Source organism: Microcoleus sp. AS-A8 (genome assembly GCA_039962225.1).
Lineage (GTDB): Bacteria > Cyanobacteriota > Cyanobacteriia > Cyanobacteriales > Coleofasciculaceae > Allocoleopsis.
Map to the genome: position 1 here is coordinate 288,358 of JAMPKV010000002.1, position 57,671 is coordinate 346,028.

43 protein-coding genes (2 of these 43 only partly in view) are annotated in these 57,671 nt (G+C 46.3%); 18 read left to right on the forward strand and 25 right to left on the reverse strand.

The genetic code is table 11. From position 1 onward, the window contains the following. The 4 genes from NDI48_04370 to tilS all read left to right on the forward strand — a co-directional run. A protein-coding gene (locus NDI48_04370) for a DUF3352 domain-containing protein (protein ID MEP0830440.1) crosses the window boundary here: on the forward strand, positions 1-1,464 show its 3' portion. The gene continues 429 nt to the left of window position 1, outside the view; the window shows 1,464 of its 1,893 coding nt (coding positions 430-1,893); the start codon falls outside the window, past its left edge; it ends in the stop codon at positions 1,462-1,464. A gap of 334 nt (positions 1,465-1,798) precedes the next feature. Next, a complete protein-coding gene (ccsB, locus tag NDI48_04375; GenBank protein ID MEP0830441.1) occupies positions 1,799-2,881 on the forward strand; it encodes a c-type cytochrome biogenesis protein CcsB in 1,083 nt (360 codons plus the stop codon). Positions 2,882-2,998: 117 nt separating this feature from the next. Then, on the forward strand, positions 2,999-4,300 hold the full coding sequence (locus NDI48_04380) for a hypothetical protein (GenBank protein MEP0830442.1): 1,302 nt from the start codon (positions 2,999-3,001) through the stop codon (positions 4,298-4,300). A 97-nt stretch (positions 4,301-4,397) separates the two neighbouring features. Continuing rightward, the gene (gene tilS / locus NDI48_04385) at positions 4,398-5,447 is read left to right on the forward strand and encodes a tRNA lysidine(34) synthetase TilS (protein MEP0830443.1); all 1,050 of its coding nucleotides are present in this window, start codon (positions 4,398-4,400) and stop codon (positions 5,445-5,447) included. A gap of 36 nt (positions 5,448-5,483) precedes the next feature. Here the strand turns inward: tilS and hmpF are convergent, their stop codons facing one another. Continuing rightward, complete coding sequence (hmpF, locus tag NDI48_04390) at positions 5,484-7,247, reverse strand: pilus motility taxis protein HmpF (GenBank protein ID MEP0830444.1); 1,764 nt, start codon at positions 7,245-7,247, stop codon at positions 5,484-5,486. A 979-nt stretch (positions 7,248-8,226) separates the two neighbouring features. Here hmpF and NDI48_04395 point away from each other — a divergent pair. The 9 genes from NDI48_04395 (at position 8,227) to NDI48_04435 (ending at position 18,845) form a co-directional block, all read left to right on the forward strand. After that, on the forward strand, positions 8,227-9,534 hold the full coding sequence (locus NDI48_04395) for a response regulator (protein MEP0830445.1): 1,308 nt from the start codon (positions 8,227-8,229) through the stop codon (positions 9,532-9,534). A gap of 244 nt (positions 9,535-9,778) precedes the next feature. Continuing rightward, positions 9,779-10,144, forward strand: a complete 366-nt coding sequence (locus tag NDI48_04400) for a response regulator (GenBank protein MEP0830446.1) — start codon at positions 9,779-9,781, stop codon at positions 10,142-10,144. A 20-nt stretch (positions 10,145-10,164) separates the two neighbouring features. Then, complete coding sequence (locus NDI48_04405; GenBank protein MEP0830447.1) at positions 10,165-10,695, forward strand: chemotaxis protein CheW; 531 nt, start codon at positions 10,165-10,167, stop codon at positions 10,693-10,695. Between the two features lie 93 nt (positions 10,696-10,788). Next, positions 10,789-13,758: a methyl-accepting chemotaxis protein gene (locus NDI48_04410; GenBank protein MEP0830448.1), complete on the forward strand. Its 2,970-nt coding sequence runs from the start codon at positions 10,789-10,791 to the stop codon at positions 13,756-13,758. Between the two features lie 80 nt (positions 13,759-13,838). Then, positions 13,839-14,633 (forward strand): MlaE family lipid ABC transporter permease subunit, encoded by a 795-nt coding sequence (locus NDI48_04415; protein MEP0830449.1) that lies wholly within the window; start codon positions 13,839-13,841, stop codon positions 14,631-14,633. Positions 14,634-14,796: 163 nt separating this feature from the next. Next, positions 14,797-15,186 carry a DUF3119 family protein gene (locus tag NDI48_04420; protein ID MEP0830450.1) on the forward strand — a complete coding sequence of 130 codons (390 nt, stop codon included), beginning with the start codon at positions 14,797-14,799 and terminating at the stop codon, positions 15,184-15,186. A 34-nt stretch (positions 15,187-15,220) separates the two neighbouring features. After that, on the forward strand, positions 15,221-16,474 hold the full coding sequence (locus NDI48_04425) for a DUF3086 domain-containing protein (protein MEP0830451.1): 1,254 nt from the start codon (positions 15,221-15,223) through the stop codon (positions 16,472-16,474). 51 nt (positions 16,475-16,525) lie between these two features. Beyond that, the gene (plsY, locus tag NDI48_04430; protein MEP0830452.1) at positions 16,526-17,185 is read left to right on the forward strand and encodes a glycerol-3-phosphate 1-O-acyltransferase PlsY; all 660 of its coding nucleotides are present in this window, start codon (positions 16,526-16,528) and stop codon (positions 17,183-17,185) included. A gap of 70 nt (positions 17,186-17,255) precedes the next feature. Continuing rightward, complete coding sequence (locus NDI48_04435) at positions 17,256-18,845, forward strand: PAS domain S-box protein (GenBank protein ID MEP0830453.1); 1,590 nt, start codon at positions 17,256-17,258, stop codon at positions 18,843-18,845. An 86-nt stretch (positions 18,846-18,931) separates the two neighbouring features. On the opposite strand, the gene proC is transcribed toward NDI48_04435, so the two are convergent. From proC to NDI48_04455, 4 genes are all read right to left on the reverse strand, one after another. Further along, the gene (gene proC, locus NDI48_04440; protein MEP0830454.1) at positions 18,932-19,753 is read right to left on the reverse strand and encodes a pyrroline-5-carboxylate reductase; all 822 of its coding nucleotides are present in this window, start codon (positions 19,751-19,753) and stop codon (positions 18,932-18,934) included. Positions 19,754-19,834: 81 nt separating this feature from the next. Then, positions 19,835-20,428: a cell division protein SepF gene (locus tag NDI48_04445; protein ID MEP0830455.1), complete on the reverse strand. Its 594-nt coding sequence runs from the start codon at positions 20,426-20,428 to the stop codon at positions 19,835-19,837. Positions 20,429-20,760: 332 nt separating this feature from the next. Beyond that, positions 20,761-21,432 carry a YggS family pyridoxal phosphate-dependent enzyme gene (locus tag NDI48_04450; protein MEP0830456.1) on the reverse strand — a complete coding sequence of 224 codons (672 nt, stop codon included), beginning with the start codon at positions 21,430-21,432 and terminating at the stop codon, positions 20,761-20,763. 134 nt (positions 21,433-21,566) lie between these two features. Then, positions 21,567-21,836, reverse strand: coding sequence for a PipX family protein (locus NDI48_04455; protein MEP0830457.1), 270 nt, complete (start codon positions 21,834-21,836; stop codon positions 21,567-21,569). Positions 21,837-22,164: 328 nt separating this feature from the next. Between NDI48_04455 and NDI48_04460 the strand changes: the two genes are divergently transcribed. Beyond that, positions 22,165-23,379: a transposase gene (locus NDI48_04460; protein MEP0830458.1), complete on the forward strand. Its 1,215-nt coding sequence runs from the start codon at positions 22,165-22,167 to the stop codon at positions 23,377-23,379. Between the two features lie 245 nt (positions 23,380-23,624). Here NDI48_04460 and NDI48_04465 read toward each other — a convergent pair whose 3' ends face one another. The 19 genes from NDI48_04465 to NDI48_04555 all read right to left on the reverse strand — a co-directional run bounded on the left by NDI48_04465 (position 23,625) and on the right by NDI48_04555 (position 50,346). After that, positions 23,625-25,061, reverse strand: coding sequence for an anthranilate synthase component I (locus NDI48_04465; protein MEP0830459.1), 1,437 nt, complete (start codon positions 25,059-25,061; stop codon positions 23,625-23,627). Between the two features lie 179 nt (positions 25,062-25,240). Next, positions 25,241-26,119: a CbiQ family ECF transporter T component gene (locus NDI48_04470; GenBank protein ID MEP0830460.1), complete on the reverse strand. Its 879-nt coding sequence runs from the start codon at positions 26,117-26,119 to the stop codon at positions 25,241-25,243. 6 nt (positions 26,120-26,125) lie between these two features. Then, on the reverse strand, positions 26,126-27,520 hold the full coding sequence (gene der / locus NDI48_04475) for a ribosome biogenesis GTPase Der (GenBank protein ID MEP0830461.1): 1,395 nt from the start codon (positions 27,518-27,520) through the stop codon (positions 26,126-26,128). Positions 27,521-27,730: 210 nt separating this feature from the next. Then, positions 27,731-28,480 (reverse strand): winged helix-turn-helix domain-containing protein, encoded by a 750-nt coding sequence (locus NDI48_04480; protein ID MEP0830462.1) that lies wholly within the window; start codon positions 28,478-28,480, stop codon positions 27,731-27,733. A 534-nt stretch (positions 28,481-29,014) separates the two neighbouring features. Next, positions 29,015-30,109, reverse strand: coding sequence for a glycosyltransferase family 4 protein (locus tag NDI48_04485; protein MEP0830463.1), 1,095 nt, complete (start codon positions 30,107-30,109; stop codon positions 29,015-29,017). After that, positions 30,106-31,266 carry a glycosyltransferase family 4 protein gene (locus tag NDI48_04490; protein ID MEP0830464.1) on the reverse strand — a complete coding sequence of 387 codons (1,161 nt, stop codon included), beginning with the start codon at positions 31,264-31,266 and terminating at the stop codon, positions 30,106-30,108. Before NDI48_04490 ends, NDI48_04485 begins: the two co-directional genes overlap by 4 nt. A gap of 8 nt (positions 31,267-31,274) precedes the next feature. Next, positions 31,275-32,249, reverse strand: coding sequence for a GDP-mannose 4,6-dehydratase (locus NDI48_04495; protein ID MEP0830465.1), 975 nt, complete (start codon positions 32,247-32,249; stop codon positions 31,275-31,277). 96 nt (positions 32,250-32,345) lie between these two features. Next, positions 32,346-34,151, reverse strand: coding sequence for a hypothetical protein (locus NDI48_04500; GenBank protein MEP0830466.1), 1,806 nt, complete (start codon positions 34,149-34,151; stop codon positions 32,346-32,348). A 9-nt stretch (positions 34,152-34,160) separates the two neighbouring features. After that, positions 34,161-34,850: a glycosyltransferase family 2 protein gene (locus NDI48_04505; GenBank protein MEP0830467.1), complete on the reverse strand. Its 690-nt coding sequence runs from the start codon at positions 34,848-34,850 to the stop codon at positions 34,161-34,163. A gap of 6 nt (positions 34,851-34,856) precedes the next feature. Next, positions 34,857-35,429, reverse strand: coding sequence for a class I SAM-dependent methyltransferase (locus NDI48_04510; GenBank protein ID MEP0830468.1), 573 nt, complete (start codon positions 35,427-35,429; stop codon positions 34,857-34,859). Between the two features lie 36 nt (positions 35,430-35,465). Next, on the reverse strand, positions 35,466-36,848 hold the full coding sequence (locus tag NDI48_04515; GenBank protein MEP0830469.1) for a class I SAM-dependent methyltransferase: 1,383 nt from the start codon (positions 36,846-36,848) through the stop codon (positions 35,466-35,468). Positions 36,849-36,934: 86 nt separating this feature from the next. Then, positions 36,935-38,101 carry a glycosyltransferase family 4 protein gene (locus NDI48_04520; protein ID MEP0830470.1) on the reverse strand — a complete coding sequence of 389 codons (1,167 nt, stop codon included), beginning with the start codon at positions 38,099-38,101 and terminating at the stop codon, positions 36,935-36,937. 8 nt (positions 38,102-38,109) lie between these two features. Further along, positions 38,110-39,489 (reverse strand): class I SAM-dependent methyltransferase, encoded by a 1,380-nt coding sequence (locus NDI48_04525; GenBank protein MEP0830471.1) that lies wholly within the window; start codon positions 39,487-39,489, stop codon positions 38,110-38,112. Positions 39,490-39,579: 90 nt separating this feature from the next. Further along, a complete protein-coding gene (locus NDI48_04530; protein MEP0830472.1) occupies positions 39,580-40,734 on the reverse strand; it encodes a methyltransferase domain-containing protein in 1,155 nt (384 codons plus the stop codon). A gap of 19 nt (positions 40,735-40,753) precedes the next feature. Further along, positions 40,754-43,141, reverse strand: coding sequence for a glycosyltransferase (locus NDI48_04535; protein ID MEP0830473.1), 2,388 nt, complete (start codon positions 43,139-43,141; stop codon positions 40,754-40,756). Further along, complete coding sequence (locus NDI48_04540) at positions 43,138-44,379, reverse strand: class I SAM-dependent methyltransferase (GenBank protein MEP0830474.1); 1,242 nt, start codon at positions 44,377-44,379, stop codon at positions 43,138-43,140. The genes NDI48_04535 and NDI48_04540 overlap by 4 nt, the downstream gene beginning before the upstream one ends. Positions 44,380-44,409: 30 nt before the next feature. Continuing rightward, positions 44,410-45,687: an ABC transporter ATP-binding protein gene (locus NDI48_04545; GenBank protein ID MEP0830475.1), complete on the reverse strand. Its 1,278-nt coding sequence runs from the start codon at positions 45,685-45,687 to the stop codon at positions 44,410-44,412. A gap of 448 nt (positions 45,688-46,135) precedes the next feature. Continuing rightward, entirely contained in the window at positions 46,136-48,019 is a 1,884-nt protein-coding gene (locus tag NDI48_04550) for an O-antigen ligase family protein (GenBank protein ID MEP0830476.1), read from the reverse strand. A gap of 398 nt (positions 48,020-48,417) precedes the next feature. Beyond that, positions 48,418-50,346: a polysaccharide biosynthesis protein gene (locus NDI48_04555; protein ID MEP0830477.1), complete on the reverse strand. Its 1,929-nt coding sequence runs from the start codon at positions 50,344-50,346 to the stop codon at positions 48,418-48,420. Between the two features lie 508 nt (positions 50,347-50,854). Here NDI48_04555 and wecC point away from each other — a divergent pair. Together wecC and NDI48_04565 are read left to right on the forward strand one after the other, a co-directional pair. Further along, positions 50,855-52,072: a UDP-N-acetyl-D-mannosamine dehydrogenase gene (gene wecC, locus NDI48_04560; protein ID MEP0830478.1), complete on the forward strand. Its 1,218-nt coding sequence runs from the start codon at positions 50,855-50,857 to the stop codon at positions 52,070-52,072. Further along, the gene (locus NDI48_04565) at positions 52,069-54,219 is read left to right on the forward strand and encodes a bi-domain-containing oxidoreductase (GenBank protein MEP0830479.1); all 2,151 of its coding nucleotides are present in this window, start codon (positions 52,069-52,071) and stop codon (positions 54,217-54,219) included. The genes wecC and NDI48_04565 overlap by 4 nt, the downstream gene beginning before the upstream one ends. A 101-nt stretch (positions 54,220-54,320) precedes the next feature. Here NDI48_04565 and NDI48_04570 read toward each other — a convergent pair whose 3' ends face one another. After that, positions 54,321-54,587 (reverse strand): hypothetical protein, encoded by a 267-nt coding sequence (locus NDI48_04570; protein ID MEP0830480.1) that lies wholly within the window; start codon positions 54,585-54,587, stop codon positions 54,321-54,323. A 98-nt stretch (positions 54,588-54,685) separates the two neighbouring features. Between NDI48_04570 and NDI48_04575 the strand changes: the two genes are divergently transcribed. Both NDI48_04575 and NDI48_04580 read left to right on the forward strand, forming a co-directional pair. After that, positions 54,686-57,277, forward strand: coding sequence for a bi-domain-containing oxidoreductase (locus NDI48_04575; protein MEP0830481.1), 2,592 nt, complete (start codon positions 54,686-54,688; stop codon positions 57,275-57,277). Between the two features lie 15 nt (positions 57,278-57,292). Then, a protein-coding gene (locus tag NDI48_04580; protein ID MEP0830482.1) for a methyltransferase domain-containing protein crosses the window boundary here: on the forward strand, positions 57,293-57,671 show its 5' end (the start). Its footprint extends 2,312 nt past the window's final position; 379 of the gene's 2,691 nt are visible here — the first part of the coding sequence; it begins with the start codon at positions 57,293-57,295; its stop codon lies beyond the right edge, outside the window.

The following is a 57,671-nucleotide window of genomic DNA, read 5'->3' on the forward strand; positions in this document are numbered from 1 at the left end:
CCGATGCAAAGCCCCACTCAGGCACAGCAACTATTTGAAAAAACCAAGTCTCAGAAAGCCACGCAGTTTTTTGAACGAACCTACAAAGGCATTCCCATTCGAGAAACTCACAAAAGCAATACCCAGAATTATTCAATTGCTTTGGTGGGGCGTTTCTTGGTTGTTACAAATAATCCTAAAATCACGGAGCGGGCGATTGATACCTATAAAGGAGGTTCCTCGCTAGCCGCGACGCCAGGGTATTTGGAGGCATTGCCAAAAGTTAATAGCACTACACCCTTCGCCCAGTTGTATTTGAATATGCCTGTGTTCTCAGCGGTACTCGCAGCGAATTCAGGGCGTAACCTCTCTCCGGAAAAAATGGCGGATGCTCAACAAATGCAGGGAGTGGCGACGACGGTAACTCTAGAATCCCAAGGGATGCGTTTTCAGGGGATTTCTTGGCTAAAACCCAATAGCACTCAAAAGTACAACGTTGAGAATACAACCCCACGTTTACCCAGACGCCTGCCAGCCGATACGCTGTTCATGCTGGCTGGAAGTAATTTAAAACAATTATGGGAAGGTTTCGCCCAAGGGACGGAGTCGAATCCACTCTTGCCGATTACACCCGAAAATCTCAATACAGCTTTAAAGGCATTTTTAGGTTTAGATTTTGAGAACGAGCTACTCCCTTGGATGGGAGATGAGTTTTCCCTGGCTCTAATTCCGGCCTCTCCACAAAGTTTGACGCTTCCCGAAAATCAAGCCTCTCCGCCACTGGGAGCCGGTGTGGTATTGATGTTGGAGGCACGCGATCGCGCCCGTGCTGAAGCCACCCTCAATCGACTCGACCAAGTGATGGCAACTCGCTATGGATTTCAGGTGGAACCCACGAAGCTGGGGAATCAACCTGTGGTTAGTTGGCTCTCACCCTACGGGGGAGTGAGTGCCACTCACGGCTGGTTAGAGGGCAGCATAGTCTTCTTAACCCTAGGGGCACCAATTGCCAGTTCTATCCTTCCTGAACCCCAAGTACCCCTGATTCAGACTCCGCTATTTCAGCAAGCTGTACCAACTCAGCCCAATCCCAATAATGGTCAGTTTTTTCTGGATGTGGATCGCACCATCAACAGCAGTAATCTGAACCTGCAAAAAGTCCTACCTCCGGAGCGAAAACTGCTGGCGAAGGCCATTCGTGCGATCGGGTTCACGGGGGCGATTCATGACAAACGGAGTACCCGCTTTGACCTATTTGTGCAGCTAAAAACGGCTGTAATCCCCAGCCCCACTCCTATTCCTGAGAATCCTTCTCAAATTCCAGGCACTCCAGCCGCCCCTCAGACCCGTCCCAGCCGCCCGTCTGTGCCACAGATATCCCCGTCCCCTTCAATCAGTCCTTCTGTGTCGCCAACAGCTCAGACGCCTGCAATCAGCCCTTCTGTGTCGCCAACTCCTGAAACATCTCCCAGCCAATCGCCTTGAAACCTTGCCCTAACCATCCTCACCCTTAGCTTCGGGGAGTATCCCAATTTACAGCAGAAGGCAGAAGGCAGAAGGCAGGAGGTAGAAGGTAGAAGGCTTTTATGTTTATTACTGGTAGGTGATCGAAAGAGCCGTTAAAGAAAGTCCTAACCTTTATGGCAACAGCTCCCCCATCCTCACTAAAGCTCCGGCCCCACTCCCCCACTCCCCCACTCCCCCACTCCCCCACTCCCCCACTCCCCCACTCTTATTTCTTGAGGGTCAAAGGAACCGATAGGATAGTATTGACGCGGCAATCATTGAATTTTCATAAACTGAGTAGAGAGAACACTTTATGGATCTGGTTGAACTCCAGAACAAATTGGATAATACGTCCTTCCTCGTCCTGTTCGTGACGATGTTGATGTATTGGATAGGCGCGGCTTTTGGGGCAATTCCCTATCTATCAGTGTTATCAACAACCGGTATGGCGATCGCTAACCTCTGTATCGCCGCTTTACTTGGTGCCAGATGGCTAGAGGCCGGTTACTTTCCTTTGAGCAATCTCTATGAATCTCTGTTTTTCCTGACTTGGGGGATTACCGCGATTCATCTGATTGCCGAAAACATGAGTCGCAGCCGATTGGTAGGCGTTGTTACAGCACCGGTGGCTATGGGTATCACGGCATTTGCCGCCCTGACACTGCCATCAGAAATGCAGCACTCAGAGCCACTCGTCCCGGCTCTAAAATCCAATTGGTTGATGATGCACGTCAGTGTGATGATGCTAAGTTATGCCGCACTGATGGTGGGTTCCCTGTTGGCGATCGCCTTTTTGGTCGTGACTCGCGGTCAAAACGTCGAGCTTCGAGGCAGTTCTGTCGGAACGGGTGGCTATCGTACCAAGACTGATCAAGCGGCTCGTCCCTCTTACCGACTGCAACGTAACAGTGAACAACCGCAGCCCCAAACCCCAGTCATCACCAGTAATTCTCCGACCTTAGACAGTTGGCAAGCCGACAAGAGTGCCGTGAATACAGCGGTTCTCGATGTAGCCACCCCATCAGCCTCAGCGGTTGCAGAAATATCGACGGTTGCAACTCTCTCTCCTGTACGCCTCAGCCTTGCTGATACTCTCGACAATATCAGCTATCGCGTCATTGGATTGGGATTTCCCTTACTCACGATCGGGATTATTGCTGGGGCGGTTTGGGCGAATGAGGCTTGGGGGTCTTATTGGAGTTGGGACCCCAAGGAAACGTGGGCATTAATTACCTGGTTAGTGTTTGCGGCCTATCTCCATGCTCGGATTACGCGTGGATGGCAAGGACGGCGACCAGCCATTTTAGCGGCAACAGGATTTATAGTAGTCTGGATTTGCTATCTTGGTGTGAATCTGCTGGGCAAAGGATTACATTCCTATGGCTGGTTTTTCTAAGCGTTCAGCGTTCTTTTGGGCCGCTCCTAAGCAGATTGCGCCTAAAGATGCCAGCGGTTAACCCTTGCCTGACTACTATTTGAGAAAAAACTACAAAGTTAATCGGGGAAAAACGGCGTGGATAAGCGGTTTGAGCCACTGGCTACGGGTGAAGTTTTGTCAGTCGATGAATCTGTTCAAATTCTGATCGGACATCGCACCTTCCGAGTGGGTGAATTGTCCGAAGCTATCAAGACACAGCTAGAATACGGAATCCAAGGATGGACTCAGGAAAAAGATGGTTGGTTTAGTGAAGATGGGATCTCCTGCGAAGTCTTGCGATTTACCGCGAATGGCTGGCAAAAAGGTAAGGTAAGAATAAACCTGGAATTTTGCCCTCTCGACTCACACGAGGAGGATAAGCAGGCAATCGCCAGCTTGGCTCAGGATTTGCCTGTAAAAGAGTCACCCGCTAGCGTTTCAGATGCCCTAGACTTCGACGAATCACCCATCGGCGTGGCGGATGAGTTCGATTTAGAAACCTCAGCAGCTAGCGCGGCAGCGCTGGATCTGCAAGACTCTTTCGCTGAAGAGCTGGATGAGTTGGCTCTGGAAACACCAGTAGCCAGTGATGAAGAACTGGAGCAAGAAGAGCCGACCACCATCTATGTCCAGATAGAGCAAGAAGTCTCAACAACCGTCTCTTATGGCGAATTCGATATGGCTGACCAAATGCAGTCAAGCCTAGATGATGAATTCGACATAACGGATCAGATATCTCCCAGCCTAGACGATGAATTCGACATAACGGATCAGATATCTCCCAGTCTGGACGATGAATTCGACATAACGGATCAGATATCTCCCAGTCTGGATGATGAATTCGGCATGACGGAGCAGATGTCTCCCAGCCTGGACGATGAATTCGACATGACGGCTCAGATGTCTTCCAGCCTGGATGATGAATTCGGCATGACGGAGCAGATATCTTCCAGTCTGGATGATGAATTCGACATGACGGCTCAGATGTCTTCCAGCCTGGATGATGAATTCGGCATGACGGAGCCGATGTCTTCCAGTCTGGACGATGAATTCGGTATGGCTGATCCGATGCAATCCAGCCTAGATGACGAATTTGATCAAATTTCCGAAAGTATTGAACAAGAGTTAGAACTTGTAGAATCACCGCAAGCGAGTTCTGATGAGTTCCTAGATTTCGGCGAAATTTCTACAGACAGCGATGATGATTTAGATTTCGGCGAAATGTCTCTAGACAGCGACGAGAGCTTGGATTTCGGTGAAGCCTCTGCCAGTGGTGGAGGTGAGTTCCAGTTTGAAGAGATTTCCTTCAACACTGATTTAGAAGACGAGGGGACTGACTCGCTACTTGATGATGTTTGGCAAGACATAAACCAGCCGAGTTGGCAAAACAATCAGTAAAAGCATGACGTATGACAAGAAGTGTGAAGTGTAAAGGATAAAGTATGAAAAATTTCTTCACTTCATCCTTCAAACTTCATCCTTGAGCCTGTTAAAAATGTCTAACCGTCCAAATTGGACGCGGCTTCATGCAAGCGTCCATCAAACCCTGCGGCAAAGACACTTATTGGCGCAGCAGCGGCGGATATTGATTGCGGTATCCGGGGGACAAGATTCTCTGTGCTTAGCTAAATTGTTGTTGGATTTACAACCCAAGTGGGGATGGCAGATTGCGATCGCTCACTGCGATCATCGTTGGCCTCAGGATGAGGGACTGGCGACTCATGTTCAACAATTGGCTCACAACTGGTCGCTCCCTTTTTATCTCAAAACCGCTGCTGATCTCGGTACCAGCGAGGCGGCTGCACGACGATGGCGATATCAAGTCTTGAGCGAAATGGCTCAAGCACAGGGCTATCAGGATGTTGTTACAGGTCACACAAAGAGCGATCGCGCGGAAACCGTCCTCTACAATCTGATTCGAGGTGCTGGTGCCGATGGTTTACAAGCCCTCACCTGGCAACGTCCATTGGCCCAAAGACTACAGCTTGTGCGTCCCCTGCTTGAAGTCACCCGTGCCGAGACGTTTCAATTCTGCCAACAGCAGCAGCTACCCATTTGGGAAGATGCCTACAATCAAGACCTCAAATATGCTCGTAACCGCATCCGACAGGAGCTAATACCCTACTTAAAAAGCCATTTCAATCCCCAGGTGGAGACGGCTTTATCCCAAACCGCTGAACTGCTTCGGGCAGATGTGGCGTATCTCGAAGACGCGGCTCAAGAACTACGACAGCAGGCAATGGTACCTGTTAATGGTGAGGAACAAGACGCTCTGTTAGAGTCTTGCCACAGGGCTACCCCACGGCTCAATCGCCTGGTCTTACAGCCAGCTTCTCTCGCCCTGCAACGTCGCGTGATCAGGCAATTTCTGGCCACGGTTCAACAGACCGCTCCCAGCTTTGAGCAAATCGCAGAAATGACGGCCTTAATTACGGCTCCTAACCGCTCTCAAACCTCGTCCTTTCCCGCAGGAGTGACCGCGGTTGTCGAGGGCAACTGGATTGTGCTTCGGGACAATGACCGGGTTGAGGGGCGTGAAGATTGAACGTTATGATCTCGAATCGCGTCACCTTCAATCCCCTCAAGAAGCGGCAAATTCGGGCGATTGCATTAAGCTACCGATTGTCTGCTGCAACTGTGCAATTCTCTGTAGCTGATAGTCACCGGTTTCCTGAATTTGATTCAGAGCCTCTGCAATAGCCTCTAATTTTTGCCGGATTTGACCGATCGCCTCTTGCTTTGGCTGTAGTAGGGCTTGATAACTCTCCACCTGACCTCGGAGTTGAGCGACGGCTGCGATCGCCGACTGCCAATTTTGCTCCAAGCTTTGCAGTTCCGAGAGCTTTGCCTCCTGTTCCCCAGCCTGATGACGAATCATTTCCTCAGCTTGATTGATGCTGCGGCGCATCTGCTCAATCTGATTTTCTAATTTTTGCAGGTCTTCTTCCTGTTGTTGCCGTTGTGCTTCAAGCTGGATCAAAATCGGCCCCAGGTCAATTTTCTGGTTGTCTGAGGCATTACTCTCAGAAATGCCTTGCCGACGCCGCAATACCCGCTGATGCTGATTGAGAATTTCTTCCCGCTCTCGCAAATTTCGCCGTTGACCCACAAGAGTTTCATCTAACATCTGATAACGGTCTTGCTCTTCGGCGAGTTCCGTTTCCATACTAATGCGGTCATACTCACTCGCCGACTTAATCTTTTCGTGTAATTCTTCAACCGCTTCCCGTTGGAATGTCAGCTCTTCTTCCTGGTCATTGACAAAGCGCACCAGCTTTTCCAAGTCTTGCTGCAAACCCTGTACAGTTCCCTGTAGCTCTCCCAGGGGCATCTTTTCCAGCGCTTCGAGGTCAACCCGCTGACTAATCTTGACACCTGCTGATGTTGCTGCCAGACGAGCCACTTGCTGGTGTAACTCCCCTTGGGTTCGTAACTGGAGACTCAGCATGTGGGCTGACTCCTGTTTGATGTCTAGAGCATTCTGCTGTACTTTTAACTCTGCTTTTGCCTCCTCCAAGGACTTCTGCGCTTGCTGCAAGTCCTGCTTGCGTTTTTGGAATTCCTCTGCTTGGCGGTCAACGTCTGCTTGGCGAGCAGACGCTTCCGTTTGTCGTTGCTCTAACTGCTGCCAGTCCTTCTCTAGTTCTGCCTGCTGAGCGTTAAGCACTTCAAACGAGAGATTTAGCTGTTCCCGCACAGTGTCTGTGGGTGCAACGGCTTGTGATAGTTGATCTAGCAATTCTTGGATCACACGGGCTTGGCTCGGATCTAAGCCTGGTGAGTGCTGAGCGATTTGCTCCTCCAAGCGTCGCTGTTCACCCCGTAGGTGTTCCCACGCTCCTTCCAACTCTTGGCGGCTGCGCTCAAACTCCTCTCCCAGCCTTGCCGCTTCTTCCTTAGCACTTTCAACCTCTTGGCGTTGCTGCTCGACGCGCTCAAAGTCTTCCTCCATGGATTGCATCTGCTCAATCCGCGCTTCCATCTCCATCTCGCGGCGATTGAGCTCTTGACTTTGATAAGTCAAAGACTGCTTCCACTGTTCAATTTCTTCTTCTTGGCTTTTCGCCTTCTCCAGCAGGCGAGAGAAGTTTTGCAAATCTCTCGCTAGGCGTGAGCCTGCTAGCTCAATTTCTCCTTGGATTTGTCGATTTCCGCCCAGGTTAATGAGTACCAAGGCTCCTTCATTCAGATTTTTGGCTTCTTCGGCAGGAATAACTTCGTCACCAGGCACAGCACTCCAACTCTGGTCAGTTCGCTGACAAGCCAGCAGTTTGAGTGCGGTCTTCCCGCCGCCGCCCAGTATCCCGCCACCTTTCTGCTTTTGTACTTCTGCTAGATACAGCACACTGATGGTCCTCTTTACGTCTCTTGTGCCCAATTTGTGACTAAACTAAATCTTAAGCTTGACGCCATTCAGCCTCATTAAACTCAGTTATGAGAAGACCACATTGCTAAAACAAGAAAGAATCTTCACGGTTAACTGAGCAACTCTCTCTTCACAATTTTGCATTTATTCCAATTAATTATAAGATGGTATGAATAACTATTATTTAGCTAAAAACAGCTTTTCCTTCTGCCACCCCCTAAGTATAAATGCTATTGCTAGGGCATCTTAACACAGATCTCCCTAATCCTTTGGCGGAACCCATTCTAAGCTAATGCCCGTAAGGGGAGCCATAACGTTCATCGTAACCTGTTGTCAATCAGTTTAGAAAAACACTTTAAACCCTATACGGCACAGAAGTCATCCTCCTTTCTGCCAGTTAAAAAAAAACCAGTCGTCGGTAAGATGAACACGAACGGTAGTCAAAAGTGGGCATTCTCCGCAACGTCAAATCTGCAATTATACTAAATACATAGAAAGTTCGGAGTTTTAAGTCTAAAACAAGAGTGCTGGGTAATCTAACTTGGCTAGGTAGTCAAGTTAGATTTAAAGTTTAGCATTGCTGTGGAAAGAAGTAGCGGTAGAAAATGAGATTTACTGCTCCCCCGTTGCTCCTCGTTCATTCGAGAAAGCAGCTAACGAGTTCTTTTATTTGATACAGTCTCCTTCTGGGTGTTTGAGCGAGGCAGCATGAAAATCCAATCAGAAATAGTCATTACGAAGCAGCGCTGTGGCCAACAGATACTATCTACACAGAGAGTTCTCTCTTAGAGACAGGGGTTGAGAAATAGCCGTACCCTTGAACTGAAGCGTGGCGGCTCACCCTACCCAATTTCTCAAAGTTTCATGGAGCAGCACCACTATATAGGCATCCTGGACAAAAGGACGGGTAGTAAAATTCTCATTCATCCAAAGGTTTTTAGGAGTACGCTTTCGTTAAATGCAGGGAACGTTGAATGAAATTGATATCCGCAGCATCCTGCAACTGATCGAGCTCGGTCAGCGAACAGGCGAACTGTTGGTTGAAGCGTACAGCTTCCCCATTAATAACACGGGTGGCGATCTCAGTAGCAAACCCTTCGCCTTTGGGCGTCCTTACCAGGAAACCAAGCCCAAAAGAAGGGCAGGGCCGTTTTGGTTCGTCTTCTTCCTGAACGGTAAGATTGCCTATGCTTCCGATAGCGAGAGAAGTTTAGCGCGTCTGCGCGACTATTTGCGTCGATATAAAGCCAACACAGCTTTAGATCATCTAGAACTCCCGTCCATCGACTCGATCAACGCACCCGAATATGGCTATCTGTGGGCCTTGCTGGAAAAGCATATCCTGACACCAGCGCAAGGGCGGAGCATTATCCAAAGCATGATCCGCGAAACCCTATTTGACCTTTTGAGCCTACACAATGGCTATTTTGTCTTTGAAGTGAGTCCAGCGTTAGCTCCCCAACTCACCACCCTGGAGATTGCCCCTCTAGTCACCAAGATTATGAAGCAGGTGCAGGAGTGGAAGCAATTTCATCCCCATATTCAGTCTCCGAATCAGTGTCCGGTGATTACAGACCCCATGCAGTTACGTGCAACGTTACCAGAAAGCGCATTTAGAACACTGAGGCAGTGGGCGGATGGCAAAACATCCCTGCGCCAACTTTCCCGCTATCTCAATCGCGACATTCTCACCGTTGCCAAGGCGATTTATCCTTATGTACGAAAGGGTTGGGTGCAACTGGTGAGTGCCACCGCTCACGAGGCAACCACTCCTAGCTGGGGAGGGGAAGCTAAAGGTTTCCCCCAAGTTCCTCGAATTGTGTGTATTGATGATGACATGGCGATTGGCAAGACGGTTGAGTATATCCTACAAGCGAAGGGGTATGAAGTCACAGCGATTCGAGACCCTGTACAGGCGCTGACCCTTGTGTTTCAAAGTAAACCGGATCTCATCCTGTGTGATTTGGCCATGCCAGAACTGGATGGATACGAAATTTGCGGAATGCTGCGACAATCCACAGCTTTTCGGCAAACCCCCATCATTATGCTAACGGGCAAAGATGGGTTTATTGACCGCGTTAGAGCGCGAATGGTAGGGTCAACAGATTACTTGACTAAGCCGTTTGGCGCAAGTGAACTGTTAATGCTATTGGAGAAATATATTGGTTGGGTTGATATAAAAAAAAATCAGGATGAAAATTCAAGTCGCGTTGGATTAGACCAAGACATAGAACAGACAGATATCACCAAGCCAGCATCGGCATGAAGACGAGGCAAGTGATGCTTTTAGGGCTGGGCTAACCTGTAGGAAGCCAATCCGAACAGAGCCCCATTGCCACCCATCTTCATCCATAGCTGCCACAATCAAAAGAACAAGCCTAAATTTTAAAGATCTTACTCAGTGATTAAAGGATGATGAGGGATACTTTAATCATTATCAGGTTTCAGCCTGAAGTCCAGGGGTTCATGCCCATTCACTCCGGTTACCGCCTTTCGTCAAGTAGGGAGCTATGAGTACAGTTCTGGTTGTAGAAGACAGCCTTGCCCAACGACAGATGATCTCAGACCTCCTCAAAGGAAGTGGTTTGACGGTCACTGTCGCCAGTGATGGTGTAGAAGCATTGGAACAAATTCAGCGCTCTAACCCTGATGTGGTGGTATTGGATATTGTCATGCCTCGGATGAACGGTTACGAAGTTTGCCGCCGGCTCAAAGCCGACCCCAAAACTCAGAATGTGCCCGTTGTCATGTGTTCTTCAAAAGGCGAAGAATTTGACCGCTATTGGGGCATGAAACAGGGTGCAGACGCTTACATTGCCAAGCCCTTTCAACCCACTGAGTTGATTGGAACGGTTAAACAGCTGCTTAGAGGATAAGTTTATAGGTATTAGAGAGAATGGTTGGTAATCCAGACTTTTTAACGGGCAGTGGTCAAGATCAAGCCCCAGAATTTCAGGAACTCGAAAGCCCCGAAGGTGAATTACACCTGCGGTTTTTCGTGCCTTCGGGTAATGAATTTGCCCTACCTGCCACTGGCATCAAAGAAGTGATTTCTCAGTCGCCAGATCGGATTACAGCTATTCCTAATGCTTCCCCCTTACTATTGGGCACAATCAACATTCGGGGGCGAGTGATTTGGGTTTCCGATCTCGGTCAATTTCTGGGGGATGGGATGGTTTTGAATACAGATCGACCGGAAATTCCCGTCATTGCTGTCGAAGACCAGGACACCATGCTAGGGTTGGCAATTGACAGGATTGGAGAAATGGACTGGCGAGATCTTGAACAGTTGCAAATGCCGACAAATGTTCCAGACAGTATGGCACCTTTCTTACGGGGCGAGTGGGTGTTACATAAAGAATCGAATCAATATTTGCGACTTCTAGATCAGGTTGCAATTCTACGATCAGCACGGTGGGCAGCATGAAATTGAGTTAAGTAAAAGGAAAAAGTTCCATCAAGGAAAAAGGCTTGGCCTTTGACTTTTTCCTTTTTCCTATTGAGCAGCGGGAGGAGGCAAATGGCATCAGGTACGGATTTCGCGCAGGAATATGGACAAGCCGAAAAGGCTTATATGCAGGGCAATTACCAAGAGGCCGCCACCATATGTGACCGATTGGTAGAGGATTTCCCAGAGAATCCCAGTGTGCGTCTTCTGCTCGGTCATATTTACTGCTATGGGCTACAGCAGTACGATGTGGCACGGCAACAGTATGAGACGGTGCTGACCCTGACTTCTGAACCCGATTTTCTTGAATATGCTAATAACGGTCTGGAATATGCCAATCAATTGATGAATGGGGCAGACGCCGGAGGGGATACAGCATCATCAGACGATTTCGAGGTAAGTTATGGCGATCTCGGCGAAACAGACGAGTTGGGTAACCCATCCAACTTTGAAAACTGGTCTCATTTGGCCGCCGAAGACGATGAGTCTAGCGGTTTCGACCTGGGAAGCCTAGATTTTGATGAGGTCGGCAGTGAGACGTTTACCTCAAGGTCAGAGTCACCCTTTGGCAATCCGTTTGGAGGGTCAGGGATTGATGAGCAACAGACTCCTGAAAGCGGTCATGGCAGTGACACTCCCTTTGCTTTTTCATCTGATTTTGGGGAAGAAAGTGACGACCTGGAAACCTTCGGAACAAGCACCAGTGGCTTTGAATTGGATGACAGCGTTTTTGGCAGCGCGGCTTTAGATGATACACCCGAAGAGTTTTTCCCAGATCCGGGTGCTGATGAAACCGGTATGACGTTTGTCATTCCTGGGAGTGGAGAATTTGAGGACACAGGGACGGAGGAAGATTTCTCTCCTGAGTTCGCTCCATCCTCTCAATTTGATCTGGACTTTCCTGAGGAGGAGAGGGGAACCTACAGGGACGAAGAAATCGGTGAGCCATTTAACTCAGGCTACCCGGTTTTTGAGGACGAAACGCTGTTGATGGGGTCGGAGGATCTAGATAATACCTTCGCCATCGATAGAGACGAATTGGGATACTTGAATGAGCGGCGCTCGAATGCGGCGGAATCCTTACAAGAAGGCAACTCGATTCAGGATGAGCCGGCGTTTGACTCAACTTATGACCAGAATGGTTTCAACTCTTCAGACCACTTTGACTTTGACACCTTCGACGAAGCCTTTGGGAATCAAACCTTCGTGATGGACGAAGGCACTGAAGCCGAGGAAGAAACCATTACAGGAATGGAGTCCCGTCCAAGTGCTAGAGAGGGTTTCCTGGATGAGTTCGACGTATTTGACGACGATTTAGGGTCAATCCCTGATTTCTCTCTCGGCGTTCAAGACGACATGTCGCCTGAAGGGGCTGATGACGCGGATTTTGATATTTTGAGCAACAGTGGAGCTGTACTGGGGGCTACGGGTGGACTGGGTTTAAGTGAGGGGGGTGATATCGAGACGTCTCGTTCGGGCTATCGTTCGTCCGGTGGCGAAGAGGAGATGTTTAGTATCAATAACCCCGCTGAACAAATTCCCATCTTTAACCAAACAAAAGAAGCTGACAACGAACCCATTGTCAATGTAGAGCAGGGTTGGTTGGCCTTTTTTGAAAATGCTTCACTCAACCGTAAGCAGTTGTGGACAGCCGTGATCACAGGTGCTGTCTCAGCCGTAGCGGTGGCTATTGTGAGTAACATTGCGGCGAGTACGGCTCCCGGCCCCAATCAAGAGGCGGTTATTTCACGGCTCAAGAGTACTGGCTGGGCGATGAGCTTGGTCGCCGGTGCCGCCAGTTTGGGTACGACCTTGCTTCTGGGTCGAGTGACGGAAAAGCAGATTAAACGGGCGACGAGTGACCTGCAATCTCAGTTTGAGGCGGTTTCTCAGGGAAATTTAAATGTGACCGCCACCGTTTATTCCGAGGATGAATTTGGTCAGCTCGCGACGAGTTTTAATCAGATGTCGCGGGTCATCCTGACTAGTATGAGCGAAGCACAGCGCAAGGCAGAAGAGCAAGAACAGGCGAAAGAAGACCTACAACGTCAAGTAATTCGGTTGCTGGATGACGTGGAAGGCGCGGCGCGAGGTGACCTAACCGTACAAGCGGAAGTGACGGCTGATGTTTTAGGCGCAGTCGCCGACTCCTTTAACTTGACCATTCAAAACCTGCGGGAAATTGTGCAACAGGTGTCGCAGGCAGCGAAGCAGGTCAATAGGGGTTCTGCGGATGCTGAAACCTTTGCCCGCAGTCTGTCTTCGGATGCTTTGCGGCAAGCGGAAGAACTGGCGGTTACGCTTAACTCTGTGCAGGTGATGACCGATTCCATTCAGCGGGTGGCTGAGGCGGCCAGAGAAGCGGAGGACGTCGCCCGCACCGCCTCAGAAACGGCGGTGAGAGGGGGCGAAGCCGTAGAACGCACAGTAGCCGGGATTTTACAAATTCGTGAGACAGTAGCAGAAAGCACGAGGAAAGTCAAGAGGCTTGCCGAATCGTCTCAGGAGATTTCCAAAATTGTGGCGTTGATTTCTCAGATTGCCTCCCGCACCAATTTGCTGGCACTCAACGCCAGTATTGAGGCGGCCAGAGCTGGGGAAGCGGGTCGCGGTTTTGCGATTGTTGCTGATGAAGTGCGACAACTCGCGGATCGCTCGGCCAAGGCGTTGAAGGAAATCGAACAAATCGTGCTGCAAATTCAGAGCGAAACCGGCTCCGTCATGACAGCAATGGAGGAAGGCACCCAGCAGGTGATTGACGGCACCAAACGGGCGGAACAAGCGAAGCGATCGCTTGAAGACATCGTTCAAGTCTCCAATCGCATCGACGCCTTAGTGCGTTCCATCGCCGCCGATACCGTAGAGCAGACAGAAACATCCCGTGCGGTTGCCCAAGTGATGCAATCGGTGGAGTTGACGGCTCAAGAAACCTCCCAAGAAGCCCAACGGGTATCTGGTGCCCTGCAAAATCTGGTGGGTGTGGCGCGAGACCTCCTAACCTCAGTGGAGCGCTTCCGGGTAGAATCCAATGGTGGCAAATAAGGTTAGAGGGTTAAATGTTAGGAAGTTGAATGTTGCATGTTCTAATCTGTTAACCTGCAACCCTTGATGGACTAATGACAATGAGTGAAATTAGTAGTTCCAGCTTAGGGTTGTGGACGCGGCGCTTACTGGAAGCGATTTTCTTGGGTGGTCAAGTGATGCTTCATCTCCTAGCCGGGAAGATCCATCGGCGGAATACCCTGGATCAAATGGCCTTAGTGGGGCCCGCTTCCCTAACCATCGCCATGATTACAGCCGGTTTTATCGGTGCTGTGTTTACCATTCAAGTGACGCGAGAATTCATCAATTTTGGTGCCACGAGTGCCGTCGGAGGGGTTTTGGCACTGGCGTTGAGTCGGGAACTTGCTCCTGTGCTAACTGCCGTAATTTTGGCCGGACGAGTGGGTTCAGCCTTTGCCGCTGAAATTGGCACCATGCGAGTGACAGAGCAGATTGATGCGCTTTATATGCTCAAAACTGACCCGATTGATTACCTGGTGATTCCTCGTGTCATTGCCTGCTGCCTGATGCTGCCAATTTTGACGATTCTCGCGATTATTCTGGGCATGGCAGGTGGAGTCCTGATTGCAGAGAGTCTCTATGGGATTTCCCAGGATGTATTTCTCGATTCCGCGCGTGATTTTCTGACAGTCTGGGATTTGGTCAGTGCTGCGCTCAAAGCTGTGGTTTTTGGGGCATTGATTGCCATCATTGGTTGTAGTTGGGGGTTAACCACAACCGGTGGTGCCAAAGGCGTCGGTCAATCAACCACCACAGCCGTCGTCACTGCCCTATTGGCGATCTTTATTACCAACTTTTTCTTATCCTGGATCATGTTTCAAGGGACGGGTAGCGCGGTGATTGGTGGAGATTAACCCCGTGACAGAGCCGCTCCGCCTGGAGCGCCTTACGGCAAAAATGTAACTGGGTATAACATGAAATTGCGACTCACCAATACTTGTAGCCATCGGCAGGAGGTAGAGACGCTTTAGAATAAAAAGATATTAAAGACGTTTATGATAACGGGATTTAAGCCAAGTGACTTCTGCTACCTCTTCTCCTCTCTCCACCCAAACCGTTGAACTCTCCCCCAGCTACACACTGCCTTTGGTCTTAATCGTTGCCGCCGTGCCCATGCTGCTCATCCAAATCTGGGTGAGTTTAGTCATTGCTGTTTTTGGGCTTTTCCTCTTGTTTCAGGCCGCAACCATCCATCTGCAATTTACCGAAACAGCTCTGGATATTTATCGCTCAGAGACAATGATTCGGCGTTTTCCCTATCAGGAATGGCAAAATTGGCGGATTTTTTGGCCGTCGGTGCCCATTTTGTTTTACTTCAAAGAAGTCAAAAGTATCCACTTTCTGCCCATTCTGTTTGACCCAAAAATGTTAAGAACTTGCCTGGAGCAACGCTGTCCAAGAATTTGAGTCAGTTGCTAGTTGTTAAGTATTTAGTTATTAAATGAATTCAGACGAAACACAAACGCCCGAACAAGAGCCTGTCAAAAAGGTAGCTGTTGAAGCCTTCGAGGAGCAACAGCCAGAATTAGAAGCTGAAGCCTTAGACGAACTAGAGCCGCTAACTCCTACAGATGAATTATCGGCAAAGCTAGCTGATGATCAGCCTCGGCTCGATCTGTTGATCTCCTCGGACCCAGGGCTGTCCGACAGAGCATGGAAATTGACCAGTCTAGAGGAACAAAGTCAAAAATCCGAATCAGCGCAGCCTTTAGAGCAAGAGGCGGTGACTAATTTAACTCAAACTGTGGCTGACCTTCAGCGTCAAGAGCAAGAGTTGAGACAGAAAATTGCTCTTTTACAAGAAACTCAAGTCCAACTTCTTTCTGAGCAGTTGGCAAAAACCCAAGCGGCTGTAGAACAGATCGTACAAGAGGGTGTGCAGGAGCTAGAGCAACGTAAACAGGCGCTGCAAATTTCCATTGAGCAGCTTGAACGTCGCCGAGAGCGCATCCGGACTGAAATGCGAACCACATTTGCTGGTGTTTCTCAAGAGTTAGCGATTCGGGTGCAAGGCTTTAAAGATTATTTGGTGGGGAGTTTACAAGACTTAGCGAGTGCCGCAGAGCAATTGGAACTCACCCCTCCTTCAGAACCGCCTAAACCAGTTAGGGAAGAGTCCCGGCAACCGGACAAGGCTCCAATGCCTAAATTTGCCGAACAGGGTTTTCAAGAGCAAACCAAACAGATTCGTAACATCCTTGACCAATACCGATCGCTGCCCGATTACTATGGCCCTTCCTGGCAACTGCGTCGCACCTTTGAACCGATTCACGCTGAACGTGTCTCTAATTGGTTTTTTACCCAAGGGGGTCGGGGGGCAATCAAAACCATGGGCAGTCGCTTACAAAATATTTTGATTGCCTCCGCCATCATTTCTGTCTTGCATACGCTATACGGCAATCGGCAGCGTACTCTCATCCTGGCCAACACTCCCGAACGACTGGGAGAATGGCGGCGAGGATTGCAGGACTGTCTGGGCATCTCCAGAAGCGATTTTGGCCCGGAACAGGGTGTTACTTTGTTTGAGGAAGCCCCCGTCTTGGTGCAAAAAGCAGATCGGTTGCTAGCTCAAAAGCAGCTACCCCTGATTATCGTTGATGAGACAGAAGACCAAATTAATCTCTCCATGCTGCAATTTCCTCTGTGGTTGGCTTTTGCTCCCGATCCTCAACAGATGCCCCTCTACCAGTATTGATGAGTAGAGAAAGTCTTGTAGTCACAAGAAAAGCTTAATTAGGGAGGTCATATGGCGATTGAGTTGAGTGTAAGTGGGTTACTGTTCATCGCGGCTTATTTGCTAGGCTCGATCCCCACGGGTTATCTGGCAGGACGCCTACTTAAGGGCGTTGATATTCGGGAACAAGGTTCCGGCTCTACGGGGGCGACGAATGTGCTTAGAACACTGGGGAAAGGCCCTGCACTGCTGGTTTTACTCATTGATGCTCTCAAAGGAGTCGCTGCGATCGCTCTGGTTCATGGTTACTACGCCTTGGTACAGACGCCCGTCTTGCCTGCAACCTGGAGACCTTGGTTAGTGGCCGCCTCCGCCTTCGCGGCCTTATTGGGTCACAGTAAATCAATTTGGATTAACTTCACGGGGGGCAAATCGGTCGCTACAGGTTTAGGGGTCTTACTCGCCATGTCTTGGTCTGTAGGATTAGGAGCTTTAGGGGTCTTTGCTATGGTGTTGGCACTGTTCCGCATGGTTTCCCTCGGTTCAATTACAGCCGCGATCGCAGTTCCAATCCTGATGATTCTCTTCTGTGCCCCACTTTCCTACCAACTGTTTGCGAGTGCGGCTGCCTTGTACGTCGTCGTCAGGCATCGTAGCAATATTCAGCGTATTCTTGCCGGTACCGAACCTCAAATTGGGCAACCCCTGCCGACAGAGGTGCAAAGCAATTAACCTCTTCGTGGAAGCCCTACGTCAAACTACCGTTTGGTGATCGGAGAAGTCATAGCCATACATAGACATAATGTCAGACACAGAGACGTTGTTACAGAATGTATTCGATACTATCTCCACTGGCATTTTTGTGGTAAAGGTCGAGACGCTTGACAGCAGCGCAGCAGAAAGCATAACCTTCCGGTTTGTCACAGCCAACCCAGCTTATGTCAAGATGCTGTCGTTACCCCCGAATGCCTTAGTCGGGTTATCCCCTCATGATTGTTTTCCTCCAGACATCGCTGACCGCTTTTATGCGAACTACAGCCGCTGTTTAGAGCAACGCCAACCCATTAGTTATCAAGAATCCTTGGAGGTGGATAGTGAGCGTTGCAGGTTAATCACCACGCTGTCACCGATGTTTGAAGCCGATGGGCGAATTTCGCAAATCATCGGTTCGTCCCAGGTTCTTATTACTGAGTGCCAACAAACTGAAGAAGCTTTATTTCAAGAAAAAGAATTACTATCTACCCTGATTAAAAATGCCCCGATTGGGATTATTTCAACGGATGAATCAGGAGAAATTTTATTAGTTAATCCAGCCTTTGAGAAAATTTGTGGTTATGCGGTGGAAGAACTCGTCGGTCAAAGACCTCCTTACCCTTACTGGGATTTAGCCAACCTCGATCAGATTTATCAAGAATTTGATCAGGCCATGTCCGGCAAGAAGGAATATATTGAACTCTGGTTTGCCCGAAAAAATGGCGAGAGGTTTTTGGCTCGGCTACAGCCGATTACCATCTTCGATGAACAGGGAAATATACTCCGTCATCTAGCCACAATGGAGGATATTACGAAGTATAAGCAAGCAGAAGAGGAACTGTACAAAGCTCTGGAAACGGAAAGAGAACTCAACGAACTTAAATCTCGTTTCGTGGCGATGGTTTCCCATGAGTACCGCACTCCACTCACGACTATCTTATCGTCAGCCGAGTTACTCGAACGTTATATTGATCAATTTACACAAGAGAAAAGACGTCAGCACTACACTCGCATTCAATCTGCTGTCCATCTTCTGACCCAGCTTGTGAATGATGTACTCACGATTAGCAAAATCGAAGCGGGAAAACAGGCGTTTAACCCTTCTCCCTTAGATTTAGTAAAATTCTGCCGCGAACTGGTGGAAGAGTTTCAACTGACGATAGGGAGCCTGCACACTCTGCTCTTTACGAGTCACGGTAACGCTCCGTCTGAAGCACAAGGTTCCATGATGGCTAAGGCTGACATGGACGAAAAATTGCTGCGATATATTATCAGTAATTTGCTCTCGAATGCGATCAAATATTCCCCGGAGGGCACGACAGTCCGGTTTGACCTGTCTGTTGACCCACACCAAGCCATATTGAGCATCCAAGACGCAGGGATCGGGATTCCTTTAGAAGACCAACCGCACCTGTTTGAGTCGTTTTACCGGGGCACCAATGTCGGCGCTCTATCCGGAACAGGATTGGGGCTAGCCATTGTTAAAAGTTCTGTGGACTTACAGGGGGGAAAAATCGCCGTGAGCAGTGATGTCGGGGTGGGTACTACCGTTACCGTGACGTTGCCATTGAACTATCCGCGAACAGGCGAGAGCGATTACCGAAGGGACACTGCCGAGGGCGTTAACTCCAAGGGCTAGCACGAAGCGATCGCGATTTTTCTATCATTGAAACTTAAACTGCTACTGCGAAACTTAAGGTTACAAGGGCGTAGTAGCTCTCAAACCTACTGACCCAGTTGTCGAGAACGTTCTTTCGCGGCTAGAACGGCTTGAATCAAGGCAGAACGGAAACCCGCACGTTCCAACTCAGCAATCCCCGCAATAGTAGTCCCACCAGGACTAGTCACTTGGTCTTTGAGTTGAGCAGGGTGCAATTGAGATTGTTGCAACAAATTAGCTGTTCCTAAGACGGTGGAGAGAGCCAACTTAGACGCGATCGCTCTAGGTAACCCAGCCGCAACCCCTCCATCGGCGAGGGCTTCCACCATCACGGCCACATAAGCCGGTCCCGATCCCGATAAGGCGGTTACGGCATCCATCAACGATTCCGGTACCTCCACTACGTCGCCCACCGATTCAAAGATAGCGATCGCTTGTTCCATCTGGCTCTTACTAACCGCTTTTCCCGGTGAGAGCGCCGTGATTCCTGCCCCTACTGTTGCAGGGGTATTGGGCATCGCCCGAATAACTGGCTGATGCCCAAATGCTGCTTCTAGCTTACTTAAAGACACACCCGCTAAAATCGAAATCACTATCGGCAGGGGCTTTCCCTCCGGACGCTGAGAATCCCCCCCTGCCAGCTCTATCGCTACCGTCTCAAAAACCTGGGGTTTAACTGCCAACAACAATACATCCGAGACCGCCCCTGCGACTCGGTTATTCGATGTCACATTGACACCGTACTTTTTCGCCAACAACTCCTGTTGATGGACTTGTGGCTCACTGACTAGGACATCCTCAGGGCGATAAAACTGTTGAGCAATCAGGCGGGATAAGAGAGCTTCTCCCATTACCCCACCACCGACTATGCCAAGTTTGATTGCCACCCCAGCCCCTCTCTTAACAGAATTTTAGATTTTGGATTTTGGATTCTAGAGCGAGTCTAAAATCCCACAATTCCGTAATTGTTATTGAGCCATGCGCTCCTGTTCAGACGCCCAAGCAGGCGCAGGAGCCGCTGGACGGTTAGGACGCATCTGCGGCGAAGTCACTTCGTGAACCACACCAGATTGCGTACTGACCTGAACACAACTCGGTGTAAATAAGAATATACTTTCGCCAATTCGCTCTTGATGACCATCAATGGCGTAAGTGCCACCGGCAACGAAATCTACGGCGCGTTGCGCTTGATCGGGGTCCATAATGGTCAGATTTAAAACCACCGACTTACGCTCTCGCAGGGCTTGAATCACCTGGGGCATTTCTTCAAACGAACGCGGCTCGATCACCGCAACTTCCGAAATCCCATTGACAGCTCCAGGCATCCCAATCACGTTATTCATTGAAGTTGATCCCATTCCTGCTTCTGATACTACACTGGTGCGCTCCCGGACGCGACGACGCGCTGTACGGTCTTCTTCCGGGGGAGGCGCGGGTTGAACTGGCTGTTCTTGCTGATAGAGATTTTGGTAGGCATCCCCATCATCTTCATACTCGTACTCGTATTCCACTGGCTCGTTGAGACCCACAAAATCTCGGAGCTTGGTAAAGATGTTGTTCATTGTTCACTCTCCATCACAACTTTAAGTTTGACGCTAAAAATCTGACTAGCGGTTATTTGGGAGGCAGCCGTCTCTAATAGATTAGATACTTGTTTAGAGCGAAAAGAACAGAAGATAGCTTTTATATAGTCTGCCCCCTGATAATTCTCACACCTGACAAGCCTCTCAAAATAAACCAAAAGTATACATCAGCCTCCTAAAAGCAGGTAGTCGTACAAAACCCCACAAGACATACCAATCAATTTTAAGGGTGACAATATGCATCAGAGTTGTGTTGGCAATATATTAGCTCATAGCTTGACCCATAGATCGAGGGGGGCATATATGTCAGGTTAAGCCATGCGTTCACCAAAGATAATTCGTCCCAACCGCACTTGGGTAGCACCCGCTTGCACGGCCAGAAGGTAATCATCTGACATTCCCATCGATAGCTCCTGCATGTGAAGATTCGACCAGTTTTGCTGGCCAATCTTGAGAGCCAGTTCACGGGTACGATCAAAGACCTGTAGACTTTCCTCTGGAGATAATCCCAGTGGCAGAATCGTCATTAACCCGCGAATTTGTAACGCCGTGCACTGATCGAGTTCAGGTAAATCTGCTAACAGCTCAGGTATGCTCCAACCGAATTTGTCTGGATCAGGCACAACTTTGACTTGGAGGCAAACATTTGGCTTTAATGACAGTTCAGTCGCTAATCGATTCAGTCGCTGGGCTAACTTGAGATTGTCACAAGAATGAATCCACTGAAATTGCTCTAAGGCTTTTTTTGCTTTGTTGCTTTGTAGATGACCGATAAGATGCCAGTTGAGGTCTGGCAAATCTTTCAATTGAGCTATTTTGGCTTCCGCTTCTTGAAGGCGGCTTTCAGCAAAATCCCGCACACCAGCTAAGTAAGCCTCGCGCATGGCGTCCACTGGAACTTGTTTCGTGACAGCAATTAGCCGGACACCTGCCGGCAGTTGATCGCGCACAGTGGCAATACGTTCTGCAATGGAACCAGTCATTCGCTTTGAGAGTTGAGATGCGGATAACTCAATTATCCTCCTAGAACATGCCAGAGGCTGGGGGATGTCGGATTGTCGTTTGTAGAATTATGGTTCCATCCCTGAATTTCAAGCTAAAGCCAAAGGATAGTGGGTCACAGAAAGGTTTGTTTATGGATAAGCTGAAGCTTCTCAATATCGGCTGAGGAGCCGATGCGACGAAGTTGGCGGAGGCGATTTTCCACTAACAGGCGAGCATCGGAACGGCTAATGGGTTCAAAGGTCAGCCCTTCGGAAGATGTGGTTACCAAAAAGAATAAGCGTTGGGCATAGAGAGTGGTGAATAATTCCTGGTTCTCTTCAACCATGCAAACTCGATAAAGCAGGCCAAACGTTGGGTGATTCAGGTAAGTTTCGGTGCTCATTAACATCCAAACTAAAAATACCCATCCCTAGTTGGGGGATTGGGAAGAGTCACATAGAGAACAGGCGTACTGACTCCGATGAAAGCTATGCCGATGATAGCTTGATTCGGGGTGGACGGAGAGGCAAGATTTGCCTTGTTAAGAAGATTAGGGTAATTGAGAAGTGCAGAGTCCGATGAAACCTATGCTGATAATCGCTTGATTCGGGATTGACCGAAAATAATGGGATACAAGCCCCGCCCTTCTAGGGCGGCTTTTATTTCTCTAGACACCTGTGATAAAACGCGCTTACGATAGTTCAAGAGTATTATAGTAAGGAGGTGAGGAAGTGTTTAATCTAGTCTACGAGTTTAAACTTAAGCCTAAAGCAGCACAGGTAGCCATCCTTGAAGACTGGCTAGAGCAGTGCCGACGTGTTTACAACTATGCACTTGCCGAGCGTAAGGATTGGTTCAAGTCTCGCAGCTGTCCTATAAATGCTTGCTCCCTCCAGTCCGAATACATCATTCCCGCAGACACCAAAAGACCCACCTACGCCAGCCAGTGCAAAGGGCTAACCGAAGCTAGAGCTAAGATACCTGCACTAAACGCCGTTCAAGTTCACGTTCTACAGCAAACGCTGAAGCGTCTTGAGCAGGCGTTTGTCAGTATGTGGGAGCAAGGGCATGGCTTTCCTCGGTTCAGGAAGGCGGGAACGATGCGATCGTTTGTGTTTCCACAGATGGGCGTTAATCCTATCAAAGGAGGCGCTATCAAGCTACCGAAGATTGGTTGGGTTAAGTTCCGGCAATCCAGGGAAATCCCCGATGGTGCAACCTTAAAGCAAGTCCGGATAGTGCGACGGGCTAGCGGATGGTATACCATGCTCACCTTGCAATGGGACGTAAACGTTCCTGATGTAATGCCGCATGGCGAGGCGATTGGGATTGATGTCGGTATTAGTCATTTTGCTGCGGTTTCTAACGGTAAGTTGTTCCCTAATCCACGACCTTTTAAGAAGCTCGAACGCAAGCTTAAATTGCTGCAACGCCAGTGTTCTAGAAAGGTTAAGGGTTCAATCAACCGTCGATTAGCACAAGTCAAAGTCAGTAAACTGCACGAACGAATTGCCAACACTCGGAAAAACTACTACTGGTTATTAGCTCACAATCTCTGCGATTGGGCAGGGATGATATTTGTGGAAGACTTAAACCTCAAAGGTCTAGCGCGTGGCTTTTTAGGGAAGCACTGTTTAGATGCGGGATGGGGTCAGTTCTTCCAAGTATTAGAGCAGTGTTGCCGTAAACGCGGGGTGTTTTTCCTGAAGGTGGATAGCAAGAAGACGAGTCAGATATGCCCAAATTGCCTTGTAGAGACAGGAAAGAAAGAGCTATCTGAGCGAGTTCATTCGTGCGAATATTGCGGCTATACAACACATAGAGATGTTGCAGCCGCTCAAGTAGTTCTCGTTAGGGGACTTGCAGCCGTGGGACACACGGTCAAGATGCTTTGTGAGGGTAAATTCATTGGAATCCCCGTGACGAAAGAATCCCCGTCCTTCTAGGACGGGCGAGTGTCAAACAGAGCCAGTCATAGGGTCGATATGGCTTGAATGCTGGACTGAGCCGTCTCTCAGGTCGCCTCCTAGTGGGCAGGGCGGGTGCATCCCGTTTTTGTAAAAATACGGTCTGTGGGGGAGCATTTAGATATAACTCTCCTCACCCTTCTTTAAATTTACCCATTCGGGGGGTTCCGGACAGGGGTGAGAACTTGCTTGAACTCTCTTCGGAGGGCTTCCCGACGACTCAGTTAAAAGTTTAAAATCTTGAGAGCGGCGATCTGAGCCTGAGCTTTGTGCAGGGACTCATACCATTCTTTTTCTGGGTCACTATCGGCAACAATACCGGCTCCAACTTGACCCGAAACGATTTTAAGGGATTTATCCTCCACATTTAAGGCACTATCCGGATTTCTCACTAAAAGAGTGCGAATCAAAATATTCAAGTCCAGGTTACCGCGTTGATCCATATATCCACAGGAGCCATAGAACAGGCTACGACGGACGGGTTCAAGTTCTTCAATAATTTCCATCGCACGGACTTTGGGACAGCCGGTGATTGTCCCACCGGGAAATAAGGCGCGAATTAGGTCAACCGCATCACGGTCGCTACGCAGGGTACCCGTAATATTGCTAACCAGGTGCATAACGTGACTGTAGCGCTCAATGGTGAACAATTCGTTCACGGCTACCGATCCCCACTCACACACCCGCCCTAGGTCATTGCGCTCTAAATCGACGAGCATGATATGTTCCGCTCGTTCTTTGGCATTCGCTATTAGCTCTTGTGCCAACTGCTGGTCAAGATCGGGTGTTGCTCCGCGCGATCGCGTCCCGGCAATCGGTCGTGTTTGAGCCTGCCGTCCCTGTAGTTCTACAAGTCTTTCCGGAGAGCAGCTAATCACATCACCCCAAGGCGTTTGCCAATAACTAGCAAAGGGAGAAGGATTAATTTGCTGTAAGGCGCAATAAATAGCCCAGCTATTAGCTGTTGTAGCTACCTCAAACCTTAAAGAAAGATTGGCCTGAAAAATATCACCAGCTTGAATGTACTTTTTGGCTTGGATGACAGCGGCTTCAAAGTCCGTTTGAGAGCTAAGGAATGAAAAGGTTGAAGATTGAAGGTTGAACGTTGGAAGGTTATGAGCTTGCTCTAGCTGTTGTTGTAATAGGTCGAGTTCGGCTTCATTTGTAGCAGCTAACCACAAGGTTTGTTGAGTGTGATCCAGCACAGCAAACGCAACGGGTTCATACCAAAAAGCAACGGGAAACGTTAGGGGATCAGGTTTTAATCGAGGTAGCTGCTCAATTTCCCAGGCCAGATCGTAGCCCAGCCAACCGAGCCAACCCCCAGTAAACGGCAGGTGAGGAGGTAGAAGCGAATTTTCGGGTTCTGTGCTCATGTCTCCCTTGCTTTGAGAGCAAGGCAAATGACGCAGGAACGGTAGGATTTCGCCAACAGGTGGAGTCCACATTTGGGCGCATCCCTGCTGGATACGGGGCATTCCTGCACAGATAGAGTATCGAGCTAACTGGGGTTGATCGACAGGGGTAGGGTAGGGGCTTTCAAGAAGGGTGGCAATTTTACCGTTATGGCGAAATAGACGGTCAAATACCTGAGAACCGGTGCGATGTTCTAGGGGTAGCGATCGCCAATACCAGGGCTGCAAGTCATGCATCTGGGACATTCACTTGGGAAAGAGGGACTGGGGACTATGGATGAGAGCGTCGGTCAACTCTTCGAGCTATCGGTGGAAAACAAGGCCAAAGGAAGGTCAGAAGATAAATCATGTTCTCTTCACCCTTGACTCCATCCTACTGAGCTCCCTCATCTACTCGTTATACGTGGGGCTTCTTGCGATTCCAGCTAAATCTCTCCACCCCAAACGACTCGTAATCCCCAGAACACCACTAAGCTAAGCAGAGCCAACCAATCGCCCCAGCGTAGACGTAGCTGGTGCCACTGTACCCGATGCTCATTGGGACTGGTAAATCCCCGCACCAGCATGGCGCTGGCAATTTGCTCAGCTCGTAATAAAAGATTTTCCAGCAGTCGTTCTGCTACCAGTAACCACACTTGCAGGCTTTTGCGGATACCCAATTTTTTCCAATTGATGGCACGGGTATATACAGAACGAACCAAATTCTGCACTTCTTCAAGTACTAGGGGAATGAAGCGCAAAGAAAGGGTTAATGTCAGGGTAATTTCCGTTACGGGTACCCCCATCCGTCGCAAAGGTCGCATCAAGCTTTCTAAACCCGCCGTAATTTCTTCAGGTGCCGTTGTGAGCAGGAACAGGGTACTGCTGTAGATGACGGTAAAAAGTAGTGTGCTGACGCGAATCGCCAGGTCTAAAGAGCGGCGAGTTACGGTAAAAGGGCCAGCCTTCCCAAGCACGTAGTGGTAGTCAGTCGGTTGGGGAAAGGTGAGGGAGCTTGGGGGGAGTCGTGGCTGACTCTCAATGGAATAGCCGTCGGGAGCGAGCGCCGTTACGATCAGCACAAAAAACGCCAGCATCAGTAGCCAACCCATTTGCTGACGCCACACGCGTAACGGAATCGCTGCCGAGAGGGTGAGCAAAATTAACAGCGCCACCAGCGCCACACGCCAGTAGGGATTGGCTAACAGAGGAGCCACGAGAAAGCTCATCAGCCAGATAAACTTCACCCTGGAGTCCAGGTGATGGAGCCAGGTAACGGGTTGTTCTAGGTACAGCCCCAGGGGTAGCGATCGCAGTAAATCCATTTGGCTCTATACCCGTGTGGCGCGGTTGGCATTGCTCTGGATATTATTCCCAACCTCACGGACTTTCTTACCCCGCCACAGCAAGCGGATTGGTGTCCCTGTAAAGCCCAAATGTTCACGAAACTGACGCTCGATGTAGCGGCGGTAGTTGTCGTTAAATCGCTTAGGCTCGTTGACAAACAAAGCAATCGTGGGTGGCTGACTGGCGACCTGGGTGCCATAGTAAATTTTGCCCTGCCGCCCTTGGCGAGAGGTGGGGGGAGAGTGCCAGCTTACGGCTTCTTCTAGCACTTCATTAATCACCGAAGTGGTCACACGACGACGATGTCCCTCAGCGGCGGTGTCTACTAAATCCAAAATCTTTTCCACCCGCTGTCCAGTCTGAGCACTGACAAAAATGATCTCGGCCCAATCCACAAAACTCAGGCGGTCTTTAACCAGTTTTTCCTGTTCGTAGATTGTGTGGGAATCTTTTTCAACGGCATCCCATTTGTTCACCACAATCACAGCGGCACGTCCTTCTTCCGCAATTCGCCCTGCTAGTTTTTGGTCTTGCTCAGTCACTCCATCCAGGGCATCAATGACCATTAACACCACATCGGAGCGGCGAATGGCTTTAAACGCACGATTAATCCCAAAGAATTCTGGGCCATACTCCACATTCTTCTTTTTGCGAATTCCCGCCGTATCAATCAGGCGATAGGTTTTGCTTTCACCCTCCTTCTCTGGCTTACCCGGTCGTTCTACGACCATATCAATCGCATCGCGGGTGGTGCCAGAAATAGGGCTAACGATCGCACGATTTTCCCCAGTGAAGGCGTTCAATAAGCTGGACTTGCCCACGTTCGGGCGTCCGACAATGGCAACTTTAATCTCAGAGGTTTCTGACGGTATCTCTACCGGTTCCAGGTGCATAATCAGCTCATCGAGCAGTTCTCCAAGACCATTGCCATGAATCCCGGAGACAGGGAAAGGTTCGCCTAATCCTAATTCCCAAAACTGAGAGGATTGGATAATGCCCTGCTGTGGTGATTCGCATTTGTTCACGGCCAGGAAAAAAGGCACGGATTGTTGGCGCAACCATTCCGCGATCGTTTCATCTGCGGGTGTCGGCCCCTCCTGACCATCCACGACGAATATGGCTGCACTCGATTCAGCCAGCGCCGCCATGGCCTGTTCTCGGATCAGGGGTAAGAATTCGGTGTCATCATCAAAGACTAAGCCACCCGTATCGACAACCAAGAACTCGCGATCTTGCCAGAAGCCGGGGCGATACGTGCGATCGCGCGTTACCCCAGGTTCATCATGCACAATCGCATCGGTCACGCCTGCCAAACGATTGACCAGGGTTGATTTGCCCACATTGGGGCGTCCTATCACAGCAACAATTGGCAGAGCCATAACCGCATTCCTTGAGCAAGCAGAACAAAAATCCAGACACAAATTTTGTGCCGGTACGCTCTCATTGTAGCTAGCGGTTGCCGCAAACTTTATCGCTGCCGGGGCGAGAAGACCGAATCAAGGATGAAGGATGAAATTACCCCAATTCCGGAATTCGTTCCCCTGCGCTATCCCCTACTGCTCCACTTAGGGATGAGGGATGAATGGGGATTAACTTTTAAACGGTTCTCCAATTAATAAATAAGATTCATTTTCTTGTTGAACAACCTGCTGCTTCCAAATCATTTTTTCCGAAGAGTCTTCAAACAGAAGAAGCAATCTTTGGGTGGATTTATTTTCAGTTGGTTCACTCATGGCATAGATATTGATGTAGTCAGGTCTTAAAGAATTTTTTGACCGAGCAATTCCTTTAATATCAAAGCTAGATTTTTGGTCTTCTAAAATTTCTAAAAGAGTAGATTCAATCCCAATTAATTCCGGAAAAGCTAAAGTTACTTCTCGACCAACCACCACATCCAACGGATAATCAGAGAAATTTTTGACATCTGGAGAAGCCTCCAAAATAATAAAATTTTTATCCACTATTACATGCTCAATTTCATGTAATGCTAGGAGCTTTATCAGCATCGGACTCAATGAAGAATCCGATTTTTGGGTCTCTTTCGACAGTGGTTTAAGACGATAGCCCAAACTATGAACGGTTTGAATAACATTTTCAGCCCCTGCATCTTTGAGTTTACGTCGCAATCCTTTAATATGAGCTCTTACGGCACTTTCACTTGGAATTGAATCAAAAGACCAAAGACGATCCATAATAAAAGATGGACTTAATACCCGTTTCGGGTAATCAAAGAATAGTTTCAAAAGTTCATACTCTTTGGGATACAATCGCAGGGTGTTTCCTTGATAGCTGACTTCACAAGCTTCAGGATCTAAGCGTAAATCCCCCCACTTATACATCGGTGTGTGTCTCAATAAAGTGTAAGTTAGCGTGAGCTAATAGAAGTAGATAGTTTTGGAGAAAGTTGTTGTTCTCTGTTCTATCGTTATGCCAAAGCTCATAAACCTGGCAGATATTTTTAAGAAAACCAACCTATCTGTCTATCGGATTTTTGGATTTGGCTGCGAATACTTGAATCCATGTTGAACTTTAGAATAAACCTCCCGTTACACTTGCGTCTTCCTAACTGGCTGGTTACACCCTCAGGATTGGGCGAATTTTTACAAAATTATCATATACCTAGTGTAATGTGGCTATCACTTGAGAAAACAACTATATAGATCACCCTCAGATCCGACATTCCATACCTTCGGCTGGAATAATGGGTTGTTCGGGAATTGGGAATTAATCACTTTTAATATATTGACAACTTGACACTCCTCGGCCTCAAGGTAGGAGGATTCTTGGCTCAACCAGTCGGCTTTCTCAATGATTTCACAACCCTTGAGTAGCGGTTGTTCTGTCCCCAAGCGTTCATTTCCCTGTTTGATTTGTTACAGGTAGCGTTGAAGAACTTCGACGGTGGCTTGTGCTGTTTTTGCCCAGCTAAATTGGCTGGCGCGGTTGAGACTCAGGGTGCGTAGACGCGATCGCAAGGCGGAATCGGTTGCTAAGGCTTGCATGGCGTCGGTGATTTCATCCGTGTTGTAGGGATTGACAAAGAGGGCGGCATCACCCGCCACTTCGGGTAGGGAGGAGAGGTTAGACGTAATGACGGGGGTGCCGCAAGCCATGGCTTCTAGAACAGGCAGTCCGAAGCCTTCCCAGAGAGTGGGGAAGACAAGTGCGATCGCTTGGTTAATGATTGTTGGTAGCTGCTTGTAAGGAAGGTAGTCTAAGAACTTTACCTGATGGCTGAGTTCTAGCTTATTGACTTGTGTTTCTAGGATGGGGGTGTATCGTCGATCTTTTGGCCCTGCTATCCACAGTTCGTAGTAACGATGATGGGGTAGGGCGGCAAAAGCGTCAATGAGTCGATGCAAATTTTTGTAGGAGTCATGGCGTCCGACGTAGAGGAAATAATTGCTGGTAGGTAAGTCGAGAAAGCGAAAAGTCTTGGCGTCGTGGGCAAGGAGAATGGGGGTAATTTTGTTAGCTGGGATGTGGAAGAAGTCGGTGATGTCTTTGGCTGTGGCAATGGAGTCACAAATAATATGTTGAGCTTGGGTGAGAACTTGGGGGATGTAGTAGCGGAAATAAGGGGTGAGAGGTGAGAAGGGTTTGGGAAAACGCAATGGAATGAGGTCGTGAACGGTGACGATGTAGCGGCACTTGGTGAAGAGGGGGGCTTCGGGAATGGGGGAAAAGAGTAATTGAGAGCTTAACTGTTGATATATCTTAGGTAACTGTAATTGAGTCCATGTCAAACGGCGCAGATGCCCTTTTAAGCCTTGTTCTGGAGTTAGTCCTGCGGGTACTAACTCACAAGAATAAGTTGATATCTCTTGTGCAGTCAGCAGCGTTGGTTCAACTGAATGTAAGTAAGGAAGAAGATTAAGAATGTAGGTTGTAGTTCCTGTCGGTTTCGACAGAATATAAGATAGGTTAACGAGCAATTGATGAGAAGAATGGTGATTGGAATTGCTCATGTCATAAGAGTTCTATAAGCCTGTAGGGTTGCTTTTGCCGTGTTCTCCCAGGAATATAGCTTGGCTCGCTCTTTTCCTTTTTCAATTAACACCTTGCGAAGCTGGGAATTAGTAATCACTTGTAGTAGAGCTTCAGCTAGAGCGATTGGATCATTCGGGTCAATTAAAAGGGCTGCGTCTCCTGCGACTTCCGGTAACGATGAAGTGTTAGACGTAACGACGGGTGCGCCTAATGTCATCGCTTCTAGTACAGGAAGCCCAAATCCTTCATAGTGGGACGGATAAGCGAAAACATCCGCTTTTGCATAAAATAGGGCAACTATTTCATCGGACAAATAGTTGAGATGATGAATTTCGTTTTGCCAGGGTGAATCCTCAATGGCTGCAAATATGGATTGATATTTCCAGCCTTTTTGACCAATGAGGACTAATTGATGTTCTATCTTGTATTTTTGCTTGAGTTGATTGAAGGCTGAAATTAAGGCAATAATGTTTTTTCGCGGCTCAATTGTACTAACAAATAAAATATAGGGTTTAGAAAAATCATAGTTAACTGTCTTTAAGGTTTGCTCCATTAAGCCCGCAGTTAAGCTTATCGAATCATAACGACTGGCTAAGGGAGTCACGCAGATGCGTTCTGGGTCTACGTTTAAATAGTGAACAATGTCCTGCTTAGAACTTTCTGAGATTGTGAGTATTAAGTCAGTCCATTTGAGGGATTGTTTAACTCGTTGGGTATAGGTTCTAACGATGGAATTAACATAATTGGGATATTTAATAAAGCTGAGGTCATAAATATTCATGAGCTTCAAGCTTTTTTGACATGGATATACAGCATAGTTAGTGCCGTGCATGATGTCTGGATAACCCATTTTTTGCTCAAAGTAGTTTAAGAACGGGTTAGGAAAAGTAGCTAAGATATTAGTGAATCTGACGGGAAGAGGTAATAGATAAAGATTGGAATATTGGGTTAAAGTTTCTGGAAACGATAATCGACCTTGCATCCAGTTCTTTAGGCTCGGTTGATAAACAATTCCTAATTCAAAATTGTCTTGAGCTTGTAAGGTATGTAAGGCACGAATGACGTTATAAACGTAAAAACCAACTCCACTCGGTTTAGGAAGTAAAGGAGTAGCATCAACAACAACCTTGAGCATGAAGATGGCTATGCTTTTGTGTGAGTGAGTTCTTTGAGGTCATGATCGACCATAATTTCCACCAATTGCTCAAAGGAATGCTGAGGTGTCCAATGAAGTTGGCTTTTAATTTTACCAATGCAGCCAACAAGCTGTACTGATTCGTCGGGTCGGTAAAAGGCTGGGTCTACGGAAACATAATTTTGCCAGTTTAGACCCACACAGTTAAAAGCACACTCGACTAACTCTCTAACTGAGTGGGTTTCACCGCTAGCAATGATGTAGTCATCAGGTTTTTCTTGTTGCAACATCATCCACATCGCATAGACGGCATCCTGGGCATAGCACCAGTCGCGACGCGCATCCAGGTTGCCGAGTTTTAATTCCTGGGCGAGACCTAGTTTGATCATGGCAGCAGCACGAGTGATTTTGCGAAAGACGAATTCAGTACCGCGCCGGGGAGATTCGTGGGTGTAGGTGATGCCGCAGCAGGCATAGAGATTGTACTGTTGCCGATAGTTAACGGTCATCCAGTGGGCGTAGGCTTTAGCGACGCCGTAGGGGTTGCGGGGACGGAAGGCGGTACGTTCGGTTTGAGGGGATTCGTCGGGCTGACCGAAGACTTCACTACTGGAGGCTTGGTAGAATTTGGCATCCGGTTTGCAGCGACGGATGGACTCTAGCAAACGGGAAACTCCGAGAGCGGTGTATTCGGCGGTGAGGGAGGGTTGTGTCCAGGAAAGGGGAACGTAGCTTTGGGACGCGAGATTATAGATTTCGTCGGGTTGGGATTGGGCGATCGCATCCATTAACGAACATTGGTCTAGAAGATCCCCAGAAAGAATCTGGACATTACCCGAAAGGTGACTAATCCGGCTAATGTTGCCGGAACTGGAACGGCGGACTAGACCAAAGACTTGGTACCCTTTGTCGATGAGAAGTTCGGCTAGGTAGGATCCGTCTTGCCCAGTCAATCCTGTGATTAAAGCTTTTTTGACAGTCATGAGGATTTTCTAGCGTTGACAGGCGACGCTGAGGTTTTAACTATATACCCTATACTAAATCCTTGTAAATCAACTCTTTTAGAGGAATTTCTACCTCTAGGCTTTTGATGGATTCACTTGAATTTCTACTTCATGGACTGAATCTTCGGGTGGTTTAGGAAAAATATAAACTTGATCAGATACTAGGTCAAATTTTATTTGATAACGTCCTGGTTGCTCCGGAAAAACGATAGATCCGATAGCTTTAGCTTTTTCAGATTTTTTGGGTGTCCCAGAAACATAAAGATATTGTTCGCTTTTGATTTCGTTTTTACTGTTTAAAAATAAAAGTCTTACCCGTATTTCACCTTTTTTTACAGCAGTTTCATATCCAAACCATTGAGATGATCCTATATTTTCAACCTCAGCTTCAAGCAAGGCTTCTGATTGGGCAGGGACGGAAAAATTGGGAGATAGGGGTTGGTTGCCGTTATAGGTAACTTGGTTGATACTTCCATTGAGACCGTTAATATATTTAGATTTTTTCACAGGAGGATGAAAAAACTTGTGAAATACAGCCTGAGTATGTCTTTCTATTTGATTGTCTTTGATATACCAGAGTCTAGACGGATATTTCTCTATCTTCAGAGGAGTGATGCTCCAGTAAAGACCTTTATCCCCAAAGGCACCGACTATCTGAACAAAAAAGGAAAGTATCAAAATTAACAAAAACAATAATCTTTTAGATTTATCGATAAATCCCCGATTTTGAAAAGGATTCAATGGGTTCGATAAGTCATCAATATAGTAGTTAATGAGATAGCAAGTTACGGGAAGAATATCAGTCATAAATCTAGGGCCATAACAATAACCAGCCCACCAAAATATATAAAAGCAGTAGCTAAAGAATAGACCTAAAGCCGCCAAGGTCATGCTTCCTATTAGCTTTTCGTCTTTATAAGATCTAAGCTTAAATACTTTGTATGCTCCAAGAAAAGAATATAAGATTATAGGAGAAAAGATAAAAATACCTCGACTAGGACTAATTAAAGTCCCTAAAGAAGCTTCAACAAAAGTCTTTACGGTAAATGAATACAAGGGGACACTAATACTAGAATATCCACCAATAAAGTTACCGAAATAGTAAAAATTCCATAAGAAACCTGGTATGGCTGATGCCATACCTAAAATTAAAAAAATAGAAAAAAATCTATAGACAACTAATGAATACAATAAAGCTGAAACTAAAAATAGGGTACTTGTAGGGCGAATAATTGGAAGGAATCCACAAAAAATACCAGCGATAATTAAAATAACAATTTTAGAGTTTCTTCTGCTAGTATAATTGGCTTTAATCAAGCAAAAAATGATAATAGTTACAGAAAGGTTGGATAGTCCGTGCTGCCATAAGCCTTGCGAACTGGTCATCCACGTGTTTGTAGCAAAAGCAAAGATAAAAGTCGAGACTAAAGCAACGCTTTTCTTAAACTTGAAACTAGAAGCCAAATAGAAGAAAACTACAGAAATGGCGGTGGTGATTGCTGCTGCTATTTTTTCAAAAAATACTCTGTAAAATTCAAAGCTTTCATGAGTTAAATTTACAGGAATATGAAATATTTTTAAATAAATATAGAAAATCAAATAAAGAGGAGAAGTAAGAACAGCAACTCCAATGGGATAGACAGACGTTAAATGTCCATTTTGTGATTCCACAAAAGAGTAATAAACTCCGCGTTCTACAAAGTAACTTTCTCTAAAAACGTCTAAATTAATAGTGTGATTTTCAAGTAAGTTAAATATTAAAACAGTATTGGGAATTGAATCTCCCGAACTAATAGTTTTGCCATTTATTAAATAAATTGTCAGGCAGACAAAAAATACTAATAGAGATATCTTTTTTTGGCTTAGATTAAATTTAAGCATTTGCTTTTATCAGGAGAATAAACCATATTTAAAAATACAAACTATGGCCTGTATGCCATCTTTCCACCCTATTTTTTTGCCCTCCTTATAAGTTCTACCATAATACGATATTCCCACTTCATAAATTCTACAATTAAGTTTAGCTAGTTTAGCTGTTATCTCAGGTTCAAATCCAAATCTATTTTCCTGAATTTTGATGGATTGAATAATTTCCCTACGAAACGCTTTATAGCAAGTTTCCATATCCGTCAGGTTAATATTAGTTAACATATTAGATAGTGTCGTTAAAAGTTTGTTGCCTACCATGTGCCAGTAATACACAACTCTGTGGGGTCTGCTTCCTTGAAAACGTGAGCCAAAAACAACATCAGCTTGATTATTCAAAATCGGTTCAATCATGAGAGGATATTCTTGTGGATCGTACTCTAAATCAGCATCTTGAACAATTACAATATCTCCTGTTGCTGCTGCAAACCCAGTCCGTAAAGCCGCACCCTTCCCTCTATTTTTGCCATGATAAATAACTTGATGAACTTGCGATTCTATCTTTGACTTGAGAAGCTCTCGCGTACCGTCGATTGAACAGTCATCAACGATTATAATTTCACAATCTTTCACAGGAGAAGCTTTGACTGCTTCAACAACTTGACCAATTGTTCCAATTTCATTAAAGCAAGGAATAACGACAGATAGTTTCATATTGACCTACTGACTCCTCTTCACCACAGTACAAAAATTATTCATCCCCAACTGAAAGTATTGGTGATGAAATTCCTGAAATCCAGTAATTTCAACTAAGACTTTTTTAAGCTTTTGCCGATTATAATACCTTTTATGGTCTCGGATCTCTGCTTCGCTTACTATTTTCAACTTGTAAGCAAGGAACTCAAGTACAGGCTGAGACCAGACGGAGGGAACCGTGATAATCAGCTTTCCGCCAGGAATGAGAACTCGATAAATTTCCTTTAAAATTTGCCGCTCATTTTCAATGTGTTCTAACACAGCCAGCATCGTTACAACATCAAAAGTTGAATTTTCAAATGGCAAATGAGTATCTAGTATGACTTGTGTTGTTTGGATATTACTAAATTTAGCAGTTTCTACCTTAAAGTCTACGCCAATTCCTTGCTTGAGCTGAGGAGCTATGGTTCTCAGAAAGGTAGCCCCTGTTCCACACCCTACATCTAACACAACCGAATTTTTGGGTATATGGCGAATGACTCTTTGGAGTCGCATCCATCTCAATGCGGGTTCTAAGAATGGCTCTTTATAGGGCATTTTAAAAAATTAGTCTTTGTTATGAAGAGATACTGTCTATGGCTCAAGCGAGTCTATAAATTTAAAATAGTGTACAGCTACACCTAACTCTCTGTTGTCACCGTTACGCAAAACTTTGGCAGGACGCCATGTTTTGCTGGCAATAGTAATTTGGGCATTCCAATCCTGAATTGGTACTTTATAGATACCTTTCACCGAAGATTTTGGCAGACGAACAGCCACTGTTGAACTTCCTGCACTCAGTTTGACATCCATAGCAAATGGGGCATAGTTACTCAGACAAAACTCAATAAATTTTGCCTTAGTTTCCTTGGCACAGGACATTACAGATTTCGCTTGAGTAAAGCGCAATTTTAGGTTTGGATCAGGTACATGGGGTGCCCAAGTCTTACATTCATCAGGTGGAAGTGTAATTTCACTCGGTTCGTAATAGTCGTGACTTTTTTTAGCAATAATCACATTTGCTAAGTGACTGATATCTGAACGATATTTTCTAGGTGTCCATCCGAGTCTTAACAGAGTTCTCATAAAATAAGATGAATCAAACCCCAATTCCAACCAACCAAATTTTCGGATAGACCACACTGACATACCATCTAATCTCAGTCCCCAAGGATAGGGAACTGCTGGAATTGGGCCTTCTACAATGGGTTCTGCTGCAAAAGCGATCAATCCATTTTCATTCGTTAGTTCATAGAGATTTTTCAGTAATTGAATATGATTAGCACAATGATGAAAACACTCAAAAAAGACTGCTGCATCATATTTTTCCTTGGAGTCAAACTCCAACATGTCTTTTTTGACCAAGTTAACTTTATTGGAAAACTTTTCTGCTCTATATTGGATTAAATCAAGATAGGATTGTTCGCAATCTACCGCCGTGACTTGGTAAGCCATTTGGCTAAAGTTTAAAGTCGTGTTTCCAAATCCAGGCCCAAATTCTACTATTCGAGAATGAGGAGGTAAGCTCATGGTTTTGATTAAAAAGCCTTGAGCGATTAAATGGTCTCCTACAGTGGTTGGACTCTTAGTGCAGTAGGGAAAGGGATTATTTTTTAAGGTCTCAAAATCAAACTCTGTATGTTCATTCTCAATACTATATTGATCTCTTTCGGAAATTTCTAAATAGAGTTTCATCTGAGCGTCATAATAGTCTTGAGAATAAGGGTCTTTAGGGAAGTTGCTGTCCACTACATAATTAAATTCAGATAATGCTTTTCTGAGTTCATCGTCTGAAATTAAGGCTCTTTCATCAGCTTGTTGAATTTGTAAATCTAAATCGCGAATATTATTGATATATTTCATGTTGATTCCTATTAATTTTAAAAGTGGATTTAAATAAATAATGTTTTGCGAAAAAAAATCTGGAAAATATTTTATTACTTTTTTTAAGAGAAACTTAATTCTTTCTTTTTGCATGATAATATTTGATTTAAATATTGGAATGTAAAAATAAAAATAAGCTAGTAAAACAATATTTTAAACATCACTTCTCAATATTGAGATTATATATTATCTAGTAAAGCTAGATAATATTGTTCTATCCTTGACCATTTATAAGTTTCTTCTACGAATTTATTTCCTTGTAGACCTAGCTGGTATCTCACTTCTTTATCCATTTTTTCTAAAGCCACTTGGAACTCGTATTTGTTCGTATACCAAAGCCCACCATTTGCCCTCCGACACTGCCCTACCAACACCTCACATTTGCCGTTCACTAAGACTGGCTTACTTACTGTCCAAGCTTCTAATACTGCCATTGATAAACTTTCATAAGGTGACGGCATGACTAACAGTTCACAAGCGGCTAAAGCATCCCATTTCGTCTGCTCATCCACAAACCCCAGTGCTATAATGTCGGGATGCTTGGGTATTGACATAACTGATCTGCCAAGCAACACCAGTTTTCTGGGAGCAGATTCACGCGATCGCAACTCCAGAAAATAGCGAAAAAGTTCATCACAGCCCTTAGAGGGATCAACTCTACCAACATACAGCAAAAAGGGTTCGTCAACGTTGTATTGCTGCCGGAAACGTTCTGCATCATAGGCTTTTGGTGGTTCTACTGCAACCCCAACAATCGGCCCTTCACAGTTTGCCTTGGGAAAACGCGACTGAAGGAAAGTCCGTTCTTCTACTGTGTTAAATATAAAACCCTGAGGTTTTTCAAATAAGGTATCCCATATACTCATGTAGATTGGCCATTCGTTATGAGCTGTAGGAACTAGATAAGCTTTTTCAGCTACCAAGGGCAAAACAAAGTACGTCGTTCCATATAAATAAGTGAAAAAGATAAAAGCATCATAATCACCTTTATGCTTTTTAACATAGTTAATCAGATCAGGTGACCGCGAACCCTGAGCTAGCATCCAATTTTCTTGCTCCTTTAAAGATGCTTCTTTGATGCGAGGATAAATTTTTTCAGAAACGCGATTAAAAGCTCTTATATCTCGCTGCTTTGCCACTCGAAAACGCCGAACTTTGACCCCAGAAACCTCTGTTAATCCTGGTGGATAGTGGTTCTTCCAAGTCATGTAGTCCAATGCACAAGTCGTCAGAATTTCTACATCCCAATACTTGGACATCCGCTCGGCAATTTTAAGACAGTGAGATTCCGAGCCACCATTAACTTCTAAGCCACAGCGTTGAACGACGAAAGCAATTCGCTTCATAATTAGTGTTATAACAGTTCAAGCGAATGGACTACGATGCCTAATCGTCTTGAATCTGATGAATTTCCATACTCAGTAGGGCAAAAATTTGGAGAGATAAGGGTAATTCTCCAGCAATCCGACGCTATCTCATCGTCGCTTGGCTTCAAATCTTGTTTTGATAAGTTTAGATTCATATCAACTATTTTTTCTCTTAAATTAATTTCATGCCACGCAGAAGTAAAATGAGTTTTCCATGTAAACTTAAATTCTTTATTTCTGACTAAATTATCCAACGTTATAAGGATGTTCCATTCATGGATGTAGTTTATTTCAGGGGCAGATAAACATATGCGAAGAGTTCTTTTAAGGAATTCAGTCTCCCAAAAATACACTCTAGCTAATCCATCACTCCACCTTCCTGCAAAATCTTCATATTGATAGTATTTGTGCCAGCCTGTTCCTAGGGACATTCCAGTTTTTATACAGTTTTTTAAGTCGTTCCCTGCTAAAGTTTTTCCTAGAATATAAGGATTCCAGTTATACAATCTAAACGTGTCGTGGAAATTATCAAAACACTCGTCTTCTAAATCCCTACTTCTAGACCAGCCATGAAACAAGAAGAACTCAGTCCACCACCGATATGAAGCTAAGGTAATATGACCGTGATGGGGAGTTCCATTTTCTAAAACAATATTTTTGAAAGGAATATTGTGCATCATATCCCTTCTCCAGGTGGGATTATCTTCATTGACTTGAATGCCTAATTTGAAGGTGGCATCAAAACCAAATGATGGGATAGTGAGAAATATCTTTTTATCATAAGACTGATGTAACTGAGTTAAAATCTGCTCTAAGGTTGAAACAGGTAAATGCTCAAAAACTTCGGTAAATGTAACTAACTCTACATCATTTAAAGAAGCTTTTTGAATCCAATCTTCAGCCGTAGCAACTGTTAAAAAACTTTTTGTCGATTGATCGGCTTTAGCAATTAACGATTCACTAAAATCAATTCCATAAGACTTTACTCCCAATTCCCTCATAGCCTTCACGAGTAGTCCTAGTCCACAGCCTATGTCTATGTGTTGCTTGGGAGAAAAAGTAGAGGAGAGGACTTTAGCCAGTTTTTGGTAGGGAGCAATATTCCAATCTAATCCATAATCCCCATCATAGAAATTTTGTTTTAATACGACGTTATAATAAAGATTTTCTAGCTCAGATAAGGACATATCCTCGCTTTTGCTATATATCTTTTGGGTTAATGGATCTAAGATAGTGTTGGATGGAGTGGAAGTATCTAATGTAAAATTTGTTTGTGATTCAGCTTTATTAACTATTTTTAATGTTTTTTTTACTTTATTTTTAACTTTCTTGAGAAAGACATTAAACTTACTGTTGCCATTCATCATCCTCACTCCACACCTTACTAACTGTTTGGCACTGTCCTGAAACTTTTCCGCTAGTGAGAATCTTCTTAAAACTAGAGTTATTCTCAGTTATTATTTTGTCACGCAGTAAAGAAAACTGAACCATCCTTGTCCAGCCGAGCCGTCTTGCTGCACATCTACAACCTTTCCTCCATTGCTAGTAACTATTTTCAAAACAGTATCCTTGGGAATGCCATACATTTCCATACGGGGTACGAACAAAGAAGAACTCGTTTTGGCTTCATTAATAGCTCTAAGCTTACGATATAGGCTCAACATCTTACGGCCCATACTTTGCAATTGGCTTATCCCTTCAACTTTTACGGGAATTCTTAGAGTTTGGGAACCCTTATCTTTAAACCAAGCTATTTGTTCGTGAACCATGTCTAATTCCAGAACATAAGTATCGGATTGAGATGGCACAGTAACGGTTAGTGAAACCTCTACTTCTTCGTTGGGTTCTAGAGTTTTTGGCAAAGGTTCTCTACCATCATCACTCACGATTGTTCGTCCAGCTTCATTCAACCAGTGGTTCCCCAAGCTAATATTGTATTTCCCATTGGAATCCTCAAAGGATGGCCAAGTCACGTTGCTAATATTTTTGATTTTGACTCGAACAGTAGTCTTGGTGCCAGCCTCTACATTTACCAGCGGTTCTAAGAGAGTGATTTGTGCTCTATAAGCATAATCTTCAAGAGCATTAAGTTTCTCCACGGGAGCTAGTTCGCTGGGTGCCTGAAATACTAGTAAGCCACCAGGAGCGAGAATGCGAACGAATTCTTTGATGTAGTTCTTGCTGTACTCAGGTTTAATGTGTTGAAGAACAATTTTTGAGTAGATAAAGTTAAAGTAATCGTCTTCAAACAAGCTGAGATTATCAGCATCGTTCACGTAATACTTGCATTTATCCCCATGACGATTGTATTGTTTGGCAAAGTCAATCATTGATGGGGCAATATCTACCCCATAGCACTCATCGAAATACAAACACAGTGCCTGAGTAAGCCGTCCCACACCACAACCAAAATCAAAGGCTCTTTGCCGAGATAAGGAAATATTTAAAGAGCTAATATACTCGAAAACAGCGTTTATTTCTTCTTCCCCCGTTTGGAAAAATTCCTCTGGCTTCCAACTGTTGTTTTTCTTAGTCGGATTAGTTAAGATGGCCCAGAGAGGGTCTTGCTTACCAAATTCATCCCAATTCTTTTTCAGCTCTTGCAGGTTCATACCTTTGACTTCTTTATAATTAGAAATTAGTTTTTGCTTGAGGGTTTTTAGCATTAAATTCAGAAATATTTAGAGAATGAAAATCCTTTCTTTTCATTTTTTCAAAAAAGTGCATGAGAGTGTTTTGAAATATGCCTGTAGTAAAGGCTTCTCGCCTTAGCTGTTGCGGCTTTATAACTTTGTCTCGCAGTTCTTTGTCTTTAACAAGCAGTTTTGCCAGAGCTGCAACCTGAACCAAATCATCTTTACTCGTAAACATCAAACCTGCTTTGCCTAAAGTTTCTGGTACAGCACTACTTTTATAAGCAAGGACAGGAATATCAAACCACATTGCCTCTATCAAAGGGACGCAAAAACCTTCATGCTCGCTCATTGACCAAAACAGGTGAGCAGTGCGATAAAAGGCTAATAGTTGGGCATCACTGACTTGCCCCGCCAGCATAACGTGACTGGTTAAACCCCATCTTTGAATCAGGTTAATCAGGTGGCAGTAATAGGCTTCTTTGTCGTTACCATAGCCAACTAAAATTAATCTTGTTTCCCGATCCATCGTCAGGTAATGTGCAAAAGCTTCTAATAGTTGATCTTGTCGCTTATTCGGCGCTATCCGTCCGACAAATAGTAAATTCGTTTTCCCATCTTGCAGGTGTTGCATTAAGACTGTATCCGGAGGGATATCCCATTTTTTAGGGTCTACAACAAGCGGTAAAACTCCCGGATCGTTAAAACCAGCCGCGACAAGTTCAGCGGCATTATAAGTAGAAACTCCAGCGGAAATAGGGAAGTGTTCAGCGAGTTGCTTTAGTTCAGTTCGACCTTGTTCCAGAATTTTGGCAAACTCCGGTCGATAAGGCAAAAAAAACTCAGCCGGTGTAATGTTGTGATAAATAAGACACTTAGCACCCGGATGAGCGATCGCATAATCCGTGACTTCCGAACCTATCGAATGATGGTAGATTAACCCTGCGCGATCGCTAATGCGCCTAGACTGAAAAATTATGGCTTCTTGAGCCATATGCTCATCCACATACCTAACAAAAATGTCAGATTTATATCCATTACTACGTAGATAATCTCTGATGGCTAACGCGTGATTGGAAATGGCATCTCCATAAGCGAGATTGGGTAAAAGCTGATGAATTTCTTGAAGCTTTCCACTGGTATGTTTCGTTGGCACTTCTAGGGGTTCTTGAGATAATCCTAAAGCCACTTCATAACGTTCTATGACCTTATCCCATACGGCATTATCTTGAGCATAGGCTTGACCGTTAGCACCATAGTTCGCTAGCTGAGCTTCTTCCAGTTGGTCAAGGTTGGCGAACAATTCTATCCACTCAGATTCTGTCTGTGCTAACCAACCTCCTTGGGAGGATTTTACAGCCATTGCAGTCGCTAAACAACTACGATGAACGGCTACAGGTCTTCCATAGAACCAGGCTTCCATCATGACGCGAGAATAGCTTTCGTTTTGGCTCGGTTGTAATAACGCTACGCAATTAGCCAGTAAGGCTTCCTTCTCTTCCTCTTCAACTAAACCTAAATCCAGTAAACCGGGTGCCGAGCCATTAAATGATGTATTTCCAGGGCCAGCTAGAACTAACCTTAGATTAGAGTCTGAATAGTTCTGCTTAAAAGCGGTATAAGCTCTGACGATTAAATCTGTATTTTTTGTCGCATCCCGGCGACCTAAGTAAAGCACAAAGCGCTCTTGTTTGACTGAGAACTCTCTAACTTGGCTAATTGCCTGATCATAGTGCTGTCCAGCCTCTACACCGGCACCAGCTACAATACTTTTAGGAATAATCCCCGGCCCGTACAACTGTCTCGCTAGTTGAGCTTCCCCTTCACTAATAAACAATAACCCTTGAGCGGCGTGGAAAATCTCAGCAACTTGGGGCAAGTAAGCATAAACTTCATTATGCAAGCAGGGCTGCAAAAAGGCTCGCTTGGCAACGCTAGGTAATCCCTTTAAAATCGGGCCATAAAGATAGGGTAGGAATAAAAATCCTTGATAGTGGTTGTGTTGATTTTTTAAATATTTCAGTAGGTCAGGCGAGTTAATATTTTCGGAAGTAAAAATTTCTGAATTCTTTAACGTGACTGGATTAACCCCAGGTTTGAGCCTTGAAGGTGGTAAGCTCAACATCAGGCGATTAACCTCAGCAAAGGCGTTGCGATCGCGCTGAGCAACCCGAAAACGCCGAATCTTTACACCGTGATCCTGACTCAATCCAGCTTTGAGATGATTAACCGCCCAATCCTCATGAAAGGAGCGACAACACGTTGTCAGTACTTCCACTGTATGCCCTCTGCGGGCAAGGCGTGTGGCAACTTGCCACGCCTGCTGCTCTGCACCTCCTTTTAAATCCCTGCCAAACCAGGGAGTCACGATCGCTATTGGCTTCATAACTTATATCCAACCACCGCGTAATCACGGGCACAAAAGAACCAATTGTGAAGGAGCTGCCAACTAGCATCTTCTTGATTAAAAGGACTCCCCTCAACAGGATTTAGATATAGTATCTTAACCTTTGATAATCCTTGAGATTCTAGAATAAATTGAATAGTGTCTGGGAACAAGGGATTTTTATGAGTAGGATCGGCGTAAAAATTGCAAGCCCCTACAACAATATTTTTAGGGTTGGGTGTTTCAAAAATCGCTAATCCTCCTGGTTTCAGTACCCTTACCACTTCATTGAACAATTTTATGAGTATGGGAAACGGCAAGTGTTCGATGATATGAAAGCCTGTCACGGCACCTAAACTTAAATCGGGCAAGGTACGCAAATAAGCAATCACATCTCCTTCTACAACCTCAAACTCTCTGGTTCGGCAGTAGTCTACCATGACTCTGTTATGGTCTAATCCAGTTGCTGTATATCCAGATTCCCGCAGTAACTCTAGCCATTCACCCCGTCCACAACCTACATCGAGAATCGGGAAGTCTGAAGTACCAATATTAGCTTCCTCAAGCAAGGGGAGATAAACTTTTAAGCGATTAAAGATATCCTCACGTTCCCCTCGAAACTGGTTCTCGAAGGCCGTGTAAAATGCATCGAGCAAGTGTTGTTCTTCATTTTCCACAGCTTGTAGCTGCCCTTGATTCACTGATTCTGGAGAACGCTGTTGCGCTTCTTCCAAAAACAGAGAGAGCGATCGCTTTTGCTGGGTAAGTTCAGTTTTGAGATAACTATCATTTTTGGTGTAACGCTCATCTATAGCTTTCAGTCGTTCGTTTAATTCCTTCACCTGTGATTGCAGATCGATTAATTGAGCGAATACGTGCTCGAACAGCTTTCGATTCAAGTTCGTAGACTCTCGCTGTGCTTGAATTAGAGAAAAATTAACAATTCGTTGCTTCTTAAAAAGAAATCCATACAGCTTGAGGACAAACTTTTGTAATCCCTGACTCAAACTCAAGGGAAAACGATTAAATTTATCAGGCAGTTCAGTAGGTACCTCAGAAAATAACTCAGCCTGACTTAGCAAAGTTTCTATAGGGCTATTTTTTTCAAAAGCGATTTCGTTAAAATTGTTAAGTTCTGCATTCCCAGGTAAAGACAAATCATGACGCCTTGCTACCTCATCACGCACCTTCTGCATTAATTCATCTACATTAATTTCTAAGTTATTGGACTCAATCATTTTTAAAAATTTAAATTATATTAATTACAATTAAATACATTCAATGATTTTGGTATTAAATTGTTGAATCTTCATCTGAGCTTCTAAATCGACAACTCCCTCACATATATTACTAGTTTCCACCTCAAAAACTATTAACTCATCCATCCAATCGTAGCTGATTCCTTCTTCTGAATGTATTCCTACCGTTACTGTATAAACTCCTTTGTTTAAGTAACAAGGCATTTGAAAACTTGCTGTCATTTGTTGATCCGGTAAAATTTTAGGCACTCCAATATTCATTAAGTAAGTATTGGTTCCATAAATGACTAATCCTACCAGGTTTCTAATCGAAAATCCTATAACTAAATCGGATAACTCAGCTTGGGAGCTTATCTCAACAACTACTCTAAAGATTGACCCAGTTTCTACTTTTCCTTTTATCTCATTTTTTTCTAAATCTTCTAACCTAGCGGAATTGATAAACGCTAGATTGTTGCCATGCCTATGGATTTTTTTGGGAACGATATCATGACCAGACTCAAGTTTTGTGACAACGGAATTAATGCGGTCGCATTCATTGCCTTTTGGAGTTTTCTCTGAACTTAAAAGGGCAATATAATGATTAACAACATCTTTGGGATACCCAACTTCTAGAATCCTCCCCTGATTCAGAAGAACTACTCGCTGGCATAAAGCTTTCACACTGGAGCTATCATGGGACACAAAGAGAATCGTTACTCCTTGTTCTTTTAGCTGGCGAATTCGCTTCATGCAACGCGCCTGAAATTTGGCATCCCCAACGGCTAATGCCTCGTCCACAATTAAAATTTTGGGCTCTGTGTTAGCAACGACGGCAAATGCCAATCGTACTACCATACCACTGGAGTAAGTTTTAACAGGCTGATCAATAAAATCACCGATATCAGCAAAAGCCGCGATGCGATCGAACTTGGTTTTTATTTCTTCCCGACTTAACCCTAAAATTTGACCATTAAAAAATACATTCTGCCTTCCTGTAAACTCCGGGTTAAACCCACTACCGAGTTCTAGTAAGGCTGAAACTCGACCCTTAACCCATACTTCGCCTGTTGTTGGTGCCACCGTTCCAGCAATAATCTGCAACAGGGTACTTTTGCCGGAACCATTTTGTCCAATAATTCCCAGCGTCTCTCCTTGGGCAACCTCCAGATTGATATCCTGCAAAGCCCAGAACTTCTGAGCATGACTTTTCCCGGGCAGCAAGATTTCCTTTAATCGGTCGATTGGACGGTTATAGCGCTTGTAGCATTTCGAGATATTTTTCAGAGAAATGGCAATCTCACTCATCACACCATTGCTGTTTGAGCAACCTCTAGATTACATCGACTTACGCTAGTTGCAAGTACCGATACAGTCATACACCACCCTAAAACACTACCAAAGAAACTCCCCATATCACACCCTAGAGCAAGTTGGCAGAAATAATTCACCAGCTTACAAGCGGTTGAACGTCTTAGACTAAAAGACTTTTGGCTTGGATGGAAGCGGCACGAGTACAACTGGGCACCAGTAATTCACGACTTCCAGGAGAAGAGGCGGTGAGGAAATGAGGGGGAGATTTTAACGGGTCAGGTATTTGTGCCGCGCTGCACTAGTTTCTCAAGTGATTGACCTCTCCTATTTGTACTAAGTTCCCCTACACTGGTCTACTGATAGATCTGAGGGTTTATCAGTCTTTCACTTTCATGGGATCGCATCCACTCTGACCTAAGTTTTTACCTGACAACCCATGCCTTTATCGTCCCTGAACGACTCTCTGATCTTGAGAAACCTTGTTTAGCTGGAGTCCTAAGGGTCTCTTATCCCCATTAACTCCTAGATTGATCGGCGTGAAACACCGTGAGGTTTTAATCTGTAGCAAGATCTCTGCTCCTGGACTGAGTTGAGAAATATCAACGCTTTCTGCATAAGGTCCTGGCGCGTTAATCGTGCGTTCCTTGCTAGCCATTATCCGACCTGCCTGCTTGAGACTGAACTCAATTTTCAGAGGACGCCGCTGAGCGTCTGCATGATAAACAATATATTCGAGCTTGAGGTTGTTTCCGGTCACCTTGTAGGTCTTTTCAAACAGGCCGCTCGTATGGCGATCGCTATATTGTATGGGTTTGTAGCAGACAAAGCGAGGCTCGAAGGGAATCTTGCCATAGCTGCTCTTTACTTCAAAAATCGCTCCAATGAATAAAACCGTTGCCACCGCTAGGATGCAATAGCGCCAAGGTTTGGAGAACTTGGTAGGTATAATTTTTTCCGGGCTAGAGTACTCTTGTCCTCCCATATCTATATTGGATACACCAAGCAAAATAAATAGCAAAACGAGAATGTTGGCGATCAATAGAGAATGACCGTAAAGATTGCCCGCAAATATTCCCAAAATTAATACTGTTACTATTTGGGTATTAGGGTTTTTCAGGTAAAAGGCTTGATAGATAAATAGAGCGCAAAATAGACTCAACCCTATAATGCCAGTTTCAGCCAAAATTTGTAGGAAGTAATTGTGAGCATTTTCGCCGTTGTAAGTTACAAAAAAACTAGAGTGACTGAATTCACCAATTGAACTTTGACGATAAAAAATACCTTTCCCTAAACCGAGGATAGGATAATGGCTGTACATCAACAAAGCAGAACGAAAAATTTGAGGACGCTCGCTCAGAGCTGAATTCAGTTCTTGAAAGGATTGAATCTTAGGCAACGAAGCTACCTGATGTAACAACCCCCTATCCCCCCAGTAGCCTACAAAAATAACTGTTCCCAGAATTGTTAGGCTGATGAAAGTGAGATTCATCAGATGTTTCTGAGGTCTTTGAATTAGTAAAAAACCTACATACCCCAAACAGGCAATAAACAGCGTGGCGAGGGAAAAGCGAGAAGCACTGACTACTACCCCAGCCCCTGCCAGAAAAGAGAAGCCCGCGGCTGCCAGTTTGACTAAGGAGTTGTGGGAACGCAGGTAATAAAGACCTCCCATAAAAGCAGCAACAGCATACCCACCATAGGCGTGAAGATCTGGGAAAAAGCTATTTACCCCCACCTCAACCCCATCTCTGTTGTAGCCAAGTCCTGTAAACTTTGACCACAAGGCGTAACTCAGAATAATCACTGTAGCTACAGCAAGAGGGATTAGCACACTCCGTATTAACTGTGATGTAGTGCGAACTAGGGTGAGTAGCCTAATGCTGAGAGTGATGACGGCAGTAAAGATAAACAGATCTCTTAAGGGGTAGTAATCATCATGAAAACTTGTGTAGCGAAGGTTAGCCAGATTGTAGAAAAATCCTTTAACTGAGTAGGGCGAAGCAGATTGATATAAATTGCGGGATATCGCAATGGCGACAGTTATTAAGATTAATACGTGAAAACCCATCAATAATAATTTAAGGATGGTTGATTTATCGGGTATGTTTTCTCTATATAAGCTAGATTTTGAATTTAAAAAACTTAAAATTAGTAATCCTGCTAATAAACCAATTGATGCATCGATACTTAAAAGGTCTAAGGTGAAGATTTCCCAATGAAATACTGCCCTGAGTTGCTCGGAAATTCCGGCTGTGAAGGGGACAACAAAAACCAGAAATCCAACCGATAGCAGCGGATTACATAGCGTCGTAAAAAATAGAGTCAAACACAAGAGAAAATTCAGCCAAGGAAAAGCAATATACGACGAAAAAAAAATGTGTAAAACAAAGCAGATTATCAGGAAAAGAGTGGATAATAAAGAATGAAGACGTATCAGTTTATTCATGAGAAGCCAAACCTTGCTTTATGCACATACCTAGTAACTTGAGCATCAGTGAATAGTGAGCAGTGACCAGTAGCCTGTCTACCTTATATCAATTTTCTTTTACGTTAAAATGAATGAATTTTTAAAAATTAAGGGTTACAGCCTCTGATATGTAGCAATCATTGGCGTAAATGATATTAGCGTTTCGAGAATTAGGACAGATTGGCAAGCGGGTCACTGATTTAGGCCACCTTGCACTAAGTTGATAGGCTGGATTGCCGATCGCGCTCTGAAAAAAATTACGAGTGAAAAGCCTGGGAGGATTCCAGAACATCGATACAATGCTGAGCTTTCCTCCAAAGGTTGTCAGGGGGTAAACTAGCCGCGATGGATTCTGAGAGAGTGGCGATCGCATTTGCCAGGTCTTCAGGGGCTGGAGGGTAGCTGGAAACCGCCAGGATTTTGGGATGCTCTGTGGGAATGACCTTTTCTGTCGCGCTAACCAAAGCCTCGTGCAGTTTTTCCCCCGGACGCAAGCCCGTAATCTTAATGGGGACATCAACCTCTGGGGTGAGACCGGCTAACTGGATCAGCTGTTCTGCCAAGTCCAATATTTTCACGGGTTGCCCCATATCCAGGATTAAGGTTTGACCCGATTCACCGACAGCAAGGCTTTGAATCACAAGCTGAGAGGCTTCAGGCGTTGTCATGAAGTAGCGGGTCATTAATGGGTCTGTGATCGTGACGGGGCCACCCCTAGCAATTTGGGATTGGAAAATAGGTACAACGCTGCCGCGACTGCCCAAGACGTTGCCAAAGCGCACGACTAGAAAGCGGGTGTGGCTTGTGGAAGCACAGGCTTTGACCATCAGTTCTGCTAAGCGCTTGCTCAGACCCATGAAGTTGTTAGGTTCAACGGCTTTATCAGTGGAAATGAGAACGAAAGTTTTAACGGCATAAATATTGGCTAGTTTAGCTAAGTGGAAAGAAGCTAAGGCGTTATTTTCTAGAGCTTCCGTAGGATTATGCTGCATTAAGGGGACGTGTTTATGAGCAGCGGCGTGGAAGATGATTTCGGGTTTCCAGGTTTTGAATATCTGTTCAATACGAGACTGATGGCGAACATCAGCAATCAGGGCAGTCACTTTAAGCTGAGGGAAGTCTCGCTTTAATTCCTGCTCGATATTAAAGATACTATTCTCGCCACGTCCAAGTAGCAGCAGGTTGTCGGGTTCTAGACGAGCCAGCTGGCGACAGATTTCTGAGCCAATACTGCCACCAGCACCCGTAACGAGGACGGTTCGCTGGTAAATTTGCGATCGCGCACTCGGAAATTTTGGATCGAACTCAGCATCGAAGTCTAGTCGGATTTCCGGGCGTCCCAGAATGTCCTGAATTTGAATTTCTCTAGCTTGGGGAGTCAGGTTGCGATCGCGCAAAATTTCTGTCTGTCCGGGTAGGACTTTGAGTTTGAGTGAAGAACCTCGCGCCAAGTTGACAAGATGGCGAATTTGTGGAGCATTGGCAGATGGCATGGAAATCAGCACTTCGGCAGCGTTGAGGCGTTGTGCGATCGCAACCATCTGACAGGTTTTCCCGATCACCGCCACTCCCTCAACTTTCCGCCCTACCTTTGTAGGGTCATCATCCACAAAGCCGACAATTTCTAGATTGAGTTGAGGGTTTTGTCGCACTTCCTGGACAATTTGAGCACCCGTCATACCTGCTCCCACCAGTAGCACCCGCTGTCGCTGTGTTGGGGAAATCCCTTGCCGATAGGTACGGCGCGAATAGCGTCCTATTTGGTAATGACACAGGGACTGGCGTCGAGCATAGCGCATCCCGCTCATTGCCATGAGACAAAAGCTCCAATCAATGGCGGAAACGCCTAAGGGAATCCCATGTAAGAACTGAAAGCGGGGAATCAATAAGCGGGTGGTGACTAAAACCACCAGGGAATAGAGTGTGACAGCATTGAACAGAGACGTGGCATCTTTGGGCCCGAACAGACGCCAGACTTGCTGGTAAAGGCCGAAACCCGTCTGAAACAGCAAACGACCAGGAATAGCTAATAAAGGCAGAATCCACGCTAACGCTTGGTGAGTAGCTGGAATATCTCCATCAAACCGAATCAAGAAGGCAAGACTGCAAGCAGACCAAGCAACGAATGCATCCAGACCCAGTTGTGCTAGTCGATACACCGAGGGAAAGTGTATTCGCTTGGTCATGAAACTTCTCCCCACAGACAGTTGGCAGCAATTTTTAAGGATACCCTTGCTTAGACGCCTGAGCTAGTGTGAGGTTTCTGCTCCAGATAGTTCATCATCAGGGCGAGAGCGTTGCGAGTAAAGCGTTCGCCCTAGAGCCCTTCTCTTCTCCTGTCGGAGACGCTCCGCGAACGAGACGCTTTCTCGCCTTCGGCTGCGACTGCTTCGCAAACGCGAACGGGCATCCTTCGGCAGGCGTTGCCGAAGCGTCGCGCAGAGCGCTGCTTGACCTACCCTTGTCATCAGCATCAACTTACCGTTACAGCTCAAGAACCAGATAAGATCTACACAAGAATTTTCAGGGAGCAGTGACCCAGGAAAGGCGTTGGGGCTTTTTACTCCAACTTGTGCCAACCCGATACACTCTTCTAGGGAACTTTTTCTTGATGGTGAAAACACTATAAATAACGGGTCACGGGTTACTGTTTACTGTTAAAGATTCATTGAGATTTGGCACAGGAAAATTTGGATGGATAAAGTTTGCGTAGTTGGTTTAGGTTATGTCGGCTTACCAACAGCTAGTTTGCTGGCTAATAAAGGCTTTAAGGTTCACGGAGTGGATGTTAACAGGCAGGTTGTACAAACCATCAATCGCGGAGCAATACATATTCATGAGCCGGATTTAGATGTCTTGGTCAAGTCCGCTGTAAACAGTGGAAATCTTACAGCCAGCTTGGAGCCAGCTCCTGCCCATGTGTTTATCCTAGCTGTGCCAACACCGTTTACGGATGGACATGTGCCCAATATATCTTATGTTGAAGCGGCTACACGAGCGATCGCTTCCTACCTGGAGCCCGGTAATCTGGTCATCCTGGAATCCACCAGTCCAGTGGGAACAACCGAAAAGATTAGCGTCTGGTTACAGGAACTCCGGCCCGACCTAGACCCTAACTCTATTTATATCGCTCACTGCCCAGAGCGGGTTTTACCGGGTCAAATCCTCAAAGAAATTATTACGAACGATCGCATTGTGGGTGGAATCGATCCAGCTTCAACGGCTAAGGCTGAGGAATTTTATCAGCAATTTGTCACAGGTGAGATTGTACCCACTCAAGCCCGCACCGCAGAATTATCCAAGCTGGCGGAAAATGCCTTCCGCGACGTTAACATTGCTTTTGCCAACGAACTGTCTCTAATTTGCGAACGGTTGAATATAGATGTTTGGGAACTCAGAGAACTGGCGAACCGACATCCTCGCGTTAACATTCTCAAACCAGGCCCAGGAGTAGGTGGACATTGTATCGCCGTCGATCCCTGGTTTATCGTTGACTCGGCTCCAGAGCAAGCGCAGCTCATCCGTACCGCAAGGCAAGTCAATGACTCTAAACCCGATTTTGTCGTTAGTCAGGTTAAAGCCGCAGCTGCCGATGCCGAGCAAGCGGTCATTGCCTGTTTAGGGTTGGCTTACAAGGCGAATATTGATGACTTGCGTGAAAGTCCCTCCGTCGCCATTGTTAGAAAACTGGCAAGGGAGTCAGTCGGACACATTTTAGTGGTAGAACCTCATATTTCAGCCTTACCTGCTAGTCTCGATAGCTTGGGAAGTGTCCAACTTGTCGCACTTGATGTTGCACTGGATAAGGCAGATATCTTACTGCTCCTGGTTGACCACCAAGCTTTTAAGCAGGTAGACAGGCAAAAGCTCCAAGGAAAAACGGTGATTGATACGCGAGGAATTTGGCGGTGAAGCAGGTACTGATTCGGCAGGGTCAGGCCGTGGTTGAAGAGATTCCTGCTCCTCAAGTCGAGCCTGGTACAGTTCTAGTTCAGGTCGATCATTCCTGCATTTCGATTGGCACGGAAATGAGCGGCATCAAAATGACAAGTCTGCCCTTATGGAAACGGGCACTCAAGCAGCCGGAAAATGTCAAAAAGGTTGTAGAAATGGCTGTGAGCCAAGGGGTATCCCGCACCGCTAGCGTCGTTCAAGGCAGACTGTCTAGTGGTCAGGCTACGGGTTACTCGGCTGCCGGTACGGTGTTGGAAGTGGGAGATGGGATTAATGACCTGCAACCAGGCGATCGCGTGGCTTGTGCTGGAGCGCAATGCGCTCATCATGCGGAGATTATTCGGGTACCCCGTAATCTGACGGTGCCAATACCCGATCAATTAGACTTTGCGGCGGCAAGTACGGTGACACTGGGTGCGATCGCGCTTCAAGGTATCCGCCGTGCTCAACCCACGTTGGGTGAAACCTTTGTCGTACTTGGCCTAGGAATTTTGGGTCAGTTAACGGCTCAGATGCTCAAGGCGAATGGCTGTAAGGTGATTGGTACAGACCTGGATCGCCAACGGATTGCGATCGCCCAACAGTTGGGTATGGATATAGGCATCCACCCGGACGAGGGAAATAACATTGAACAGGTAATGCGGCTGACGGAGGGTTTGGGTGCTGATGGTGTGATCATCACAGCCGCCACCCCCTCAGATGAGGTCATCTCTACCGCGTTCCGGATGTGTCGCAAAAAAGGTCGAGTCGTTCTCGTCGGGGATGTAGGCTTAAATCTCAACCGTGCTGACTTTTACCAGAAGGAATTAGACTTCTTTATTTCTACGTCCTATGGCCCAGGGCGCTACGACAACCACTATGAAGAACAAGGGCTGGACTATCCAGTCGCCTATGTGCGCTGGACGGAAAACCGTAATATGGCAGAGTACCTGCGTTTGGTAGCACAGAGCAAAGTTCAGGTAACTCCCCTGATTACTGCCACCTATCCTGTAGAACAAGCAACGCTAGCTTACGAGGCGCTCAAGGATGGAGAACAGCGACCCTTGATGGCATTACTCTCCTACCCACCGTCTCCGAGCAATGCTCCACTACAGCGCGTGGTTCCTAACCCCACGGCTCAACCAGCAGGCGCTGAGCAAATTCGGCTTGCTGTCGTCGGAGCAGGGGGTTTTGCCAAGGGTATGCATTTACCGAATTTACAGGCTCTATCCGCTTCCTACCACATACAAGCGATCATGAGCCGTACTGGTCACAACGCCACGGGGACGGCTCGGCAATTTAGTGCCAACTATGCCACCACGGACTATCAGAAGGTTCTCAGCGATCCGGAGGTCGATGCGGTACTGATTACGACGCGGCATCACTTGCACGCTTCTATGGTTGTAGAAGCACTGAAGGCGGGTAAGCATGTCTTGGTGGAAAAGCCCCTTGCCCTAACAGCCCAGGAACTGTCAGAAATTGCAGGGTTTTACTCAGCCCTCGCGGCTTCATCTGCTGCGCCGATCCTGTTAACAGGCTTCAATCGCCGCTTTTCTCCCCACGCTCGGCGGATTCATGAATTAATCCAGAACCGTAGCAACCCGCTGATTTTCAACTATCGGATGAATGCAGGTTACATTCCCTTAGACCACTGGGTTCATACAGAAGAAGGCGGCGGTCGCAACCTGGGTGAAGCCTGCCACATCTATGACCTGTTTACCTACTTGACCAACAGTAAAGTAGTGGAGGTGAAAACCCAAGCGATAACTCCTACCACAGGCTATTACAGCCGTCGCGACAATTTTGTCGCGATGATGAACTTTGCAGATGGCTCTGTTGCAACGCTTACCTATACAGCTCTCGGTTCTAAGGATTATCGTAAGGAGCAACTCGAAGCCTTTGTAGATGGGAAGGTCTTGGTGTTAAACGACTACAAGCATCTAACCGTTAGTGGAACCAAAGCCAAAGGAGTAGAGACCAAGGTGGTAGATAAGGGACACAAAGCCCAGTTGGAAGCCTTCGCCCAGGCGATTCAACAGGGAAGTGACTGGCCCATTCCGCTCTGGCAGCAGGTGCAGGCAACTGAGATCGCGCTGCGGGTGGAAGCAGAGCTGGCTCAAGTTTAGGAGCTGGTTTCGCAGCTTGAGTCAGTTCCGTGCTGCTAACCTCATCCCTTCTGCCTTCCGCCTTCTGCCTTCTGCCCTCTGCCTTGCCTGGACGACCCCTATTAATGCCGACCTACTTCATTCAAGGCGATCGCTTCGTCGATGATCAGGATGGGAACACCCTCTTGAATGGGATAGAGGTAGGTGCCATCCTTACAGATGAGTCCAGCATCAATTGGATTTTCCAGGGGTCTACCACTTCTGTTGGAAACTTTTCCTTGCTGAATGCGGAGGTTGATTTGATCGAGTAGGTTTTGGTCAGCCAGAGAAACGGGTTGTTTCGTTTCCGGACAGCACAGTATGTTTAAAAGTTCTCCAGAAATCATCATTCCAGACAAGAAACAAGATTGAAGCTCACTGCTCGAAGGTTACTAATCATTGTATGCGCCAGATTCTACTAAACAGTAAAGGGGCTCTTGTGGTGCGTATGCCTAAACCAGCCGTGGAAGCTGGCTGTGTTTTGATCCGTGTGCACTATTCTTTTGTCAGTGTAGGAACCGAGATCGCTTCTTTACGTCCTACCCCGTCTATTGTGAGCCAAGGCGCTTCTGTGGAACAGGCCAAAGCCTATGCCAGTCTTGCCCGAACTTACCTGGGATTAGCTCTACGCCATCCCGATAAAGCGATTCGACGTGTGACTCAAATGGCGAGAGGGCAGATAGCTACTCTGCTGCCTGCAAGATCGAGCGTACCGACATTGACCCTGACCAGCGGTCAGCTGGATTGGACTCGTTGTGCCGCTACTGAGGTTGAGGTGCAGGACGGTCAGTTGAAGGTGGTGACCGATGATTCAGACGCGGCTTATCAAGTCATGTCACAGGCGATTGAGGTGCCTGTCGGTCAAGTTCCCATTGTGCGGGTTAAGGGTCAGGTTCATGAAGGTGCGATCGCACTCGGCTGGTTGAATGAGAATCGGGACGCTTGGTTAGGCTCTCGTTCCTATGAGGTAGGACAATTTGAAGACTCCCTCATCTTCGATTTGCAAGGTTCACAAACCTTCACCCTAGTCCTGACAACAGCAGGAGCCGGTCAGGCATCGCGAGTCACCTTGGAAAGTTTGGAAGTCCTCATGGCTCCTCCCACAGAAAATGGACTGCCTCACAGCGAATTGGATGACCAAGGCTGGAACGTAGGCTATTCGGCTGTTGGTGAGGTGGTAGAAGTCGGAGAGGGAATTAGCGATTTAGTCGCGGGAGATCTAGTGGCCTGTGGAGGGGCCGGTCAAGCGAATCATGCCGATTACGTAAGCGTGCGCCGGAACTTGGTTTGCCGCATTCCTCAGGGATGTCCAGAGAAGTTAGCCGCCTCTACCACAGTAGGCGCGATCGCATTACAAGGGGTACGCAGGGCAGCACCCCAGTTAGGGGAGAAAATCTGCGTTTTAGGGTTAGGTTTGATTGGTCAGATTATCGTGCAGCTCCTCCGTGCGAATGGCTGCACCGTCATTGCTTTAGATCTGGATCAACACAGAGTCGAGCGTGCCAAAAGCTTGGGCATGGAGGCAGGTACAGACAACCCGGAGACACTCAAACAGATCGTGCGGGATATAACAGGGGGCTACGGAGTAGACCGAACCTTAATCGCAGCAGCGACCAAATCCGATGCCGTGATTAACTTGGCGATGGAGGTAACCCGCGCCAAAGGAACGGTTGTGATTGTCGGGGATGTTGGCCTCAATGTACAAAGAACTCTGTTTTACCGCAAAGAAATAGACCTGCTGATGAGTACCTCCTATGGCCCAGGTCGATATGACCGGTCTTATGAGGAGGAGGGGCGGGATTATCCGTTTTCCTATGTCCGGTGGACTCTCAACCGGAACATGCAGGCTTATCTTGAATTAATTGCTTCGGGTCGCATCAATATAGAAGCCCTGATCGACAAAGTAGTTTCGATTGATGAAGCTCCTGCTGTCTATAAGACTCTGGCGACAGGTAAAGACAGTCTGCCTCTCGGAGTGCTGATTCAATACCCCGACGATACCCGAAATTTACCGGAACCGCCTGAAGCGACATACATCACAATTCGGGGGCACAGAAAAGCACCAGGCGAGCTGATTAATTATGCCTTAGTGGGAGCAGGGGCATTTGGCACGAGTATGCTAGTTCCCCAAATGCAAAAACGCAAAGATCGGTTTTTCTTGCGAGGTGTAGTTAGCCGTGATACCACTCGTGGCGGGAACTTTGCCCGTGCTAACCAGGTCGAGCTATTCACCACAGAACTCGATCCCGTGTTGCAGAACCCAGCCTTTGATCTGGTTGTGATTAGCACCCGTCACTGCGAACATGCAGAACAGGTAAGCCAAAGCCTAAAAGCAGGGAAACATGTATTTGTCGAGAAACCGTTAGCGTTGAGCTGGGAAGAACTGGATTTGGTGGTCAAAACCTACGAGAGTTTGGAGCAACGACCCCTTGTGATGGTTGGCTTCAATCGGCGTTTTTCTCCAGCCTTGCAGGCGCTCAAACAAGCTTTGCAAGAAAGGCGATCTCCCCTAATCGTCAATTACCGACTCAACGGCGGCTACATTCCCCTAGATAGTTGGATTCAGACCCAACAGGGTGGCGGACGCAATCTGGGAGAAGCCTGTCATATGTATGATGTGTTTCGATTCCTGGCAGATGCACCGGTCACTTCAATCAGTGCCACTTCTATAGACCCCGCTGCGTTACCGTACCAGCGCAATGACAACTTCTGCGCCACACTCGCCTACCAAGACGGGAGTGTAGGCAATCTAGTCTATACGGCTTTAGGGCCAAAACAGGGGTTGCCAAAAGAGCGGATTGAGGTGTACTGTGACGGCGAAGTCTATATCGTCGATGACTATAAAAGTCTGAGCAGAGCCAGTGATAGTACAGTCCTATGGCAAAGTAACGAGGTGGATAAAGGTCATTTTGAAGAGTTGAGTCGGTTCGGAGATGCCATTGCGAGTGGCACAGAAGCACCGATTCCATTTGAGCAAATTGTCGAAACGACAGCGGTGGCCTTACACGTTGAAGACTTAATTTATCCGCGTGAATCTTGACAAAAAAAACAAGATATGCAGAAATACCTCTATCTGGCTCCACCTGTTGAAGGTTGGCTTGTAGGCGTTTTTGGCGATGACCGCCTGATTCAGTTCACCGAACGCCACAAAATACAATTAGACTTGCCCTCCCTGCAAGGGATTACCGACCCATTTCAAGAGCTGGAACGTCATGAGAACATTGAAGGCGTTGTGATTGGCTTACAGCGGGGCTGGTTGGGATGGACACATCTGAGGTTAGCCCAAAAGGCTTTAAGGCTGAATCGGCGGGTGTGGTTGTACTGGCCAAAAGAAGACGCGATCGAACGTGTCGATGAAGAACGCCTACAGAGTCATTGGCGGCATTTATTTGCGATTCAAGGTTACAAAGCTCTGCGTCCTCTGCAAGCTGTTT

What these genes read in the sequence shown, in the direction of transcription:
- ccsB (MEP0830441.1), top strand. Translation starts at nt 1,799, where the DNA reads ATGGATCTGGTTGAACTCCAGAACAAATTGGATAATACGTCCTTCCTC.
- tilS (MEP0830443.1), top strand. Translation starts at nt 4,398, where the DNA reads ATGTCTAACCGTCCAAATTGGACGCGGCTTCATGCAAGCGTCCATCAA.
- NDI48_04395 (MEP0830445.1), top strand. Translation starts at nt 8,227, where the DNA reads ATGCAGGGAACGTTGAATGAAATTGATATCCGCAGCATCCTGCAACTG.
- NDI48_04400 (MEP0830446.1), top strand. Translation starts at nt 9,779, where the DNA reads ATGAGTACAGTTCTGGTTGTAGAAGACAGCCTTGCCCAACGACAGATG.
- NDI48_04405 (MEP0830447.1), top strand. Translation starts at nt 10,165, where the DNA reads ATGGTTGGTAATCCAGACTTTTTAACGGGCAGTGGTCAAGATCAAGCC.
- NDI48_04410 (MEP0830448.1), top strand. Translation starts at nt 10,789, where the DNA reads ATGGCATCAGGTACGGATTTCGCGCAGGAATATGGACAAGCCGAAAAG.
- NDI48_04415 (MEP0830449.1), top strand. Translation starts at nt 13,839, where the DNA reads ATGAGTGAAATTAGTAGTTCCAGCTTAGGGTTGTGGACGCGGCGCTTA.
- NDI48_04425 (MEP0830451.1), top strand. Translation starts at nt 15,221, where the DNA reads ATGAATTCAGACGAAACACAAACGCCCGAACAAGAGCCTGTCAAAAAG.
- plsY (MEP0830452.1), top strand. Translation starts at nt 16,526, where the DNA reads ATGGCGATTGAGTTGAGTGTAAGTGGGTTACTGTTCATCGCGGCTTAT.
- NDI48_04435 (MEP0830453.1), top strand. Translation starts at nt 17,256, where the DNA reads ATGTCAGACACAGAGACGTTGTTACAGAATGTATTCGATACTATCTCC.
- NDI48_04445 (MEP0830455.1), bottom strand. Translation starts at nt 20,428, where the DNA reads ATGAACAACATCTTTACCAAGCTCCGAGATTTTGTGGGTCTCAACGAG.
- NDI48_04450 (MEP0830456.1), bottom strand. Translation starts at nt 21,432, where the DNA reads ATGACTGGTTCCATTGCAGAACGTATTGCCACTGTGCGCGATCAACTG.
- NDI48_04455 (MEP0830457.1), bottom strand. Translation starts at nt 21,836, where the DNA reads ATGAGCACCGAAACTTACCTGAATCACCCAACGTTTGGCCTGCTTTAT.
- NDI48_04465 (MEP0830459.1), bottom strand. Translation starts at nt 25,061, where the DNA reads ATGTCCCAGATGCATGACTTGCAGCCCTGGTATTGGCGATCGCTACCC.
- NDI48_04470 (MEP0830460.1), bottom strand. Translation starts at nt 26,119, where the DNA reads ATGGATTTACTGCGATCGCTACCCCTGGGGCTGTACCTAGAACAACCC.
- der (MEP0830461.1), bottom strand. Translation starts at nt 27,520, where the DNA reads ATGGCTCTGCCAATTGTTGCTGTGATAGGACGCCCCAATGTGGGCAAA.
- NDI48_04480 (MEP0830462.1), bottom strand. Translation starts at nt 28,480, where the DNA reads ATGTATAAGTGGGGGGATTTACGCTTAGATCCTGAAGCTTGTGAAGTC.
- NDI48_04485 (MEP0830463.1), bottom strand. Translation starts at nt 30,109, where the DNA reads ATGAGCAATTCCAATCACCATTCTTCTCATCAATTGCTCGTTAACCTA.
- NDI48_04490 (MEP0830464.1), bottom strand. Translation starts at nt 31,266, where the DNA reads ATGCTCAAGGTTGTTGTTGATGCTACTCCTTTACTTCCTAAACCGAGT.
- NDI48_04495 (MEP0830465.1), bottom strand. Translation starts at nt 32,249, where the DNA reads ATGACTGTCAAAAAAGCTTTAATCACAGGATTGACTGGGCAAGACGGA.
- NDI48_04500 (MEP0830466.1), bottom strand. Translation starts at nt 34,151, where the DNA reads ATGCTTAAATTTAATCTAAGCCAAAAAAAGATATCTCTATTAGTATTT.
- NDI48_04505 (MEP0830467.1), bottom strand. Translation starts at nt 34,850, where the DNA reads ATGAAACTATCTGTCGTTATTCCTTGCTTTAATGAAATTGGAACAATT.
- NDI48_04510 (MEP0830468.1), bottom strand. Translation starts at nt 35,429, where the DNA reads ATGCCCTATAAAGAGCCATTCTTAGAACCCGCATTGAGATGGATGCGA.
- NDI48_04515 (MEP0830469.1), bottom strand. Translation starts at nt 36,848, where the DNA reads ATGCAAAAAGAAAGAATTAAGTTTCTCTTAAAAAAAGTAATAAAATAT.
- NDI48_04520 (MEP0830470.1), bottom strand. Translation starts at nt 38,101, where the DNA reads ATGAAGCGAATTGCTTTCGTCGTTCAACGCTGTGGCTTAGAAGTTAAT.
- NDI48_04525 (MEP0830471.1), bottom strand. Translation starts at nt 39,489, where the DNA reads ATGATGAATGGCAACAGTAAGTTTAATGTCTTTCTCAAGAAAGTTAAA.
- NDI48_04530 (MEP0830472.1), bottom strand. Translation starts at nt 40,734, where the DNA reads ATGAACCTGCAAGAGCTGAAAAAGAATTGGGATGAATTTGGTAAGCAA.
- NDI48_04535 (MEP0830473.1), bottom strand. Translation starts at nt 43,141, where the DNA reads ATGAAGCCAATAGCGATCGTGACTCCCTGGTTTGGCAGGGATTTAAAA.
- NDI48_04540 (MEP0830474.1), bottom strand. Translation starts at nt 44,379, where the DNA reads ATGATTGAGTCCAATAACTTAGAAATTAATGTAGATGAATTAATGCAG.
- NDI48_04545 (MEP0830475.1), bottom strand. Translation starts at nt 45,687, where the DNA reads ATGAGTGAGATTGCCATTTCTCTGAAAAATATCTCGAAATGCTACAAG.
- NDI48_04555 (MEP0830477.1), bottom strand. Translation starts at nt 50,346, where the DNA reads ATGACCAAGCGAATACACTTTCCCTCGGTGTATCGACTAGCACAACTG.
- wecC (MEP0830478.1), top strand. Translation starts at nt 50,855, where the DNA reads ATGGATAAAGTTTGCGTAGTTGGTTTAGGTTATGTCGGCTTACCAACA.
- NDI48_04570 (MEP0830480.1), bottom strand. Translation starts at nt 54,587, where the DNA reads ATGATGATTTCTGGAGAACTTTTAAACATACTGTGCTGTCCGGAAACG.
- NDI48_04575 (MEP0830481.1), top strand. Translation starts at nt 54,686, where the DNA reads ATGCCTAAACCAGCCGTGGAAGCTGGCTGTGTTTTGATCCGTGTGCAC.